At 52.2% G+C, this 57,671-nt stretch carries 54 protein-coding genes (1 of these 54 running past the window's edge); 17 read left to right on the top strand and 37 right to left on the bottom strand.

Annotated elements, in window-relative coordinates; translation table 11 throughout:
- The 9 genes from dgoD to dnaA all read right to left on the bottom strand — a co-directional run.
- A protein-coding gene (gene dgoD / locus J1782_RS12650; protein WP_152323736.1) for a galactonate dehydratase crosses the window boundary here: on the bottom strand, positions 1-1,119 show its 5' portion. Its footprint begins 30 nt before the window's first position; 1,119 of the gene's 1,149 nt are visible here — the first part of the coding sequence; its start codon is at positions 1,117-1,119; its stop codon lies off the left edge, out of view.
- Complete coding sequence (locus tag J1782_RS12645) at positions 1,116-1,733, bottom strand: 2-dehydro-3-deoxy-6-phosphogalactonate aldolase (protein WP_217153267.1); 618 nt, start codon at positions 1,731-1,733, stop codon at positions 1,116-1,118. The genes dgoD and J1782_RS12645 overlap by 4 nt, the downstream gene beginning before the upstream one ends.
- On the bottom strand, positions 1,717-2,607 hold the full coding sequence (locus J1782_RS12640; protein ID WP_217153266.1) for a 2-dehydro-3-deoxygalactonokinase: 891 nt from the start codon (positions 2,605-2,607) through the stop codon (positions 1,717-1,719). The genes J1782_RS12645 and J1782_RS12640 overlap by 17 nt, the downstream gene beginning before the upstream one ends.
- A complete protein-coding gene (locus J1782_RS12635) occupies positions 2,604-3,302 on the bottom strand; it encodes a FadR/GntR family transcriptional regulator (protein ID WP_217153265.1) in 699 nt (232 codons plus the stop codon). Before J1782_RS12635 ends, J1782_RS12640 begins: the two co-directional genes overlap by 4 nt.
- Positions 3,303-3,556: 254 nt before the next feature.
- Positions 3,557-4,372, bottom strand: a complete 816-nt coding sequence (yidA, locus tag J1782_RS12630) for a sugar-phosphatase (RefSeq protein ID WP_217153264.1) — start codon at positions 4,370-4,372, stop codon at positions 3,557-3,559.
- 143 nt (positions 4,373-4,515) lie between these two features.
- Entirely contained in the window at positions 4,516-6,930 is a 2,415-nt protein-coding gene (gyrB, locus tag J1782_RS12625) for a DNA topoisomerase (ATP-hydrolyzing) subunit B (RefSeq protein ID WP_165060661.1), read from the bottom strand.
- A gap of 19 nt (positions 6,931-6,949) precedes the next feature.
- Entirely contained in the window at positions 6,950-8,038 is a 1,089-nt protein-coding gene (gene recF / locus J1782_RS12620) for a DNA replication/repair protein RecF (protein WP_152323742.1), read from the bottom strand.
- 9 nt (positions 8,039-8,047) lie between these two features.
- Complete coding sequence (gene dnaN, locus J1782_RS12615) at positions 8,048-9,148, bottom strand: DNA polymerase III subunit beta (protein WP_013573353.1); 1,101 nt, start codon at positions 9,146-9,148, stop codon at positions 8,048-8,050.
- Between the two features lie 4 nt (positions 9,149-9,152).
- A complete protein-coding gene (dnaA, locus tag J1782_RS12610) occupies positions 9,153-10,544 on the bottom strand; it encodes a chromosomal replication initiator protein DnaA (RefSeq protein WP_208950079.1) in 1,392 nt (463 codons plus the stop codon).
- A gap of 685 nt (positions 10,545-11,229) precedes the next feature.
- Between dnaA and rpmH the strand changes: the two genes are divergently transcribed.
- The 5 genes from rpmH to mnmE all read left to right on the top strand — a co-directional run bounded on the left by rpmH (position 11,230) and on the right by mnmE (position 15,081).
- Positions 11,230-11,370, top strand: a complete 141-nt coding sequence (gene rpmH / locus J1782_RS12605) for a 50S ribosomal protein L34 (RefSeq protein WP_009637487.1) — start codon at positions 11,230-11,232, stop codon at positions 11,368-11,370.
- Between the two features lie 18 nt (positions 11,371-11,388).
- Entirely contained in the window at positions 11,389-11,748 is a 360-nt protein-coding gene (gene rnpA / locus J1782_RS12600) for a ribonuclease P protein component (RefSeq protein ID WP_071823635.1), read from the top strand.
- On the top strand, positions 11,712-11,969 hold the full coding sequence (gene yidD, locus J1782_RS12595) for a membrane protein insertion efficiency factor YidD (protein WP_095924029.1): 258 nt from the start codon (positions 11,712-11,714) through the stop codon (positions 11,967-11,969). Before rnpA ends, yidD begins: the two co-directional genes overlap by 37 nt.
- Before the next feature lie 2 nt (positions 11,970-11,971).
- Positions 11,972-13,606, top strand: a complete 1,635-nt coding sequence (gene yidC / locus J1782_RS12590; RefSeq protein WP_165060657.1) for a membrane protein insertase YidC — start codon at positions 11,972-11,974, stop codon at positions 13,604-13,606.
- A 110-nt stretch (positions 13,607-13,716) separates the two neighbouring features.
- Positions 13,717-15,081, top strand: a complete 1,365-nt coding sequence (mnmE, locus tag J1782_RS12585; protein ID WP_165060654.1) for a tRNA uridine-5-carboxymethylaminomethyl(34) synthesis GTPase MnmE — start codon at positions 13,717-13,719, stop codon at positions 15,079-15,081.
- A gap of 70 nt (positions 15,082-15,151) precedes the next feature.
- Here the strand turns inward: mnmE and J1782_RS12580 are convergent, their stop codons facing one another.
- Positions 15,152-15,751, bottom strand: coding sequence for a short chain dehydrogenase (locus tag J1782_RS12580; RefSeq protein ID WP_165060651.1), 600 nt, complete (start codon positions 15,749-15,751; stop codon positions 15,152-15,154).
- Between the two features lie 100 nt (positions 15,752-15,851).
- On the opposite strand from J1782_RS12580, the gene J1782_RS12575 reads away from it, so the two are divergent.
- Positions 15,852-16,739: a LysR family transcriptional regulator gene (locus J1782_RS12575; protein ID WP_217153263.1), complete on the top strand. Its 888-nt coding sequence runs from the start codon at positions 15,852-15,854 to the stop codon at positions 16,737-16,739.
- A gap of 68 nt (positions 16,740-16,807) precedes the next feature.
- Here the strand turns inward: J1782_RS12575 and J1782_RS12570 are convergent, their stop codons facing one another.
- Entirely contained in the window at positions 16,808-18,703 is a 1,896-nt protein-coding gene (locus J1782_RS12570) for a methyl-accepting chemotaxis protein (protein WP_217153262.1), read from the bottom strand.
- A gap of 323 nt (positions 18,704-19,026) precedes the next feature.
- Here J1782_RS12570 and J1782_RS12565 point away from each other — a divergent pair, with 323 nt between their 5' ends.
- Both J1782_RS12565 and J1782_RS12560 read left to right on the top strand, forming a co-directional pair.
- Positions 19,027-19,752, top strand: a complete 726-nt coding sequence (locus J1782_RS12565) for a 4'-phosphopantetheinyl transferase superfamily protein (RefSeq protein WP_152323750.1) — start codon at positions 19,027-19,029, stop codon at positions 19,750-19,752.
- 93 nt (positions 19,753-19,845) lie between these two features.
- On the top strand, positions 19,846-20,415 hold the full coding sequence (locus J1782_RS12560; protein WP_152323751.1) for an NADPH-dependent FMN reductase: 570 nt from the start codon (positions 19,846-19,848) through the stop codon (positions 20,413-20,415).
- Positions 20,416-20,505: 90 nt separating this feature from the next.
- Here J1782_RS12560 and J1782_RS12555 read toward each other — a convergent pair whose 3' ends face one another.
- Positions 20,506-21,843: an NCS2 family permease gene (locus J1782_RS12555; RefSeq protein ID WP_165060642.1), complete on the bottom strand. Its 1,338-nt coding sequence runs from the start codon at positions 21,841-21,843 to the stop codon at positions 20,506-20,508.
- 152 nt (positions 21,844-21,995) lie between these two features.
- Between J1782_RS12555 and yieH the strand changes: the two genes are divergently transcribed.
- The gene (gene yieH / locus J1782_RS12550; RefSeq protein WP_152323753.1) at positions 21,996-22,661 is read left to right on the top strand and encodes a 6-phosphogluconate phosphatase; all 666 of its coding nucleotides are present in this window, start codon (positions 21,996-21,998) and stop codon (positions 22,659-22,661) included.
- Here the strand turns inward: yieH and J1782_RS12545 are convergent.
- On the bottom strand, positions 22,651-23,481 hold the full coding sequence (locus J1782_RS12545; protein ID WP_217153261.1) for a sugar phosphate isomerase/epimerase: 831 nt from the start codon (positions 23,479-23,481) through the stop codon (positions 22,651-22,653). The genes yieH and J1782_RS12545 overlap by 11 nt on opposite strands.
- Before the next feature lie 110 nt (positions 23,482-23,591).
- On the opposite strand from J1782_RS12545, the gene J1782_RS12540 reads away from it, so the two are divergent.
- Positions 23,592-24,284, top strand: coding sequence for a TetR/AcrR family transcriptional regulator (locus J1782_RS12540; RefSeq protein WP_152323755.1), 693 nt, complete (start codon positions 23,592-23,594; stop codon positions 24,282-24,284).
- Positions 24,285-24,364: 80 nt separating this feature from the next.
- On the opposite strand, the gene phoU is transcribed toward J1782_RS12540, so the two are convergent.
- From phoU to ravA, 23 genes are all read right to left on the bottom strand, one after another.
- Positions 24,365-25,096 carry a phosphate signaling complex protein PhoU gene (gene phoU / locus J1782_RS12535; RefSeq protein WP_152323756.1) on the bottom strand — a complete coding sequence of 244 codons (732 nt, stop codon included), beginning with the start codon at positions 25,094-25,096 and terminating at the stop codon, positions 24,365-24,367.
- Positions 25,097-25,106: 10 nt separating this feature from the next.
- The gene (gene pstB / locus J1782_RS12530) at positions 25,107-25,874 is read right to left on the bottom strand and encodes a phosphate ABC transporter ATP-binding protein PstB (RefSeq protein WP_013577692.1); all 768 of its coding nucleotides are present in this window, start codon (positions 25,872-25,874) and stop codon (positions 25,107-25,109) included.
- 100 nt (positions 25,875-25,974) lie between these two features.
- The gene (pstA, locus tag J1782_RS12525; protein WP_152323757.1) at positions 25,975-26,862 is read right to left on the bottom strand and encodes a phosphate ABC transporter permease PstA; all 888 of its coding nucleotides are present in this window, start codon (positions 26,860-26,862) and stop codon (positions 25,975-25,977) included.
- Between the two features lies 1 nt (position 26,863).
- Complete coding sequence (gene pstC / locus J1782_RS12520; protein WP_152323758.1) at positions 26,864-27,820, bottom strand: phosphate ABC transporter permease PstC; 957 nt, start codon at positions 27,818-27,820, stop codon at positions 26,864-26,866.
- Positions 27,821-27,914: 94 nt separating this feature from the next.
- On the bottom strand, positions 27,915-28,955 hold the full coding sequence (gene pstS, locus J1782_RS12515) for a phosphate ABC transporter substrate-binding protein PstS (RefSeq protein ID WP_152323759.1): 1,041 nt from the start codon (positions 28,953-28,955) through the stop codon (positions 27,915-27,917).
- Between the two features lie 215 nt (positions 28,956-29,170).
- Entirely contained in the window at positions 29,171-30,043 is an 873-nt protein-coding gene (rluF, locus tag J1782_RS12510; protein WP_152323760.1) for a 23S rRNA pseudouridine(2604) synthase RluF, read from the bottom strand.
- Between the two features lie 154 nt (positions 30,044-30,197).
- Complete coding sequence (glmS, locus tag J1782_RS12505; RefSeq protein ID WP_152323761.1) at positions 30,198-32,027, bottom strand: glutamine--fructose-6-phosphate transaminase (isomerizing); 1,830 nt, start codon at positions 32,025-32,027, stop codon at positions 30,198-30,200.
- 228 nt (positions 32,028-32,255) lie between these two features.
- The gene (gene glmU / locus J1782_RS12500) at positions 32,256-33,626 is read right to left on the bottom strand and encodes a bifunctional UDP-N-acetylglucosamine diphosphorylase/glucosamine-1-phosphate N-acetyltransferase GlmU (protein ID WP_217153260.1); all 1,371 of its coding nucleotides are present in this window, start codon (positions 33,624-33,626) and stop codon (positions 32,256-32,258) included.
- Between the two features lie 271 nt (positions 33,627-33,897).
- Positions 33,898-34,320: a F0F1 ATP synthase subunit epsilon gene (locus J1782_RS12495; RefSeq protein WP_101077831.1), complete on the bottom strand. Its 423-nt coding sequence runs from the start codon at positions 34,318-34,320 to the stop codon at positions 33,898-33,900.
- 27 nt (positions 34,321-34,347) lie between these two features.
- Positions 34,348-35,730 carry a F0F1 ATP synthase subunit beta gene (gene atpD, locus J1782_RS12490; protein WP_101077832.1) on the bottom strand — a complete coding sequence of 461 codons (1,383 nt, stop codon included), beginning with the start codon at positions 35,728-35,730 and terminating at the stop codon, positions 34,348-34,350.
- 32 nt (positions 35,731-35,762) lie between these two features.
- Entirely contained in the window at positions 35,763-36,626 is an 864-nt protein-coding gene (atpG, locus tag J1782_RS12485; RefSeq protein ID WP_152323763.1) for a F0F1 ATP synthase subunit gamma, read from the bottom strand.
- A gap of 71 nt (positions 36,627-36,697) precedes the next feature.
- Complete coding sequence (gene atpA, locus J1782_RS12480) at positions 36,698-38,239, bottom strand: F0F1 ATP synthase subunit alpha (protein WP_152323764.1); 1,542 nt, start codon at positions 38,237-38,239, stop codon at positions 36,698-36,700.
- Positions 38,240-38,251: 12 nt separating this feature from the next.
- Positions 38,252-38,785 carry a F0F1 ATP synthase subunit delta gene (atpH, locus tag J1782_RS12475; protein WP_152323765.1) on the bottom strand — a complete coding sequence of 178 codons (534 nt, stop codon included), beginning with the start codon at positions 38,783-38,785 and terminating at the stop codon, positions 38,252-38,254.
- 14 nt (positions 38,786-38,799) lie between these two features.
- Positions 38,800-39,270 carry a F0F1 ATP synthase subunit B gene (gene atpF / locus J1782_RS12470; protein WP_104923890.1) on the bottom strand — a complete coding sequence of 157 codons (471 nt, stop codon included), beginning with the start codon at positions 39,268-39,270 and terminating at the stop codon, positions 38,800-38,802.
- A 65-nt stretch (positions 39,271-39,335) separates the two neighbouring features.
- On the bottom strand, positions 39,336-39,575 hold the full coding sequence (gene atpE, locus J1782_RS12465) for a F0F1 ATP synthase subunit C (protein WP_004093904.1): 240 nt from the start codon (positions 39,573-39,575) through the stop codon (positions 39,336-39,338).
- A gap of 49 nt (positions 39,576-39,624) precedes the next feature.
- Positions 39,625-40,407 (bottom strand): F0F1 ATP synthase subunit A, encoded by a 783-nt coding sequence (atpB, locus tag J1782_RS12460; RefSeq protein ID WP_152323767.1) that lies wholly within the window; start codon positions 40,405-40,407, stop codon positions 39,625-39,627.
- A gap of 22 nt (positions 40,408-40,429) precedes the next feature.
- Complete coding sequence (gene atpI / locus J1782_RS12455; RefSeq protein ID WP_152323768.1) at positions 40,430-40,828, bottom strand: F0F1 ATP synthase subunit I; 399 nt, start codon at positions 40,826-40,828, stop codon at positions 40,430-40,432.
- Between the two features lie 649 nt (positions 40,829-41,477).
- Complete coding sequence (rsmG, locus tag J1782_RS12450; RefSeq protein ID WP_152323769.1) at positions 41,478-42,098, bottom strand: 16S rRNA (guanine(527)-N(7))-methyltransferase RsmG; 621 nt, start codon at positions 42,096-42,098, stop codon at positions 41,478-41,480.
- A 130-nt stretch (positions 42,099-42,228) separates the two neighbouring features.
- Positions 42,229-44,118 (bottom strand): tRNA uridine-5-carboxymethylaminomethyl(34) synthesis enzyme MnmG, encoded by a 1,890-nt coding sequence (mnmG, locus tag J1782_RS12445; RefSeq protein WP_217153259.1) that lies wholly within the window; start codon positions 44,116-44,118, stop codon positions 42,229-42,231.
- 379 nt (positions 44,119-44,497) lie between these two features.
- On the bottom strand, positions 44,498-44,941 hold the full coding sequence (mioC, locus tag J1782_RS12440) for an FMN-binding protein MioC (RefSeq protein ID WP_152323771.1): 444 nt from the start codon (positions 44,939-44,941) through the stop codon (positions 44,498-44,500).
- Between the two features lie 88 nt (positions 44,942-45,029).
- Positions 45,030-45,491: a transcriptional regulator AsnC gene (gene asnC, locus J1782_RS12435; protein WP_095924057.1), complete on the bottom strand. Its 462-nt coding sequence runs from the start codon at positions 45,489-45,491 to the stop codon at positions 45,030-45,032.
- A gap of 20 nt (positions 45,492-45,511) precedes the next feature.
- Positions 45,512-46,981, bottom strand: coding sequence for an ATPase RavA stimulator ViaA (viaA, locus tag J1782_RS12430; RefSeq protein ID WP_217153258.1), 1,470 nt, complete (start codon positions 46,979-46,981; stop codon positions 45,512-45,514).
- A 2-nt stretch (positions 46,982-46,983) separates the two neighbouring features.
- Positions 46,984-48,492 carry an ATPase RavA gene (gene ravA, locus J1782_RS12425; RefSeq protein ID WP_217153257.1) on the bottom strand — a complete coding sequence of 503 codons (1,509 nt, stop codon included), beginning with the start codon at positions 48,490-48,492 and terminating at the stop codon, positions 46,984-46,986.
- 267 nt (positions 48,493-48,759) lie between these two features.
- Between ravA and kup the strand changes: the two genes are divergently transcribed.
- The 7 genes from kup to rbsR all read left to right on the top strand — a co-directional run bounded on the left by kup (position 48,760) and on the right by rbsR (position 56,668).
- The gene (gene kup, locus J1782_RS12420; protein WP_208950092.1) at positions 48,760-50,628 is read left to right on the top strand and encodes a low affinity potassium transporter Kup; all 1,869 of its coding nucleotides are present in this window, start codon (positions 48,760-48,762) and stop codon (positions 50,626-50,628) included.
- Positions 50,629-50,842: 214 nt separating this feature from the next.
- Positions 50,843-51,262 carry a D-ribose pyranase gene (rbsD, locus tag J1782_RS12415; RefSeq protein ID WP_152323775.1) on the top strand — a complete coding sequence of 140 codons (420 nt, stop codon included), beginning with the start codon at positions 50,843-50,845 and terminating at the stop codon, positions 51,260-51,262.
- A 7-nt stretch (positions 51,263-51,269) separates the two neighbouring features.
- Positions 51,270-52,775 carry a ribose ABC transporter ATP-binding protein RbsA gene (gene rbsA / locus J1782_RS12410; RefSeq protein ID WP_152323776.1) on the top strand — a complete coding sequence of 502 codons (1,506 nt, stop codon included), beginning with the start codon at positions 51,270-51,272 and terminating at the stop codon, positions 52,773-52,775.
- Between the two features lie 6 nt (positions 52,776-52,781).
- Positions 52,782-53,753, top strand: coding sequence for a ribose ABC transporter permease (gene rbsC, locus J1782_RS12405; protein ID WP_152323777.1), 972 nt, complete (start codon positions 52,782-52,784; stop codon positions 53,751-53,753).
- A 23-nt stretch (positions 53,754-53,776) separates the two neighbouring features.
- The gene (gene rbsB / locus J1782_RS12400) at positions 53,777-54,667 is read left to right on the top strand and encodes a ribose ABC transporter substrate-binding protein RbsB (protein WP_217153256.1); all 891 of its coding nucleotides are present in this window, start codon (positions 53,777-53,779) and stop codon (positions 54,665-54,667) included.
- Between the two features lie 60 nt (positions 54,668-54,727).
- A complete protein-coding gene (rbsK, locus tag J1782_RS12395; RefSeq protein WP_152323779.1) occupies positions 54,728-55,657 on the top strand; it encodes a ribokinase in 930 nt (309 codons plus the stop codon).
- A complete protein-coding gene (rbsR, locus tag J1782_RS12390) occupies positions 55,658-56,668 on the top strand; it encodes a ribose operon transcriptional repressor RbsR (RefSeq protein ID WP_152323780.1) in 1,011 nt (336 codons plus the stop codon).
- Here the strand turns inward: rbsR and J1782_RS12385 are convergent.
- Positions 56,651-57,340 carry a FadR/GntR family transcriptional regulator gene (locus J1782_RS12385; RefSeq protein WP_152323781.1) on the bottom strand — a complete coding sequence of 230 codons (690 nt, stop codon included), beginning with the start codon at positions 57,338-57,340 and terminating at the stop codon, positions 56,651-56,653. The genes rbsR and J1782_RS12385 overlap by 18 nt on opposite strands.
- Between the last annotated feature and the right edge of the window lie 331 nt (positions 57,341-57,671).

Raw genomic sequence — 57,671 nt, 5'->3', positions numbered from 1 at the left:
ACGCCACAACGGGTTACGCCAGTCAGGAGCATTTTTACTTCGTTCAATCACCAACTCTTCATTTATTTCCACGCCCAGACCGGGTTTATTTAACGGATAGAAATAACCGTCGGTCATTTTAAAATCGTCTTTATTAATGACGAAATCGAGTAATTCAGCGCCCTTATTATAATGAATACCCATACTTTGTTCCTGAAGCACGGCATTACGCGAGACGAAATCAAGATGCAGACAGGAAGCCAGCGCAATCGGCCCGAGCGGACAATGCGGAGCCAGCGCGACATCGTAGGATTCGGCCATCGCCGCAATTTTGAAGCATTCAGTGATCCCGCCAGCGTGCGAGAGATCAGGTTGCACAATCGCCAGACCGCCATCGGCCAGCACACGTTTGAAATCGAAACGGGAGAACATGCGTTCACCGGCAGCAATCGGAATATGCGTTTGTGCGGCAAGACGCGGGTAATACTCGGCCTGCTCGGCCAGCACCGGTTCTTCGATAAATAACGGGCGATACGGTTCGAGTTCTTTGATCAGGATTTTTGCCATCGGCGCACTGACACGACCATGGAAATCCAGACCAAACTCAATTTCATTGCCGAACTCAGCGCGGATTTGCGCAGCCTGTGCGACGGCAGCATCCACCTGACGGGCGTTTTCGATAATGCCCATTTCTTCACAACCGTTCAGTTTGAAGGTATCAAATCCGATGGCGCGCAGTTTGTTGATGCCATCAATCAGCTCTGATGGCCGGTCACCGCCCACCCAACTGTAGGCTTTGATTTTATCGCGCACCAGACCGCCCAGCAGCTGATAAACCGGTACGCCCAGCGCTTTACCTTTGATGTCCCACAGTGCCTGATCGATACCTGAAATCGCACTCATCAGGATCGGGCCGCCACGGTAAAATCCGCCACGATACAACGTCTGCCAGATGTCGTTAATACGCGCCGGATCCTGCCCGATAACGTATTCGCTCAGCTCATGAACCGCCGCTTCAACGCTGCGCGCACGCCCTTCGATAACCGGTTCGCCCCAGCCCGTTATACCTTCATCGGTTTCAATCTTCAGAAACATCCATCGCGGTGGGAGGCGGTAAGTGGTCAGTTTGGTGACTTTCATTGTGTTGCATCCTTATAGGCCTGGATAAATGCTTTGGCCTTGAGCGCCGTCGTTTCAGGCGTCTGCCCTGCGCGGTATAAATCGCTGCCGAGTCCTGCACCGGCACAGCCCGCATTGAGATAGATCGCCAGATTTTCAGGCGTCACACCGCCGACGGCAAATACCGGAACACGTGCGGGCAGCACCGCTTTCAGGGCTTTGATGTAGTCGGGGCCGAAAGCCGATGACGGGAAGATTTTCAGCGCCTGCGCACCGGCTTCCAGTGCTGTAAACGCTTCGGTGGCGGTCGCGCAACCGGCGCAAACCGTCATCCCCAGTTCGACCGCCCGGCGAATGACCTGCGGATTGATATTCGGCGTGACCACCAGTTTGCTGCCAAGCGAATGAAGTACATCAACCTGCTGCGGTTCCAGCACGGTACCCGCACCCAAAAGCGCCTGCGCGCCAAACGTGCTTACTGCCAGCCGGATACTTTCCTGCCAGTCCGGTGAATTGAGCGGGATTTCTACCGCGTCAAAACCGGCCTCCAGCAGGACGGAAATATGCTGATTCACTTCCTGCGGACGAATGCCGCGCAGAATGGCGATAAGCGGGATTTCAGTTGCCCATTGCATTTACGATCCTCCTTATTCCTGATTGAAAAGCCTGATCGCCGTCGAAAGCCTGCCAGCTGACTCCCGCCAGACGGAGTGCCTGCGCGTAACGTTCAGTCAGCTGCGGATTTCCGATGAGGGTGACCGAATGATGATGGCCAAAAAGCCTGAGCATCTGCGCGACTTCACTACCAATCAGTAAGCCGGAAAGCCAGTCGCTGACGGCAGATTTGTCCAGCCGGTTCAGCACATGCGCCGCGCGCACTTCAAATAAGCGACCGGTGATGTCCGGCTGGCTTAAACCTTTGCTGAGCCCTTGCAGGAAGACATTGGCGGCAGGTTGCTGCGCGGGTAAACCTTTGCCGATCAGCGAATGATTCATCAGAAGATAGTGAAGTTCGCCGGTCATGGCTGTCCGAAAATCAAGAACCTGACTACCGTCAGTCTCAACCCATTTACTGTGGGTGCCGGGCATCAGATACACGGAGGCAGGAGAATCATGAACCGCGCCGAGCAGCTGAGTTTCTTCGCCGCGCATCACGTTGCAGTTGTCGTCACGACTGACGCTGATCCCCGGCACAATCCATGCTTTTACCGGCAATGCGGCGTGGACAGGGTAAAGATGTTGCCCGAGCGCATCGAGGGAAAACGGTGCGGCAAGATAGGGTACATCCACCCAGCCAGCGTTACTGCCAATCATCCCCGCCATAATCACGGGGAGATTTAAGGATTGCCACGGCGCAATCACGTCGTTGAATACCTGCTGTGGCGTGGTGCCTTCCAGCCGGGTAATTCCCCGTTCTGAACGGACTTCTGCGGTGCATTCTCCCTGCTGATACAAAAAAGCGCGCAGGTTGGTGGAACCCCAGTCCAGCGCGATATAGCTTGCTGTCATGTAATGTCCTTGAGTCGTTTCGTGGAAGAGGCAATCATTTTCATGGCCGCCTGCTCCGCCGCGTTGGCATCCTGATGCCGGATTGCGTGGAACAATTCCTGATGTTCCTGCAACGTCACCGGCATGTTGTCGTCATCCGGCATGTAGGTTCTTTCAAACACCGCCCGCTGCAATGAACTGATGGCGATACTCAGCTGCTGTAAAACCGGGTTGTGTACCGCCGCCAGCACCGCTTCATGGAAGCCAATATCCGCTTCGTTAAACGCATCGCGGTCCTGATGATTAGCGATCATGTTGTTCAGCGCTTCTTCGATCACCGCCAGTTCACCGGAGGTCGCCCTTTCGGCTGCCCAGCGCGCAATCGCCGGCTCCACCAGATTACGTACTTCACTCATGGCAGCGATCAGTCGCGGGTCGTAATCACTGGCCAGTACCCACTGCAAAACGTCGGTATCGAGGTAATTCCACTGATTTCTCGGACTGACAAAAGCGCCGCGATAACGTTTGATTTCGACCAGCCGTTTCGCCGTCAGCGAGCGCAGCACTTCGCGGATAATGTTGCGCGACGTCTCAAACTGCTCGCAAAGCTCCATTTCTGAAGGCAGTGCCGCCCCGGGGATGTATTTTCCGCTGACAATTTGCTGGCCCATTTCCAGGACCAGACGGTCGGTTTTACTGAGTTCATGTGAAGGCATAACTTCTCCGGGGCTGAAGGATAAAACCCTACTTTACCGCTCAGACCCTTGCCGGTCTCTGGATTGCTGCACAATCTTATAAGCTTCCCTGCAGAATGCATGAGCATAGTAGTACCAAACAATTGCTTTGTACTACAATCCAGATCACAAAACAGACAATTCAGGTATATTCATCAGGAAGGAAGGGATCAGGAGGGGAGACGGATGTGAACGGCCTGGTTTCAGAAAAACAGGCCGGGGATATCAGGAAGGATTTACTGACCTAACACGAACTTATTCACCGCAAACGCGACACCGTCTTCGGTGTTGGTTTTGGTGACGAACTGGCTGACGGCTTTGACGCTGTCCAGCGCATTGCCCATCGCGACGCCGATTCCGGCGTATTCCAGCATCGCAATGTCGTTTTCCTGGTCACCCAGCGTCATCACGCTTTCGCGCGCGATACCCAGTTTTTCCGCCAGCACTTTCACGCCTTCGCCTTTGTTGACGCGCTTATCGAGAATTTCGAGGAAATACGGCGAGCTTTTCATGATGGTGTAGTTTTCTTTTGCTTCTGCTGGCAGCTGGCTGATGGCGCTGTCCAGCAACTCGGGATCATCAATCATCATGACTTTCGGGAAGGTCAGCGCAGGATCCATTTCCTCTGCCGGACAGAATTGCAGCGGAATGCCCGTAGTGAAGGACTCGTGCACGCTGTATTTGCTGATAAAGCGGTTGGCAGTTAACAGGTCGGTTTTAGTCAGCGCATGGAAATGCACACCCAGCTCACGCGCCAGTTGTTCAAAGTAGTGATAATCTTCAATTGTGAGGGCTACTTCGGCAATCACGCTGCCATCTTTCGCATTATGTACCAGCGCACCGTTATTGGTGATGCAGTAGCATCCGTCCTGCTGCAAATCCAGTTCCATCAGATAGCGCTGTACACCGACGAAGGGACGTCCGGTTGCCAGAACGATTTGCACACCTTTCGCCCGCGCTTCTGACAACGCTTTTTTAACGGCCGGTGTCACTTCATGCTGCGGATTGAGCAACGTCCCGTCCATATCAATTGCAATTAATTCAATAGCCATAGCATCCTCAGAGTTTGAAAAGTCTTCATCAATGCTAACGCGATTACCCGCTGTAAAGCCAGCCGGAATGCGGGCTGCGTCAGACGAAAAAAAAAGTCCGAAGCGGTTTCCCGGTTCGGACTCTTTATCAGCTTATGCCGTTATCAGATATCGATATTGGCAGCTTTCAGGGCGTTCTCTTCGATGAAAGCGCGGCGCGGTTCAACCGCATCGCCCATCAGCGTGGTGAACAACTGGTCAGCGGCAATGGCGTCTTTAACGGTCACACGTAACATGCGACGTTGCTCAGGATCCATTGTGGTTTCCCACAGCTGATCAGGGTTCATTTCGCCCAGACCTTTGTATCGCTGAATCGACAGACCACGACGGGACTCTTTCACCAGCCATTCCAGCGCCTGCTCAAAGCTGGTCACTGGCTGACGGCGTTCGCCACGTTCGATGAAGGCATCTTCTTCGATCAGGCCGCGCAGCTGTTCGCCGAGCGCACAGATTTTGCGGTATTCGCCGCCCTGAATGAAGTCTGCATCTAAATCGTAATCGGTATCGACGCCGTGCGTACGGATACGCAGAACCGGTTCGAACAGCTGATGCTCACGGTTTTCACGGACGATCGCGCTGTAAGAACTGCCATGCTGCTCTTTCTCGTTAAGGCGCGCCACCAGCGATTCCATCCAGGCCTGAACTTTCGCCTGATCGGTCAGATCCGCGCCCGGCAGGGTCGGCTGATAAATCAGGTTATTCAGCAGCGCACGCGGATAACGACGTTCCATACGGCCAATCATTTTCTGCACGCTGTGATGTTCAGCCACCAGTTTTTCCAGCGGTTCACCCGCCAGGGCTGGTGCATGGGCGTTGGCGTGTAACGTTGCCCCGTCCATCGCAATGGAAATCTGATACTGATCCATCGCTTCGTCGTCTTTAATATACTGTTCCTGCTTGCCTTTTTTGACTTTGTACAATGGCGGCTGTGCGATAAATACATGGCCACGTTCTACAATTTCAGGCATCTGACGATAGAAGAAGGTCAGCAGCAAGGTACGGATGTGTGAACCATCGACGTCGGCATCGGTCATGATGATGATGCTGTGATAGCGCAGTTTGTCCGGGTTGTATTCGTCACGGCCAATGCCGCAACCGAGCGCGGTAATCAGCGTTGCCACTTCCTGAGAAGAAAGCATTTTGTCAAAGCGCGCTTTCTCAACGTTGAGGATTTTACCTTTGAGCGGCAGAATCGCCTGGTTCTTACGGTTACGGCCTTGTTTTGCAGAGCCGCCCGCTGAGTCCCCTTCCACTAAGTACAGTTCGGAATGTGCCGGGTCGCGTTCCTGACAATCTGCCAGTTTGCCTGGCAAGCCAGCCAGATCCAGCGCGCCTTTACGACGGGTCATTTCACGGGCTTTACGCGCCGCTTCACGGGCACGGGCCGCATCGATGATTTTACCGACAACGATTTTGGCGTCTGACGGGTTTTCCATCAGGTAATCCACCAGCTTCTCGTTCATCAGCGTTTCAACAGCCGTTTTCACTTCGGAAGAAACCAGTTTGTCTTTGGTCTGGGAAGAGAACTTCGGATCCGGAACCTTCACAGAAACCACAGCAATCAGGCCTTCACGGGCATCGTCACCGGTGGCGCTGATTTTGGATTTCTTGCTGTAGCCCTCTTTATCCATGTACGCGTTCAGGGTACGGGTCATTGCCGAACGGAAACCGGCTAAGTGAGTCCCGCCATCACGCTGTGGAATGTTGTTGGTGAAGCAGTAGATGTTTTCCTGGAAACCATCGTTCCACTGCAACGCCACTTCAACGCCAATGTCATCTTTTACCGTGGAGAAATAGAACACGGTCGGATGAATTGGAGTTTTGTTTTTGTTCAGATATTCCACGAAAGCTTTGATACCGCCTTCATAATGGAAGTGATCATTCTTCCCATCACGTTTATCCAGCAGGCGGATTGCCACGCCGGAGTTCAGGAATGACAGTTCGCGCAGGCGTTTCGCCAGAATGTCATACTCGAATTCGGTGTGATTGGTGAAGGTGTTAAAGCTCGGCCAGAAACGCACCGTGGTACCGGTTACGTCAGTATCGCCAATAACTTTCAGCGGATCCTGCGGCTCACCGTGTACGTAAGTCTGGGTATGGACTTTACCTTCGCGGCGGATAACCAGTTCCAGTTTTTCCGACAGGGCGTTAACGACGGAAACACCCACGCCATGCAGACCGCCGGAGACTTTATACGAGTTATCGTCAAATTTACCGCCAGCGTGAAGAACGGTCATGATGACCTGAGCAGCAGAAACGCCCTCTTCTTCGTGAATACCGGTCGGAATACCACGGCCATCATCCTGTACGGAAACAGAGTTATCCGCATGGATCGTGACCTGAATCTCTTTACAGTGGCCCGCGAGGGCTTCGTCGATAGCGTTGTCCACAACCTCGAATACCATGTGGTGCAGACCAGTGCCGTCATCGGTATCGCCGATATACATGCCGGGGCGCTTACGCACCGCGTCCAGCCCTTTTAATACCTTGATACTTGAGGAGTCATAAGAATTCGACATCAACGTTTCTCGCTCATTTTTAGTCCTGTGATAGAACGGCTATTTTACCTTGTTCCACGCGGAACATCTTGCCCTTTTCACCCATCATGTCGGTCACTTGTTCAGCGCTAATCGCACTGACAAAAACCTGTGCCTGGGTAGCTTTAAGGCGATCGGCCAGCAACCGACGTCGGTCGGCGTCCAGCTCAGAGGCAAAATCGTCAAGAAGATACAGGCAACGCCGCCCGCTCTGTCGGGTGAGAAACTCACCCTGCGCCAGTCTCAGCGCACACATCAGTAATTTCAGCTGCCCTCGGGACAGTAAATCTTCCACCGGCGTGCCGTCGGCACGAATGCGGAAATCCGCTTTATGCGGGCCTGATGCGGTATAGGTTAAGGCTCTGTCGCGCTCAAAATTACGCTCCAGCAACTCGCCATACTCCGTTTCCTTGTCCCATCCACGCTGGAAAGAAAAACTGAGGGCGAATTCAGGCAGGAATTGCGCGCAGGTCGCGCTGATATCAGCCGCGATCGCGTCGCTGTATGCTGCCCGCCATTCGCTAATGCGCTCGGCTAACGGGATCAATTCCTGATCCCAGGCACGAATTTGCGCATAACGAGTCACCTGTCGCAGCGCGGCGTTGCGCTGCTTGAGTAACCGTCGCAGGTTGCTCCAGGCGATAAAAAAACCGGGGTCGTGATGAAAACAGCCCCAGTCGATAAATGCCCGCCGGTATTTCGGCCCGCCATTGAGCAGGGTGAAACCTTCGGGTGTGATCAGTTGCATCGGCAGCATTTGTGCAAGTTCAGACACTTTGTGGCCGTCACTGCCATCAATACGCACTTTGCTGTCACCCTGGCGGCTTTTGCTCAAGCCAATCGACAGCTCACGATCACCGCCATCATCCACACGGGCATGAAGAACAAACTCCGGCTGATCGTGACGGATAACACGTCCGGCCTGCAAACTGCGAAAAGCGCGGCCATGCCCCAGCGTATAGACCGCTTCGAGCACGCTGGTTTTACCGCTGCCATTGGGACCGACCAGAAAGTTAAAACCGGGCGACGGATCTAAATCCGCCGCCTCGATGTTGCGGAAATCTTTTATCAGTAAGCGCGTTAAGGCCATTAATTCAGACTAGAGCCTCATAGGCATAACAACGTAGGCCGCTGACTGACTCGCAGCGTCTTCGATCTGCACGCTGGAGACGGAGTCTGTCAGCAGCAGATTAACGTCTTCGCACTTGAGGGCATTGAGCACATCAAGTACGTAACTGACGTTAAAGCCGATTTCCATTTCGGTGCCTTCGTAACCGACATCCAGAATTTCTTCTGCTTCTTCCTGTTCGGGGTTATTCGCAGTGATTTTCAGCTGGTTATGGCTGACGTACAAACGCACACCACGGAATTTTTCGTTAGAAAGAATGGCTGCACGGGCAAAGGCCTGTTTCAGCAGGTCACAACCTGCCTGCAACGTTTTGTCCGGATTCTTCGGCAATACGCGGCGATAATCAGGGAAACGGCCATCAACCAGCTTGGAAGTGAAAATGAAGTCACCGACGTGCGCACGGATGTTGTTGCTGCCGATTTGCAGTTGCAGCGTGGTGTCGCCGCCGTCAAGCAGACGAACCAGTTCCATCACGCCTTTACGCGGCACGATCACCGAATGCGATGGCAGAGACTGGCCGATTGGCATAGAACAGACGGCCAGACGGTGACCGTCGGTCGCCACGGTACGCAGTTCTTCACCTTCGGTTTCAAACAGCATGCCGTTTAAATAATAACGAACGTCCTGATGTGCCATAGAAAACTGCGTGGCTTCAATCAGACGTTTCAACGTGGCCTGCGGCAGGGTGAATTCCACCTCGCTTTGCCAGTCGTCGAGATTAGGGAAATCTGTGGCTGGTAAGGTCGACAGCGAGAAGCGGCTGCGGCCTGATTTTACCAGCATGCGGTCGCCATCAAGAGCGACGGAAATTTCCGCGCCTTCGGGCAATCCACGGCAGATATCAAAGAATTTACGCGCAGGAACGGTGGTCGCCCCGGCTTCATGTGGCTGAGACAGCGCGACTTTCGCCACCATCTCCATTTCCAAATCCGTCCCGGTCAGCGACAGCGCGCCGTCCGTAACCTGTAATAACAGGTTACCCAAAATAGGCAACGTCGGTCGTCCACCCAGCGGGCTACTGACCTGTTGCAGTGGTTTCAGCAAATGCTCACGTTCAACAATAAATTTCATAGCGCTAGGAAGATAATGTTCTGATTAAGTTGGAGAAATCTTCTTTGATGTCGTGACTTTCTTCACGCAACTGCTCGATTTTACGGCAGGCGTGCAACACCGTGGTATGGTCCCGACCACCGAACGCATCGCCGATTTCTGGCAGGCTGTGGTTGGTCAGCTCTTTCGCCAGCGCCATCGCCATCTGGCGTGGGCGGGCTACCGAACGGGAGCGCCGTTTGGAGAGCAGGTCAGCGACCTTGATTTTATAATATTCGGCCACTGTTTTCTGAATATTATCGATAGTGACCAGCTTCTCCTGAAGCGCCAGCAAATCGCGCAGTGCTTCACGAACGAAGTCGATGGTAATCGCGCGGCCGGTAAAGTTGGCATTGGCGATCACGCGGTTCAGTGCGCCTTCAAGCTCACGCACATTAGAACGCAGACGTTTAGCAATAAAGAAGGCAACTTCGCCCGGCAGACGGATATCGTTCTCGTCGGCCTTTTTCATCAGGATCGCCACGCGGGTTTCTAATTCAGGCGGCTCGATCGCCACCGTCAGGCCCCAGCCGAAACGCGATTTCAGACGATCTTCAACACCGTTGATCTCTTTTGGATAGCGATCCGAGGTCAGGATGATCTGCTGATTGCCTTCCAGCAGGGCATTAAAGGTGTGAAAGAACTCTTCCTGTGAACGTTCTTTATTAGCAAAGAATTGAATGTCATCGATGAGCAACGCATCGACAGAACGGTAGTAACGTTTGAACTCTTCAATGGCGTTGTTTTGCAGGGCTTTTACCATGTCCTGCACAAATCGCTCCGAGTGCATGTACACCACTTTTGCATTGGCTTTACGCGCCATGATGCCGTTACCGACTGCATGCAATAAGTGGGTTTTACCCAGACCGGTGCCACCATAAAGGAAAAGCGGGTTGTAGGCGCCGCCCGGATTATCTGCCACCTGACGCGCCGCCGCGCGGGCCAGCTGGTTAGACTTACCTTCGACGAAGTTATCAAAAGTGTGTTTCGGATTGACGTTCGAGCGGTAGGAAAGCTCGGGCTGAGCAGGCGAACTGTCCCAGCTTGGACGTGAAGGTGCCAGACGCGGAATAGCGGGCGCAGCCTGAGAGCTGACGCTGGCCGCAACGGGCTGACTGGCGCGTTGCATCACCGGTTTGCTGCCGACTTCAAAACGGAGCAACGGTGCATCCGCCCCACAGAAATCGTTGAGCAAGCCGTTAATATTGTTTAAGTATTTGTCACGAACCCAATCAAGGACAAAACGATTCGGGGCGTAAAGCGCCAGCGTATTGTCGTTGAGTTCCGCCTGTAGGGGGCGTATCCACATACTGAATTCTGTGGCAGGTAGTTCATCCTGCAAACGGGCAAGACATTGCTGCCAAAGCGAAAGTGACACGGCGGACTCCACTCGAACAAGTATCAAAAAAGAAAAGGATCAGGATATTTTTTAAATCATGATTTTTGGCACACGTCCCGCCCATAGAAGGGGGAAATTTCTCTCACCACCCTGTCAGTGGCGTAAAGTCACGTGCGAACCGCTTTTTGCGGTTTTTGTCGAAAGCCACCCAGCCGGGATCGCGATCGGAATGGCGGATCATAACGCAATCCGGCACAGAGATCCTCCCCTTCCTGACAGTTTAGATCCTTTTTATCCACAGGCAGCAGTCAGCGAGTGGGTAAGCTTAGCCGATCCTTTTAAAATTAGGCGATGTAATCATCACTCTGCTGAAAAAATAGGAGTCCGCTGAGCTAATTTTCATCACATTGAGAGAAAGATCTCAGCCCTGTGGATAAGGATCAGGCGAGGATCCTTGCGATTTGCGGCAGAGTCCGTATAATCCTCAGCCCTACGTGTGAAGCCTGTGTTCCTGATGGTCATAACCAGATGGATATTGCGGTGTGACCACGGGCAATTCTGGTAAACACTTGAACCATTTCTGGCAATGTAAATTGACTCAGGACTGTACAGTTATTACAATCCCGCTTCTTTATATGTTGCGACAAAGGCACCGGTCGTTTTTTCGCCGAAATGTCTTCGCGTTTACTGATCAGTAATAATTTAAGTTTAGGTAGAAATCGCCATGAAACGCACTTTCCAACCGTCCGTATTGAAGCGCAACCGTAGCCACGGCTTCCGTGCTCGTATGGCCACCAAAAATGGTCGTCAGGTTCTGGCTCGCCGTCGTGCGAAAGGCCGTACCCGTCTGTCAGCTTCTAAGTAATAAAAGCTAACCTATTTAGTGGTTAAGCTCGCTTTTCCCAGGGAGTTACGTTTGTTAACTCCCCGTCATTTCACTTTCGTCTTCCAGCAGCCACAACGGGCTGGCACGCCGCAAATTACGATACTCGGCCGCCTGAACGAGCTGGGGCATCCCCGCATCGGTCTCACCGTCGCAAAAAAACACGTCAAACGCGCACATGAACGCAATCGGATTAAACGCCTTACCCGCGAAAGTTTCCGGTTGAATCAGCATACGCTGCCGTCGATGGATTTTGTGGTTGTGGCCAAGAAGGGTGTCGCCGATTTAGATAATCGCGCGCTGACGGAAGCGTTGGAGAAATTATGGCGTCGACATTGCCGACAGGCTCCCGCATCCTGATAAAGCTGATACGTGGTTATCAGTTGTTCATCAGTCCGTTGCTCGGGCCACATTGCCGCTTTCGACCAACCTGCTCTCAATACGGTATTGAAGCAATTGGTCGTTTTGGCATGTTAAAAGGCAGTTGGTTGACTTTGAAACGCGTATTAAAATGCCATCCTTTGAACCCAGGTGGTGATGACCCCGTACCGCCGAAAACCGACAATAACAGAGAACACTAACGATGGATTCGCAACGCAATCTTTTCCTCATCGCTCTGCTGTTCGTGTCTTTCATGATCTGGCAGGCATGGCAAACGGACCACGCTCCGCAACCCGCCAACCAGACCACGCAACAGACTGCGAACACTGCAAACGGTGATGCTGCTAACCAGGCTGTTCCTGGTAGCGGACAGGGCAAGTTAATTACAGTTAACAGTGATGTGCTGTCATTAACGATCAACACCCGTGGTGGCGACATTGAGCAGGCTCTGCTGACTGCTTACCCTACATCTTTGGGCTCTGACCAGCCTTTCCAGTTACTGGAAACCACTCCTAATTTCATCTATCAGGCACAAAGCGGTCTGACAGGTAAAAATGGTCCAGATAATCCGGCGAACGGCGAACGTCCTCTGTTCCAGGCCAGCTCGGATTCGTTCACTCTGGCAGAAGGCCAGTCTGAACTGCGCATCCCGATGACCTATACGGCTCAAAACGGTGCCATCTTTACCAAAACTTTCGTGATCAAACGTGGCTCCTATGCAGTGAATGTTGAGTACAACGTCAACAACACCACAGCTGCCCCGCTTGAACTGACCATGTTTGGCCAGCTCAAACAAACCACCGACTTGCCTAAGCACCGCGATACTGGCAGCAATAACTTTGCTTTGCATACGTTCCGTGGTGCGGCTTACTCTTCAAGTGATGACAAATATCAGAAGTATGCGTTCGATAAGAGCGAAGCGCTGAATGTCACCACACAGGGCGGTTGGATTGCTATGTTGCAGCAGTATTTTGCAACGGCGTGGATCCCGTCAGCGAAGGACACCAACACATTCTTCACGACCACCAACAACGGTATCTCATCGATTGGCTTTAAAGGCACACCGTTCACCGTTGCCCCTGGCGCACAACAACAGGTTGCTTCAATCCTGTGGGTGGGCCCGGAAATTCAGGACAAAATGGCCGCTATCGCGCCACACCTTGACCTGACAGTCGATTACGGTTGGTTATGGTTCATTTCTCAGCCGCTGTTCAAACTGTTGAAATTCATTAACAGCTTCGTCGGCAACTGGGGCTTCTCAATCATTGTTATCACCTTCATCGTGCGCGGTATCATGTACCCGCTGACCCGTGCGCAGTACACGTCGATGGCGAAAATGCGCATGTTGCAGCCGAAACTGGCCGCGATGCGTGAACGTATCGGTGATGACAAACAGCGCATGAGTCAGGAAATGATGGCGCTGTATAAGTCTGAGAAAGTGAACCCGCTGGGTGGCTGTCTGCCGCTGGTTATTCAGATGCCAATCTTCCTGGCACTGTATTACATGCTGTCTGGTTCCATTGAATTGCGCCACGCGCCGTTCATCCTGTGGATCCATGACCTGTCAGCGCAAGACCCGTACTACATTCTGCCGGTCATAATGGGTATCACGATGTTCTTCATTCAGAAGATGTCGCCGACCACCGTCACTGACCCGATGCAGCAGAAGATCATGACCTTCATGCCGGTCATCTTCACCGTGTTCTTCCTGTGGTTCCCGTCCGGTCTGGTGGTGTACTACATCGTCAGTAACCTGGTAACCATTCTCCAGCAGCAGCTGATTTATCGCGGGCTGGAAAAACGCGGCCTGCACAGCCGCGACAAGAAAAAGTCATAAGTGAATGTCAGGGCGGCTTCCGTCCTGACAGCTAAACTTGATGCTAAAAAACAAAGGCGATCATTTGATCGCCTTTTGCATATCCGTAAATACCCGATGGGAAAAACGTTATGAGCACCTCAGATACCATTATCGCCCAGGCCACCCCACCCGGCCGCGGTGGTGTGGGCATTTTGCGCATTTCCGGCCGTGCGGCGCGTGATGTTGCACAGGCTGTCTTAGGTAAACTGCCAAAGCCGCGTTACGCCGACTATCTGCCATTTCAGGATGCGGACGGCAGTACGCTGGATCAGGGCATCGCGCTGTGGTTCCCCGGCCCTAATTCCTTCACCGGCGAAGACGTGCTCGAGTTACAAGGCCACGGCGGACCGGTGATCCTCGATTTACTGCTCAAACGCATTATCGCGCTGGAAAACGTGCGTATTGCGCGTCCGGGCGAATTCTCTGAGCGTGCTTTCCTCAACGATAAGCTGGATCTGGCACAGGCAGAAGCAATTGCCGATCTTATCGACGCCAGCTCCGAGCAGGCCGCACGCTCGGCGGTTAACTCGCTTCAGGGCGCATTCTCGAACCGTATTCATCATCTGGTGGAAGCACTCACTCACCTGCGGATCTTTGTCGAAGCGGCTATCGACTTCCCGGATGAGGAAATCGACTTTCTGTCAGACGGCAAAATCGAAGCCAAACTTAATACGGTGATGGGCGATCTCGATGCGGTACGTGCTGAAGCCCGTCAGGGCAGCCTGCTGCGTGAAGGGATGAAAGTGGTGATTGCCGGACGCCCGAACGCCGGTAAATCCAGCCTGCTGAACGCGCTGGCCGGTCGTGAAGCGGCGATTGTGACCGACATCGCGGGCACCACGCGCGACGTTCTGCGCGAGCATATTCATCTCGACGGCATGCCTTTGCACATTATTGATACCGCCGGTTTACGTGAAGCCAGCGACGAAGTAGAGCGCATTGGTATCGAACGTGCATGGAATGAGATCGAACAGGCAGACTTAGTGCTGTTTATGGTTGACGGCACCACAACGGCTGCGACTGAACCAGCTGAAATCTGGCCGGAGTTTATGGCACGCCTTCCCGCTTCTTTACCTATCGTCGTGGTACGCAATAAAGCCGATATTACCGCCGAAGCACTGGGGCAAACCGAAGTGAATGGTCACTCACTTATTCGCCTTTCTGCCCGCACCGGCGACGGCGTGGATTTGCTGCGCGATCATCTGAAACAGGTGATGGGCTTTAATCACAACATGGAAGGCGGATTTCTTGCCCGTCGTCGTCACTTGCAGGCGCTGGAAGACGCGGCACAACATCTGGTTCAGGGTAAAGATCAGCTGCTTGGCGCATGGGCAGGTGAATTACTGGCGGAAGAGTTACGCCTTGCACAACAGTCACTGAGTGAAATCACCGGCGAATTCACATCTGATGATTTGCTGGGGCGCATTTTCTCGAGTTTCTGTATCGGTAAATAATTCCCTCCTGGCAACAAACAAAACCCACATTGTAAAATGTGGGTTTTTAATTTTTTTCAACGTATTAGCCTTACCAGACTTTATAAACGCGTCCGGTCTGCGCCCCTTCCACGCTGCGACGATAGGCTTTCGCCACGCGTGCTGCCGGTGCTGCTTCAAAACCCGGAAAGAATGAACCGTAAGCTTTCAGTGACTCTTCCACGACGGTCGGGCTAACCACGTTGATGCGGATACCACGCGGGAGTTCGATCGCCGCCCCCTGCACAAAACCTTCTACAGCCGCATTTACCGTGGTGGCGTTTGCTCCCTGACGGATAGGTTCATCAGCAATAATCCCGCTGGTCAGTGTGATGGAACCCCTCTCGTTCAGGAATGACTGACCGATCAGCGCAATACGTACCTGCCCGAGCAGTTTGTCCTGCAAACCAATATTGAATTGTTCTGCGGTCATTTCAGTCAGCGGGCCAAAGTGCAGGCTGCCGGTGGTGGCAATAATCGCATCGACCTTCCCTGCGTTTTTGAAAAGCGCCCGGACGCTGCTTTCATCGGTAATATCGACCTGAAAATCACCGTGCGTTTTACCTGCAGTGATCACCTCATGATCATCGGCAAACTCACGCACCACAGCGCTCCCCAATGTACCAGTCCCGCCAATCACTAAAATTTTCATCACAGACTCCTCAATGTTGTTGGTAAGTTCATCTTTTACCAAACTCAGGGTTAGATATAGACTCGTATTATTCGTTCTGTTCTAACTCAGGGTTTGTAATGTGGATAAGCTGCGAAATATTGAAGTCTTTGTCAGCGTAGTAGAAACCGGCAATTTCAGTACTGCGGCCGAAAAGCTGGGGATCTCGGCAGTGATGGTCGGCAAGCATATCCAGCAGCTGGAAAAGCATCTGAATGCCCGTCTGTTGCAGCGCACCACCCGCAGGCAAAGCCTGACCGATGCCGGTGAAGTGTTTTATGAAAACGGCAAACGGGTGCTGGAGCAGATGAAATTCACGGAAAGCGCAATGGAAAGCCTGCAAAGCGTTCCCACCGGATTGCTGCGCGTCAGTGCGCCAGTTTCTTTAGGCTCCGGCGTGATTGCGCCGATGCTCGCCCGTTATCTGAATCTCTACCCTCAGGTCAAAGTGGAATTGGTGCTGAGCAATGCCCGCGTCGATTTAATCGGCGAAAATTTCGATCTCGCCATCCGTATTGGTGAAATCGGGGATGACCGGCTGGTCGCCAGGCCACTGAAACCCTATGAAATGGTGATTTGCGCATCGCCGGAGTATTTGCAGCGCAACGGCACACCCGAATCGCCGGAAGATCTGAAAACGCATCCGTGCCTGATCCACTCCGTGTGGAATCAGAGTGAAGGCTGGCATCTGGCGAACGCCGGGCAAACCACGTCGGCGTGGCCGGTGAACAGCCGGTATGTCTCCAACGATGGCCATGCGTTGCGCAATGCCGCGCTGGAAGGAGCCGGTTTACTGCTTCAGCCGAAGGTGCTGCTGGCCGAAGATATTCTCCGCGGCAGGCTTATTCCGGTTCTCGAGTCTTTCATTCCCACACCGCGCGCCGTGCATGTGGTTTATCTGCCCGATTTCCGCCCGCGGGCGAAACTGAACAGTCTGATTAACTACATGACAGAAAAAGATTTCTACTGATTATTCCTTCCATAAAAAAACGGTAAGTGATCGCTCACTTACCGTTCAATTTACAGTGAAAAAAACAATCAGAGCTTAAAGCCCGCCACCACGGTTTCCAGCTGAACGGTCTGATCCTGCATGGCCTGAGCGGCCGCAGAAACCTGTTCCACCAGCGCCGCATTCTGCTGAGTGGCGTTATCCAGCTGGGTGATTGCAACGTTCACCTGCTCGATACCGAGGCTTTGCTCCTGACTGGAAGACATGATTTCGTTCATCAGCGTCGCCACGTTATTCACGCCGCCCATCACTTCATCCATCGTCGTTCCGGCGGTTGCCACCAGCTGGCTGCCAGTGGTGATATCCGCGACGGAATCTTCAATCAGTTTTTTGATTTCGCGGGCAGACGTAGCAGAACGTTGCGCCAGGCTGCGCACTTCCGAAGCCACGACGGCAAATCCGCGCCCCTGTTCGCCCGCACGGGCCGCTTCAACGGCGGCATTCAGCGCCAGAATGTTGGTCTGGAAAGCAATACCGTCGATCACGCTGATGATATCGACAATTTTGTGCGAGGAACGGGTGATCGAACCCATGGTATCGACCACCTGTTTCACCACTTCCGACCCTTTCTGCGCCACCGCAGACGCATCGCGCGCCAGCTGGTTCGCGCCTTCGGCGTTGGCGGCGTTCTGTTTCACGGTGCTGGTCAGCTGTTCCATGGACGCCGCCGTTTCAACAATCGAACTCGCCTGTTCTTCGGTACGCCCGGAGAGATCCATGTTACCGCTGGCGATTTCGCGCGATGCCGAGGTGATCGCCAGACTGCTGTCGCCGACCTGACGGAGGATCGATTGCAGGAATGACAGGAACTGGTTAAAGCTCTGATTTACACGGTTGAATTCCGGACTGCGGCTTTCTGGCAGGCGGAGGGTCAGATCAGCGCCACCAGCGGAAAGCTGGCTGATATTTTTATGCAGCGCATCCAGCTGACGCATAAAAATTTTGATCGCCAGGATCAGCACAACCAGCAGCAAAATCACCATTGGAATTTGCACCAGACCCAGACTTTGCAGGATGCCATGCGTCCGCGTCAGCAACTGGCTGGTTGGCATATCGGTGGCGATATACCACGGCCCCTGAATGTTGCTCATGAACATCGTGTGAGACGTACCGTTGTTGTCGTAGTCGGCAACCAGATTCGCCTGCCCGTCAATCTGATCGAGACTTTTGCGGATCTGCACCACCAGCGGAGATTGTTCGCCCAGAGAAGCCAGCTTCGGCAGCTTTTCATCCGTGGACTGGCTGGTACCGACGAGGGTGCCGTCTTTCTCGACGATATAAATCTTCGCGTGAACCTTTTTCTCCATTTCCGTCACCAGCTGGTTAAAGAAACCCAGCGTCACGTCGATGGTGGCAACGCCCCACTGTTTGTCGCCTTTATAAATCGGCATCGCGCAGTTGGTACGCGGCTGTGTACTGGCGTCATCAAAGTAGGCAGGCGCCCAGACACACTGGCCCTTTTCGCCTTTTGAAGCGGCAAGATACCAGGATTGCTCGAAGTAATTCGGCGATTCAGCACTGTTCCAGAAGGTATTTACCGTCAGTTGGTTATTACTGTTACGTGCAAAGAAAGTGCTGAATTTGATTTTTGCCGGGTCGCGCTGGTTCGGCAGCGGCCAGATACCGCCCCCAAATACGGCGGAATCACCGTATTGATCCACCAGCGCGGGCAGCAACCGGTCAATGCTGTCGCTGTCCATTTGTGCGACGGTTTGAGTGATGGTACGCACCTGAGATTCCACTTTGTTCAGCCGTTCGTTGATAACGACGGCGATATCATCAACCTGATTCGCAACCAGAGTGCTTTCTGTTTGTTTCAGCTGAGGAGCAATAAAGACCTGGATCACGATGAGCGTAACGATGACCAGCACAATAAAAAACAAGCTGATCAATGCGATAAAGCGGGATTGCGTTGTTTTTAACATTTTAGGGTACTCACAGGCAAAGCAGCGAGATCGCTGCTTAACTTATAACGGCATTTTCTGAGGTTTCTTTATGAGGCTATAGTAGATATATCTGGCACCCGGATCATATGAGTGAAAAACCAGAACATCGTCCCGATGAGATTTTTTCTCAATATGCGGTTAATACAGTGATTCCTTTCGCTTTATCGTTATGAAAAACTTTCTGAAAAGTAAAAAGAGTGTGCGCGGACGCGGGGTTTAAGCGGTTTTTAATGATTTCTCTTAATGTTATTCTTCACGAATACAGAGAAAATACGGTCGAACCATTAATCATGGAGTGAACAATGGCGTGCCACTTTGCAAGATGGGCTGTGACGGAAGCTGAACCCGATACACATCGGTTGCCCAGAGAAATTGTTGTATCCGCAAAACACCTTTCCGAAAAACAACGAAAACGATTTTTAAACGGTCGTGTTTTACTGGCCGAAATGATTTTCTATCTTTACGGTATTGCGGAACTTCCTAACGTCATCACCCTGCCGAGCGGCCGCCCGAGTTTTGAATCCTCCGATCTTCCCGATTTCAGCCTGGCATATGCAGGCAGCACCGTCGGTGTGCTGATCAGCAGCGAAGGAAAAGTCGGTCTTGATCTCGAAATTATTCACGCGCGCAGCGCACTGGTTAATCCCCAGCACCAGCTGCAACTTTCTGCCGTCGAAAAAACCTGGATTGCCATGCAGTCCGACCCGATTGAATCCTCCCTACAGCTTTGGTGCATACGTCAAAGTATGCTGAAAATGTCCGGCCTGAACGAACAAAGCCAGCTGACACTCAGCCTGAATCCGGCTTCCGGCCGCCTGCGTTCGACGGTCACGCCGGAGGCGCAGGTGATGAGTGATATTGAAGGGTCGATTACCTGGGCATGCGCGCAGTCTCCGTCGATTATCCGGTTACAGTGCTGGCGCTACGAACCGGAAAATGGTTTTACCCGCACACAAACGCTGTCCGTTGATCAGCAATCTGATTCACTGCATTACATGAAGTTCACCAGCCTGCCGCCTGCCAAATAAAACTTCACTCATGTTTTCAAAAACCTTGTATATCGACGTGCCGTTTTTCGTTTAAGGTAAGAATCAGAGAGTCATCCATAACAGGAGTTAACCATGTCAGCTAAGCCTCTGAAGTTTGTCACACTGTTAGGTAGTCTTCGTAAAGCGTCTTACAACGCCATGGTCGCGCGCACGCTGCCGAAAGTCGCGCCTGAGGGCGTCACCATTGAAGCGTTACCGTCTATCGGTACTCTGCCGTTGTACGATGCCGATATTCAGCAGGAAGAGGGGTTTCCGGCCGATTTAAACGCGATTGCGGAACAAATCCGCCAGGCGGACGGTGTGATCATCGTGACGCCGGAATACAACTATTCCGTTCCCGGCGGACTGAAGAACGCCATCGACTGGATTTCACGTTTGCCTGACCAGCCACTGGCGGGCAAACCGGTGCTGATTCAGACCAGTTCAATGGGACCGGTCGGCGGCGCACGCTGTCAGTATCATCTGCGTCAGATTCTGGTCTTCCTCGATGCGATGGTGATGAATAAGCCTGAGTTTATGGGGGGCGTCATTCAGAACAAAGTCGACGCCCAAACCGGTGAAGTTATCGATCAGGGGACGCTGGATTTCCTCAGAGGCCAGCTGACCGCATTTGCCGACTATACGCACCGCGTCAGCAAATAATTTTCAGCCGCTAAAATACAAACAGCCCGCCACTTTCAGAAAGTGGCGGGCTGTTTTTTTATCATTCACAGACGCTAAATCGCGTGCGGATTAATGACCGTCAACAAACGCGATTTTCAGCACGAACAACAGGGCAACAACAACGACGCACGGGCTGATCTCTCTCCAGCGGCCTGTGCCCAGTTTCATCACCACATAAGAGATGAAGCCCAGCGCAATGCCTTCTGTGATGGAAAAGCTGAATGGCATCATTACTGCCGTCACAAAAGCAGGAACCGCTTCTGTCAGGTCATCCCACGAAACGCGCGCCAGGCTGGAGGTCATCAGAACGCCCACATAAATTAGCGCTCCGGCTGCCGCATATTCCGGCACCATGCCCGCCAGCGGGGAAATGAAGATCACCAGCAGGAACAGCAAACCGGTCACGACAGCGGTCAGGCCGGTGCGGCCCCCCACGGACACGCCGGACGTACTTTCGATATACGCGCCAACGGAAGATGTCCCGATGAAAGCACCCGCCACAGAGGAAATACTGTCGACGTACAGTGCCTGTTTCATCTGCGGAAATTTACCCTTTTCATCCGCCAGACCGGCTTTGTCCGTCACGCCTATCAGCGTACCGGAGGAGTCAAACAGGTTGACCAGCATGAAGGAGAAAATTACGCCTGCCAGACCGATATTCAGCGCGCCTTTCAGGTCAACCTGACCGACGACGGTGGTGATGCTCGGCGGCATCGACCAGAAACCGTTGTAATGCACGTCACCGATCGCCAGACCAATGCCCGTGGTCACTACGATCGACACCAGAACGGAAGCGTGAAAGTTACGTGACGCCAGTACGGCAATAATGAAGAAGCCCAGCACGCCCAGCAGGACGTTGTGGGATGTCAGATTGCCGATGGTGACGATGGTATCCGGGTTCGCGACAATAATGCCGGCGTTTTTCAGCCCCATCATGCCGATGAACAGCCCGATACCGGCGGTAATCCCCACGCGCAGGCTGACCGGAATGTTCGCGATCATCCAGTAGCGGATACGGAAAATAGTCAGCAGCAGCAGGCCAACAGCGCCCCAGAAAATAGCGCCCATCCCGATTTGCCATGAAACGCCCATCGCACCCACCACCACAAAGGCGAAGAAGGCGTTCAGACCCATCGCTGGCGCCAGTGCAACCGGCAGGTTGGCAATCACGCCCATCAGAATGCTGCCAAACGCGGCAATCAGACAGGTGGTCACAAAGACGGCCTGTTTATCCATGCCCGCGACACCCAGAATCTGCGGGTTCACGAAAACGATGTAGACCATGGTCAGGAAGGTGGTTAAGCCTGCGATAGTTTCGGTGCGTACCGTTGTGCCGTGCTGCGTCAGTTTAAATAAACGTTCAGCCAGGCCTCTTCCGCCGTTAGCATTGCTGTGTGGTGTGCTCATCAGTGAGTTCCAAAATGGGGGAAAAACAATCGGGGGGTATCCTAAGGATTTTAGCCGTAAAGCGCCAGCACTGGATGTGTGGGATTAAATCTATCGTTCGGGTACAGTGCCATAAACCACGCGAATAGATGAAACACTCACAGGGAGAAAGTATGTCACAGGTTGAATGTGTCTTTTTTGATTGCGACGGTACGCTGGTGGACAGTGAAATGTTGTGCTGCGAAGCCTATGTCGAGATGTTTGCACATTTTGGCGTGACGGTTTCTTTTGACGAAATGTATAAGAAATACAAAGGCGTTAAGCTTTATGAAATCGTTGAGATCGTCAATAAAGAGCACGGTATCGACGTGCCAAAAGAGGAGATGGAAGTGATTTTCCGCCAGCACGTTGCGCGGCTTTTCGACAGCAAACTTGAGCCGGTTGACGGCGCACGGGAGCTGCTGGAGCAAATTTCCGTGCCGATGTGTGTGGTCTCCAACGGCCCGGTCACCAAAATGCAGCACTCGCTTGGCCTCACCGGTCTGCTGCCTTTCATGGGCGACAAACTGTTCAGCGGATACGATTTACAGCGCTGGAAACCCGATCCGGCGGTGTTATACAAAGCCGCCGAAGTGATGGACGTTCCGGTGGAAGCGTGCATTCTGGTTGAGGATTCCGTGGCGGGCGCACAGGCCGGGATCGCCGCCGGGATCCCGGTATTTTATTACTGCGCCGATCCGCACAACCCGCCGCTGAACAATCCGCTGGTGACCACTTTCCACGACATGCGCGAGTTGCCGGCGATCTGGCGTGAAAAGGGTTATCAGATTACGCGTTAAGGGTTTTGTCGTAAGCCTGCATGCGTCGTTCCAGTTCCGTCAGGGAACTCAGGCCCTCTGCGAGCGGCAGGGTTTTATCATTGAAGATTTCCAGCGACCACGGACCGGTAAAACCTTTCCGGTTCAGGGTGCTGACGAAATCCACCAGCGGCAAGTCGCCCTGGCCGGGATAACACCGGTAACTGCGGCTCCACTGCTGCACGTTCATGTCTTTGTACGGCGCATCCGCCAGTTGCAGGAAGCTGATTCTCTCCAGCGGCACTTCATCCAGACGGTCGAGGTTGTCGCCCACGGCGAGAATATGAAAGCTGTCGAGCACAATCCCCAGCGCCGGGTGGTTCACTTCACGCACGCGATCCCACGCCTGCCGGTAACGGTTGATGTGTTTCCCCCACGCCAGCGCTTCAAAGCCGATGCGGATGTCATGAGGCTGCGCCATTTCCGCCAGTGCGGCGAGATCGGCAATCTGTACATCGCGCTCCGCTGAACTTTCAGGGTCGGTATTACTGCACACCAGCAAGCGGTCGCACCCCAGTTCATTCATCAGATCAAATTGCCGGCGCGCGCTGGCAAACTTCTCATTACGCTTTTCCGGCTGAACGCCTTCAAAGTCGCGGAAAGGTTGTAGCAGGAAAATCCGTAATCCGAGCGAATCCGCCAGATTTCGGATGGCGATGGGTTTGACCGGGCTTTTGAGTAAATCATCTTCAAAAATCTCTACGCCATCAAACCCCGCCGCCGCGATGGCGGTGAGTTTTTCGGGCAGAGTTCCTGGTACTGAAACTGTCGCAATAGAACGTAACCGGGTGGTAGCAGGCAAAATAGCGTCCTTTTTGTCAGGCTTCGAGACTTACAGTAGTGGACCTTCATACCGCATTCGTCAAGTGTTGGCGGCTTGTATGAACGCACAGATTGTAACTGATCGAATCAATGGTTAATCTCTGTGGCGAGATTGAGGTTATTAATGAGGATATGACGCTGAGCAGCCAAAGTTCCCCGGCGCCGGGACGTAAAAATGATCCGATAGGACTGAAACAGCGCATTTTCGACAGTGCTCTGGCTGAATTCGCTGAATCCGGCCTGATGGGCGCGCGTATGGAAAATATCGCCTCAAATGCCAACACCACAAAACGTATGGTGGTCTATCACTACAAGACCAAAGAAGCCCTGTACATGCTGGTTCTGGAGCACGTTTACCGCGGCATCCGCCAGCACGAGCTGGATCTGGATTTGTCGTCATTTCCCCCGGCGGAGGCGATCGTCAAACTGGTGGAAGCCAGCTTCGATTTTCACGTTTCTCACCCGGAATTCATCCGCATTGTGTCGACAGAAAACATGCTGCGCGGCCGGTTTATCCGTCAGTCCACCAGCATCCGCGAGATCAATAAAACGGCGTTAACGCTGCTGGAAGATATTCTCGAACGCGGAAAACAGAGCCATTTATTTAAGGAAGATTCCCAGGCGCGCGACGTTCACCGGCTGATCAGCAGCCTGTGTGTGCATCAGGTCGCGAACCAGTACACATTCGGTGCTCTGTTCGAAAACCCTGACGAAGTGGATTTGCAGGTTGCGCATTATCGCCAGCTGGCAGTGGTGGTGGCACTGCGGTATGTGATGAAATAGCGCGTCAGCGGACAGCAAAAAGGCCTCGTTAGAGGCCTTTTTTATGGCGAAGATTTTGTATGACGAGTATCAGTGACCGATCAGTCTTTCGCAGCGTCTTTGCCGTCTGTCAGCAATTTGTCCAGCGCATCGCCACCAACGTGACGGAAATCCTGCCCTTTCACGAAGTAGAAGATGAATTCACAAATATTCTGGCAACGATCGCCGATACGCTCAATGGAACGGGCGCAGAACAACGCGGTCAGGACGCTTGGAATGGTACGCGGATCTTCCATCATGTAGGTCATGAGCTGACGCACAATGCCTTCATATTCCTGATCCACTTTCTTATCTTCACGGTAAATACGCACCGCTTCGTCAAGATCCATACGCGCGAACGCGTCGAGCACGTCATGCAGCATTTCTACCGTATGGCGGCCCAGAGATTCCAGGCTGACCAGCAGCGGCTGATGCAGATGCGAGAATTTCTCCAGCGCCGTGCGGCAGATTTTATCCGCCACATCGCCGATACGTTCGAGCTCAGAAATGGTTTTGATAATCGCCATCACCAAACGCAGATCGCTGGCGGTCGGCTGGCGCTTGGCAATAATGCGCACGCACGCTTCGTCAATCGCCACTTCCATCAGGTTAACTTTGTCATCACCTTTGATGACGCGCTGCGCCAGTTCGGCATCCTGATTGTGCATCGCGGTGATCGCATCAGTCAGTTGCTGTTCAACCAGCCCACCCATCGCCAGAACCTGTGTACGGATGTGCTCGAGCTCGGCGTTAAACTGGCCGGAAATGTGTTTATTTAAGTTCAGGTTGTCCATCGTTCTTACCTCAACCGTAGCGGCCAGTAATGTAATCTTCAGTCTGTTTGCGCGCTGGCGAAGTAAACAGCGAGTCAGTGTCACTGTATTCGATCAGCTCACCCAGATACATAAACGCAGTGCGGTCTGAACAACGCGCAGCCTGCTGCATGTTGTGGGTCACGATCACCACGGTGTAATCAGATTTTAGCTCGGTGATCAGCTCTTCGATACGGCCGGTTGAAATTGGGTCCAGCGCCGAACATGGTTCATCAAGCAGGAGAACATCAGGGCGGATAGCAATGCCGCGCGCAATGCACAGACGCTGTTGCTGGCCGCCGGACAGGCTGTAACCGCTCTGGTGCAGCTTGTCTTTGGATTCATTCCACAAAGCGGCTTTGGTCAGCGCCCATTGCACGCGCTCATCCATGTCCGTACGGGAAAGTTTTTCAAACAGACGGACACCAAACGCGATGTTGTCGTAAATCGACATCGGGAACGGCGTCGGTTTCTGGAAGACCATGCCAACTTTGGCACGCAGCAGCGCGATATCCTGTTTATCGACCAGAATATTTTCGCCATCGAGCAGAATTTCGCCTTCTGCATGCTGCTCAGGGTAAAGCTGATACATTTTGTTGAACGTACGCAGCAGCGTGGATTTACCACAACCTGACGGGCCGATGAATGCCGTGACTTCGTTCTTAGCGATATCCAGGGAAATATTTTTCAGCGCGTGGAATTTACCGTAATAAAAATTCAGATCGCGAACCTGAATCTTGCTGTTGGATGCGTCAGTCATTCGACTCATTAAGACATCTCTCTTTTGCGCGCGCCGCTGTGCGACGCCGGGTAAACAGTGATGGCAGAGTGAAAAACTCTGCCATCAGTAATGAATTAACTTACTGCTTCTTCGTGGCGAAGATCACACGCGCCAGAATGTTCAGCAACAGCACACACACTGTAATCAGCAGCACGCCCGCCCAGGCCAGTTGTTGCCATTCGCCAAACGGGCTCATCGCAAACTTGAAGATGGTCACCGGCAGGTTGGCGATCGGCTGCATCATGTCGGTGCTCCAGAACTGGTTGGAGAGCGACGTAAACAGCAGCGGTGCGGTTTCGCCGGCGATGCGGGCAATCGCCAGCAAAATACCGGTGATAATGCCGGAAACAGACGCTTTCAGGGTGATCGCAGAAATCATTTTCCATTTCGGCGTTCCCAGCGCATAAGCCGCTTCACGCAGGCTGTCCGGCACCAGTTTCAGCATGTTTTCCGTGGTGCGGATAACAATCGGGATTTGCAGCAGCGCCAGCGCCAGTACGCCCGCCCAGCCAGAGAAGTGCCCCATTTTCGCCACCATGATGGTGTAAACGAACAGGCCAACCACAATGGAAGGAGCAGAAAGCAGAATGTCGTTGATGAAGCGAATGAATTCCGCCAGCCAGGATTTACGGCCATATTCTGCCAGATAAATCCCCGCCATCACGCCCAGCGGCGTACCGATAACCGTCGCCCATAGAATCAGCAGTCCGCTGCCCGCAATGGCGTTCGCCAGACCACCGCCAGCCGTATTTGGCGGCGGGGTGTTTTGGGTAAACAGCGCCAGAGACATGCCGTCTACGCCTTTCACGACGGTCGTGAACAGGATCCAGACCAGCCAGAACAGGCCAAAAAGCATGGTCAGCATGGAAATCATCAGCGCCAGACGGTTCTTCTGACGGCGCCATGCCTGACGTTTGCGACGTGATTCCAGTAAGGCTGCGTTACTTTGCATTTCGAGTGTCGTCATCTTAACGGCCCTCTTTCTTAGCCAGACGCAGAATCATGACTTTCGACAGCGCCAGAACAATAAAGGTGATAACAAACAGGATAAGGCCCAGCTCCATCAGCGCGGACGTATGCAGACCTGCTTCAGCTTCGGCGAATTCGTTCGCCAGCGCCGAGGTAATACTGTTGCCGGGCGCGTAAAGCGAAATGCTGTCGAGCTGGTAGGTGTTACCGATAATGAAGGTCACCGCCATGGTTTCGCCGAGCGCACGGCCAAGACCAAGCATGACACCGCCGATGACACCATTTTTGGTGAACGGCAGCACGATGCGCCAGATCACTTCCCAGGTCGTACAACCAATTCCGTAGGCCGATTCTTTCATCATGACCGGCGTTTGCTCGAACACGTCACGCATGACGGAGGCAATGTACGGAATGATCATGATGGCCAGAATGACACCTGCCGCCAAGATGCCGATACCAAATCCCGGGCCGGCGAATAGCGCGCCAACAATCGGAATACCGGAAAGCACATCACCGACCGGTGTCTGGAAATACTGGGCAAACAGCGGAGCGAAAACGAATAAACCCCACATGCCGTAAACAATGCTGGGGATCGCCGCCAGCAGTTCGATAGCAATACCCAGCGGACGTTTCATCCAGTTAGGTGCCAGCTCAGTGAGGAATAATGCGATACCAAAACTGACGGGAACGGCAATCAGTAAGGCGATAATCGAGGTCACGACGGTACCGTAAATAGGCACCAGTGCGCCGAACTGCTGATTCGGGGCATCCCATGTTTTCGTCCACAGGAAGGATAATCCGAATTTTTCAATGCTAGGCAGCGAAGCAATAAACAGCGAGACGATGATTCCGCCCAGCATTAATAACACGATCAGCGCAGCCAGTTTGACCAGCGCGCCGAAAAGGATGTCACCGTTTTTGCTTGGTGCTTTGATAGCCGGCTTGTATTCAGCCATACCACTCTCTTTTAATTAAGATTTAATTCCCTCCCCGGCCGGAGAGGGAATGAAGCAGAAGACTTGTACTCTATATCAGACGAGACGTCAGATCCTAGTAAAGTGCTTTGCCGCTGCTATCTTTGATATTTGCTTTCCAGGCTGCACGAACCTGCTCAACGACTGAAGGTGGAAGCGTTGCATAATCCAGGTCAGTCGTCAGTTTATTGCCGTTTTTGTAAGCCCAGTCGAAGAACTTCAGAACTTCAGCACCTTTGGTCGCATCCTGCTGATCTTTGTAAATCAGGATGAAGGTGGTGGAGCTGATTGGCCACGCGTTGTCGCCTTTCTGGAAAGTCAGGTCCTGAGCGAAGGTTTTGCTCCAGTCAGCGCCTTTAGCTGCTGCACTGAAGGATTCTTCTGTCGGGCTGATCGCCTTACCATCCGCATCAACCAGCTTGGTATAAGCCAGGTTGTTTTGTTTAGCGTAAGCATATTCTACGTATCCGATGGAGCCCGGCAGACGCTGTACAAATGCGGCTACGCCGTCGTTACCTTTGCCGCCCAGACCGGTAGGCCAGTTAACTGTTGAACCTGAACCGATTTTCTCTTTCCACTCGTTGTTCACTTTTGCCAGATAGCTGGTGAACACGAAAGAAGTACCGGAACCGTCAGCACGACGAACAACGGCGATATTGGTATCTGGCAGTTTCACGCCCGGGTTCAGCTTAGTGATCGCCGCGTCGTTCCACTTTTTGATTTTGCCCAGGTAGATATCACCCAGCGTTGCGCCGTCCAGCGTCAGCTGACCTGATTTGATGCCCGGGATATTCACTGCCAGTACCACGCCACCGATCACGGTAGGGAACTGGAACAGGCCGTTTTTGTTCAGATCTTCTTCTTTCATCGGAGCATCAGATGCGCCGAAATCAACGGTCTTGGCGATGATTTGTTTCACGCCGCCGGAAGAGCCGATGCCCTGATAGTTAACCTGAGTACCGGTTGCTTTCTGGTATGCATCCGCCCACTTAGCGTAGACAGGTGCAGGGAAGGTGCCGCCAGCGCCAGTCAGATTACTAGCAGCGAAAGCAGACATTGCTGTGAGGGAGAAAGTCGCTGCTACAATACCGGCGACGGTGTTACGCATCAATTTCATGTTCCACTCCTAGTGGTTTTTTTTGTTCGACCCAGGTCGAGATTTATAAAGTGTTTGGCACAGGAGGAAAATAGGACAGTTTGGTGACAGTAAAATGTACGTTATATGACAGTTTTATGACACTGGTCACAATTTAGGCGAGATGGGCAAACTGAAGTGGACCGATCAAATAAAAACCGGCCCAAAGGCCGGTGGCAGCGGAAATAGATGCGGACTTAACGCCCTTTCTTTTTACGTCCTGGCTGTGCAAAACGTTTACGGGAAGCTGAATTTCCGTCGGGTTTCTCGGTATTTTTCGGTTTTGTGACAACCGGTTTTTTGGCCTGAGCAGGTTTAGACTGCGTTTTTTTGGCCGGCTTTTCTTCCGAAGTTGAGTTTTCAGTCAGTCTGAATAATTCGACCAGCTCATCGTCCGTCAAATCACGCCATTCCCCCAAAGGCAAGCCTTTCAGGTTGATGTTCATAATCCGCACACGCTCAAGCTTGGTGACTTCAAAGCCAAAATGCTTACACATACGGCGGATCTGGCGGTTAAGCCCCTGAACCAGCGTGATACGAAATACAAAGGGCGCTTCTTTCTTCACTTTGCACTTTTTGGTCACCGTTCCCAGCATCGGCACACCCGCGCCCAGGCCGGTAATAAACTCATCCGTCACCGGTTTGTTGACCGTTACGACATATTCTTTTTCGTGGTCGTTGCCCGCACGCAGGATTTTATTGACCAGATCACCGTGGTTGGTCAGTAAAATCAGGCCCTGAGAATCTTTATCCAGACGCCCGATAGGGAAAACGCGCTTGCTGTGGTTAACGAAATCACTGATGTTGTCCCGCTCACCGTCTTCCATTGTGGTGATGATTCCCACGGGCTTATTAAGCGCGATAAGCACTAAATCTTCTTCATCACGCGGTTCAATCAGCTGGCCGTTAACTTTCACCACATCACCGGCAAATACTTGTGCGCCCACGGAGGCGCGTCTGCCATTGATAAAAACGTTTCCCTGTTCGATGTAACGATCGGCATCACGGCGTGAGCAGATCCCGCTCTCGCTAATGTATTTGTTGAGACGAATGGAGGGGTTGGACAGCATTCAGCAAATCACCTTCGTAAAAAGGCGGACTATACCTTATCCGTGGCGGCTAACGAAGCCTGAGAGAGGAGAATCGTGACCACGCCTTAGCCTTTTAGAAATAAAAAAGCGCCCGAGATGGGCGCTTAGCAGGCAGTTTCAAAGCCAGCGTGGCTTATTCTACTGTGACCGATTTGGCCAGATTACGTGGCTGGTCTACGTCAGTGCCTTTAATCAGCGCGACATAGTAAGACAGCAGCTGTAACGGGACCGTGTAGAAGATCGGTGCGACGATTTCTTCGACATGCGGTAACTGAATGATTTTCATACCGTCGCTGTCGGTGAAACCGGCATCCTGATCGGCGAAGACATACAGCAGACCACCGCGTGCGCGCACTTCTTCGATATTCGACTTCAGTTTTTCCAGAAGTTCGTTATTAGGCGCAACCACAATCACCGGCATATCGGCGTCAATCAGCGCCAGCGGGCCGTGTTTCAGCTCGCCTGCCGCATACGCTTCCGCATGAATATAGGAAATCTCTTTCAGCTTCAGCGCACCTTCCATCGCGATCGGATATTGATCGCCACGGCCGAGGAACAGCGCATGATGTTTGTCAGAGAAGCCTTCCGCCAGCGATTCGATGGTTTTATCCAGCGACAACATCTGTTCGATACGCGCAGGCAGCGCCTGTAACGCGTGAACAATGTCATGCTCAACCTGCGGTGCCATGCCTTTCAGACGACCCATACGTGCCACCAGCATCAGCAGAACGGTCAGCTGCGTGGTAAACGCTTTCGTCGACGCCACGCCGATTTCCGTGCCCGCTTTGGTCATCAGCGCCAGATCGGATTCACGCACCAGCGAAGAACCGGCTACGTTACACACGGCCAGAGAACCGAGATAACCCAGCTCTTTGGACAGGCGCAGTGCAGCCAGCGTGTCCGCGGTTTCACCGGACTGAGACAGGGTGATGATCAGGCTGCCAGGACGAACGGCAGATTTGCGATAACGGAATTCCGACGCAATCTCGACATCACACGGCATACCGGCCAGTGATTCGAACCAGTAACGCGCCACCATACCGGAGTTGTATGACGTGCCGCAGGCAATGATCTGAACATGCTGAACGCGGGAGAGGATCTCATCCGCCTTTTCGCCCAGTTCGCTCAGATTCACTTCACCGTGGCTGAAACGTCCTTCCAGCGTGTTTTTAATCGCCAGCGGCTGTTCGTAAATCTCTTTTTGCATGTAGTGGCGGTAAGCGCCTTTGTCACCGGCGTCGTACTGCACTTTGGATTCGATTTCGGCACGTTCTACAGCATGACCATTTTTGTCATAGACACTGACGGAGCGGCGCTTAACTTCAGCCACATCACCTTCTTCCAGGAACAGGAAGCGGCGGGTCACAGGCAACAGCGCCAGCTGATCGGAGGCAATGAAGTTTTCACCTACGCCACGGCCAATCACCAGCGGGCTGCCGGAACGGGCTGCGACCAGAACGGACGGATCACGTCGGTCCATCACCACAGTGCCATAAGCGCCGCGCAGCTGAGGGATCACGCGCTGAACGACTTCCAGCAGTGTGCCGCCCTGAAGTTGTTCCCAATGCACCAGATGCGCAATCACTTCGGTATCCGTTTCGGAATCAAAACGGTAACCACGTTCAATCAGTAATTCACGCAAAGGTTCGTGGTTTTCGATAATGCCGTTGTGCACTACCGCAATGTAATCAGACACATGCGGGTGTGCGTTCGCTTCAGAAGGTTCACCGTGCGTTGCCCAGCGGGTATGTGCAATACCGGTACCGCCGTGCAAAGGATGTTGATCCAGAGCCTCAGCCAGCATCTGGACTTTTCCCAGACGACGCAGGCGCCCCATTTTCCCGTCGGTATCAATGACAGCCAGACCGGCTGAGTCATAACCGCGGTATTCCAGACGGCGTAAACCTTCCAACAAAATTTCAGCAATATCGCGTTGCGCTACAGCGCCTACAATTCCACACATCAGTTTTATTCCTATAGAAGGTCTTTCGGGACCTTTTTTGATGCCTGACCTGATTTATCCACACGCCCCGTTTTCCGGTGTACGTGCGGTTCCCCGAGCCTTGTAGAGAGTTGGGGATTATTATGTTTTGGACTGAGTTTCGACGACAAAACCCAGACCAAAACACAATGCAATAAACAAACATCAGGCGCAGAAAACTGCGCCTGAATACGTAAACCTCAGAATAGCTTACTTTTTCTTCACCGGTTTTTGCCAATCAGGTTTATGTACCTGCGGCACACGGCTTAGCAACAAGCCGTTATCCGGCACATCGCGCGTCACAGTTGTTCCGGCAGCGATGGTGACGTTATTGCCCACGGTGACCGGCGCAATCAGCTGGGTATCCGATCCGACAAAGACGTCATTGCCGATAATCGTTTTGCTTTTGTTCACGCCGTCATAGTTGCAGGTAATCGTCCCCGCACCGATATTCACGTTGTCGCCAATTTCAGCGTCGCCAAGATAGGAAAGATGTCCTGCTTTCGAACCTTTCCCCAAGCGCGCTTTTTTGATTTCGACGAAGTTACCCACATGAGCGCCTTCAGCCAGTTCGGCACCCGGACGCAGACGCGCGAAAGGTCCGACTGTACACCCGCTTTCCAGCACCGCATCTTCGAATACACTGTAAGGGCTGACTTCGCAGTCATCGCCGATCACGCAGTTTTTCAGTACGCAGCCCGCGCCGATTTTCACGCGATCGCCAAGTTTTACGTGGCCGTCGATAATGACGTTGGTGTCGATCAACACATCAATCCCATGAGACAACTCGCCACGGAGATCAAAGCGCGCCGGATCCATCAGCATTACGCCTTCCAGAAGCAGACGTTCGGCCTGTTCGGTCTGATATACGCGTTCAAGACGGGAAAGCTGCAGGCGGTTATTCACGCCATCCACTTCGCTGTTTCTCGCCGGATGAACAGTGGCGATCAGATTGCCTTCCGCATGTGCCATCGCGATGATGTCGGTAATGTAATATTCGCCCTGCGCGTTGTTGTTGTTCAACTGACCGAGCCAGCGTTTGAACGATGCACCGTTGGCCACCAGAATACCGGTGTTAATTTCCTGGATTTTAAGCTGCTCAGCATTCGCATCTTTCTGCTCAATGATGCCGGTCACAATGCCATTTTCGCGCACGATGCGGCCATAGCCGGTTGGATCATCCAGCACGACGGTCAGCAAACCGATACCACCTTCAGGCTTAGCTTTCAGCAACTTATCCAGCGTTTCAACCGAAATCAGCGGGACATCGCCGTAAAGCATCAGGACATCTTCGTCATCCGCAAAGAAAGGCGCAGCCTGTTGCATTGCATGTCCGGTACCCAGCTGCTCAGCCTGCAATACCCAGTTCAGTTCACTGCCAGCCAGGGTTTTCTTCAGTAAATCGCCACCGTGGCCATAGACCAGATGCACGTTTCTGGCACCCACTTGCGTGGCCGCATCAATGACGTGTTGAACCATTGGCTTACCCGCCAATGTATGAAGAACTTTAGGGAGGTTGGAATACATGCGTGTTCCCTTGCCCGCGGCAAGGATCACCACACTCAGTGCGCTGTTTGACATAGATGACCTGACAAATCCAATTTGAGTGACAAAAGTAACCCGTTATGTGACCGAATTACTACATATTTCGCGTCAAAAACCGCCTGCAAACCGCAGCCCGCAAGGGTTGAACACGATATAGACTATAACAAAAAATCTGAGGGTAATATGTCCATTAATCACCCAAGTATTCCACCAGATGCCCAAATTAACCTTGGGGAAAATGCTGAAAACACCCTTTTTTAAAGGTAAAAAAAAAGCGACCCGAAGGTCGCTTTTCTCAATGATGTTGTTACATCGCTTTTCTGGTCAGTTCGATAACGCGAAGTTTCGCGATCGCCTTAGCCAGTTCCGCTGACGCCTGAGCGTAATCAACGTCGCCGTGAGAACCACTAATGTGTTCTTCCGCTTTGCGCTTAGCTTCAAGCGCGCGCGCTTCGTCGAGGTCTTGCCCACGGATTGCAGTATCAGCCAACACGGTCGTTGCATTCGGCTGCACCTCAAGGATGCCACCGGAAAGATAGATATACTCTTCTTCACCGTGTTCTTTAACAATGCGCACCATGCCAGGCTTGATGGCGGTGAGCAGCGGAGCATGCCCCGGGAAAATACCCAGTTCGCCTTCGCTACCCGTCACCTGGATTTTCTGTACCATGCCGGCAAACATACGTTTTTCCGCACTGACAACATCCAGATGGTAAGCTTTTTCAGCCATGTCATCCTCTCTCACAACAAACTAGCGTTACAGTTTCTTGGCTTTTTCCACTGCTTCTTCAATGGTGCCAACCATGTAGAACGCTTGCTCTGGCAGGTGATCGTAGTCGCCGTCCATAATGCCTTTGAAACCACGAATGGTGTCTTTCAGCGATACGAACTTGCCCGGAGAACCGGTGAAGACTTCGGCCACGAAGAATGGCTGGGACAGGAAGCGTTCGATCTTACGCGCACGGGATACGGCCAGTTTGTCATCTTCTGACAACTCATCCATACCCAGGATCGCGATAATGTCTTTCAGTTCCTTGTAACGTTGCAGAATAGACTGCACGCCACGAGCCACATCATAGTGTTCCTGACCAACAACCAGTGGATCCAGCTGACGGCTGGTGGAGTCCAGTGGGTCAACCGCCGGGTAGATACCCAGAGACGCGATCTGACGGCTCAGTACCACGGTTGCATCTAAGTGAGCAAAGGTGGTGGCTGGAGATGGGTCAGTCAAGTCATCCGCAGGGACGTAAACGGCCTGTACGGAGGTGATAGAACCACTTTTGGTAGAGGTGATACGTTCTTGCAGAGCGCCCATCTCTTCCGCCAGCGTTGGCTGATAACCTACCGCTGATGGCATACGGCCCAGAAGTGCAGACACTTCGGTACCTGCCAGGGTGTAACGGTAAATGTTGTCAACAAACAGCAGTACGTCACGACCTTCATCACGGAATTTCTCCGCCATGGTCAGACCGGTCAGTGCAACGCGCAGACGGTTACCTGGTGGCTCATTCATCTGACCATAGACCAGGGAAACTTTGTCGATAACGTTGGATTCGGTCATTTCGTGGTAGAAGTCGTTACCCTCACGAGTACGTTCACCCACACCTGCAAACACAGAATAACCGGAGTGCTCGATCGCGATGTTACGGATCAGCTCCATCATGTTTACAGTTTTACCTACACCCGCACCACCGAACAGACCGACTTTACCGCCCTTAGCGAACGGGCACATCAGGTCCATAACTTTGATACCGGTTTCCAGCAATTCCTGGGAGTTTGCCAGCTCTTCATAAGAAGGCGCAGCACGGTGAATTGCACGACGTTCTTCTTCGCCGATTTCACCTTTCATGTCGATTGGTTCACCCAATACGTTCATGATACGACCCAGTGTTGCAACACCCACCGGAACTTCAATTGGGTGTTCCAGGTTGTTCACTTTCAGACCGCGACGCAAGCCATCTGATGTACCCATTGCGATACAACGAACAACGCCACCGCCTAACTGTTGCTGAACTTCCAGCACCAGCTTGGAGGTACCGTTTTCTACCTCAAGAGCATGGTACACGTTCGGTACCGCATCCTGAGGGAACTCGACGTCCACCACGGCGCCGATTACCTGGATAATCTTTCCAGTAGCCATCTTGAATCCTCTACGTAATTCGTAAACCTAGCTTAAACCGCGGAGGCTCCCCCGACGATCTCGGTGAGTTCCTGAGTGATGCTGGCCTGACGAGCTTTGTTGTATACCAACTGCAGCTCTTTGATCAGGCTGCCGCCGTTATCGGTTGCGGCTTTCATCGCTACCATTCGCGCGGCCTGTTCGCTGGCCAGGTTTTCTACGACGCCCTGATAAACCTGAGATTCCACATAGCGGCGCAGGAGGGTATCCAGCAGTGCTTTAGGGTCCGGCTCATACAGGTAATCCCAGGATTTCTTCGCCAGTTCGCCGTCTTCTGCCGGTGGCAGAGGCAACAACTGAACGATGCGTGGTTCCTGAGACATGGTATTGACGAATTTGTTGCTAACAACGCATAACTTGTCTAAACGACCTTCGTCGAAAGCTTGCAACATCACTTTCACCGGTCCGATCAGCTCTGACAGGGAAGGGTTATCCCCCATGCCAGTCACCTGAGCAACAACGTTGCCCCCAACGGATCCGAAGAAAGAAGCTGCTTTGGAACCGATCAGGGCTAAGTCAACCTCAACGCCTTTCGCGGACCAATCTTTCATCTCTGTGAGCAGTTTTTTGAACAAGTTAATGTTCAGACCACCACAAAGACCACGGTCAGTAGACACCACCAGATACCCGACGCGTTTAACTTCACGTTCATCCAGGTAAGGGTGCTTGTATTCCAGATTCCCGAGCGCGAGGTGACCAATCACTTCACGAATGGTTTCTGCATAAGGACGGCTGGCCGCCATGCGATCCTGCGTTTTACGCATTTTGGAGGCGGCGACCATTTCCATCGCTTTAGTGATCTTTTGCGTGTTCTGCACGCTGCCGATCTTACTACGTATCTCTTTTCCGCCGGCCATCTCTGCTTCTCCTCATGACCAAACGGCCTGCTGCTTATCTGCTAAAAGCAGGGCAGCAGGGCCGTTTAGTATTACCAGGACTGGGTTGCTTTGAAGGTATCGAGGATGTTTTTGAATTTCCCCTCGATCTCATCGTTATACGCACCAGTTTGGTTGATTTGCTGCAGAAGCTCGCCGTGCTCACGGTCGGCGTAAGCCAACAGTGCCGCTTCGAAGCTACCGACTTTAGACAATTCAACGTCTTCCAGGTAACCACGTTCTGCTGCGAAGATGATCAGAGACTGCGCAACGATAGACATCGGAGCGTATTGTTTCTGTTTCAGCAGCTCGGTCACTTTCTGACCATGGTTCAGCTGTTTACGCGTTGCTTCGTCCAGATCTGATGCGAACTGCGAGAACGCAGCCAGTTCACGATACTGTGCCAGTGCGGTACGAATACCACCGGACAGTTTTTTCATGATCTTAGTCTGAGCAGCACCACCAACACGGGATACCGAAATACCCGGGTTAACCGCAGGACGAATACCGGCGTTGAACAGGTTTGATTCCAGGAAGATCTGACCATCGGTAATCGAAATTACGTTAGTCGGAACGAACGCGGAAACGTCGCCTGCTTGCGTTTCAATGATTGGAAGCGCAGTCAGGGAACCGGTTTTGCCTTTCACTTCACCCTTGGTGAATGCTTCAACGTAATCGGCGTTTACACGCGCAGCACGTTCCAGCAGACGGGAGTGGAGATAGAAAACATCGCCTGGGTAAGCTTCACGACCTGGTGGACGACGAAGCAACAGGGAAATCTGACGGTAAGCAACAGCCTGTTTAGACAGGTCATCATAAACGATCAGTGCGTCTTCGCCGCGGTCACGGAAGTATTCACCCATTGCGCAACCGGAGTACGGTGCCAGGTATTGCAGTGCAGCAGATTCTGATGCAGTTGCAACAACAACGATGGTGTTTGCCAGTGCGCCGTGCTCTTCCAGTTTACGAACCACGTTAGAAATGGTGGACGCTTTCTGGCCGATAGCCACATAGATACATTTGATGCCGGAATCACGCTGGTTGATGATCGCATCAATAGCCAGAGCAGTTTTACCGGTTTGACGGTCACCGATGACCAGTTCACGCTGACCACGACCGATTGGGATCATGGCGTCAACGGACTTATAACCTGTCTGCACAGGCTGGTCTACGGATTGGCGTTCGATAACGCCCGGTGCGATTGCTTCAACAGCTGAGAAGCCGTCGTGCTCTACCGGACCTTTACCGTCAATTGGCGCACCCAGGGTGTTAACAACGCGGCCCAGCAGGCCACGGCCTACTGGAACTTCCAGGATACGACCCGTACATTTTACTTTCATACCTTCGGCGAGGTCAGCGTAAGGGCCCATTACAACGGCACCTACAGAGTCGCGCTCCAGGTTCAGGGCGATAGCGTAGCGGTTACCCGGCAGCGCAATCATTTCGCCTTGCATGACATCGGCCAGGCCGTGCACGCGGATGATCCCGTCACTGACGGAAACGATAGTACCTTCATTGTGAGCTTCGCTCACTACATTGAACTGAGCAATGCGCTGCTTTATCAGTTCGCTGATTTCGGTGGAATTCAGTTGCATGCTCCAGTCCCCTTAAGACTGCAAGACGTCTGCCAGGCGTTCAAGACGACTGCGAACGCTGCCATCAATCACCATATCACCTGCACGGATAATGACACCGGCAAGAACAGACTTGTCAATTTTGCAATTCAGCTTAACTTTGCGAGACAGACGTTTTTCCATCGCAGCAGCAATTTTTGCCTGCTGTTCTTCCGTCAGTGGATTTGCTGAGGTCACATCAACTTCAGCAATCGCCTCCAGTGAGGCACGCAGTTCGATGAACTGCTGCAACACTTCAGGAAGAACGCGTAAACGTCCATTTTCGGCCATTACCTTAATCAGGTTCTGGCCTGCGTCGTCGAGTTGTTCACCACATACGGCAATAAACGTTTTAGACAAAGTTTCTGGCGCGCTAGCACCGGAAAGCAGTTCTTCAATCTGTTCATTGCGCGTGACTTCAGCCGTGAACGCTAACATGGACTGCCAGCGATCTAAGCTTTGGTGCTCAACGGCAAAGTCAAAAGCTGCTTTGGCGTAGGGGCGAGCTACAGTTACAAATTCAGACATCAGCCCCTCCCTCCTTACAGTTCAGCGACCAGTTTATCAACGATGTCGCTGTTAGCAGCTTCATCCACGGAACGTTCGATGATCTTCTCGGCGCCAGCAATGGCCAAAATCCCGACCTGTTTACGCAACTCTTCGCGGGCGCGTTGGCGTTCGGCGTCAATCTCTGCCTTAGCTTGCGCTACGATCTTGTTACGTTCCTGCTCGGCTTCGGTCTTCGCTTCGTCGACGATCTGTGCTTTACGCTTGTTCGCCTGGTCGATGATTACCTGAGCTTCAGCTTTGGCTTTCTTCAGTTGGTCGGTCGCATCGGCTTGCGCTAAATCCAGTTCTTTTTTTGCACGTTCTGCAGAAGATAAACCTTCAGAAATCTCTTTCTGACGTTTTTCGATGGCAGCCATAATTGGCGGCCATACGTACTTCATACAGAACACGACAAACAGGACAAACGCGATAGCCTGGCCGAGGATTGTTGCGTTAAGATTCACAGCACAATGCCTCTTTCAAAGTGAAATATTTGATGTAGTTCGTTTAACGCTGAGCGAACTCAGTGTTAGGCGACAGCAAACATCACGTACAGACCCAGACCAACAGCAATCATTGGGATTGCATCGACCAGACCCATAACGATAAAGAACTGTGTACGCAACAGAGGGATCAGGTCAGGCTGACGTGCAGCACCTTCCAAGAATTTACCACCCAAGATGCCGATACCGATCGCAGCACCGATTGCCGCCAGGCCCATCATCACAGCGGCAGCCATGTACAGCAGATCCATACTCAGGTTTTCCATGACAGTCTCCAGTTTGTTTCAGTTAAAACGCAGTAGTGTTGAAAGAAAATCAGTGTTTTTCAGATGCCATCGAGAGATAGACAATCGTCAGAACCATGAAAATAAAGGCTTGTAGCGTAATGATCAGGATGTGGAAAATGGCCCAAGGCACATTCAGGATCCACTGTGACCACCACGGCAACAGGCCAGCAATAAGGATGAAGATCAACTCACCCGCATACATATTGCCAAACAGTCGCAGACCCAGTGAAACTGGTTTAGACAGCAGGCTGACACCTTCAAGAATCAGGTTAATCGGAATGAAAACCGGATGATTGAATGGCTGCATTGTCAGTTCTTTAATGAAACCGCCAAAGCCTTTCATCTTAATGCTATAGAAAAGAATCAGAATGAATACGCCAAGCGCCATGGATAACGTAATGTTCACGTCAGCCGTAGGAACCACACGCAGCGCTGGCAGACCAAGGACTCTCTCACCGATAGTCGGCAGCAAATCGATTGGCAGCAAATCCATCAGGTTCATCATAAACACCCAGACGAAGACGGTCAGCGCGAGAGGTGCAATCACTTTGCTTTTGCCGTGATACATGTCACGCACGCTGCTGTCGACGAAACCAACGACCAGTTCGACTGCAGTTTGCAGCTTACCCGGGACACCGCTGGTGGCGTTTTTGGCTACGCGATGGAAGATAACCAGAAAGAGTACTCCGAGGAACACGGAGAAAAACATCGAATCGATGTTAATCGACCAGAATCCCGTCCCGATCTGAAGCTGGGTCAGATGGTGACTGATATACTCTTGTGGAGTAGAGATTTCTCCTGATGCAGACATGATGCCTCTTACCCTTTAGTAGTTAAGTTCGGTAACTGTTAATGACGGCCGGTGCCAAAATCTGAGTCATCAACACCGATAAATAGGCCAACCCCAACGGGGCAAAAACCGCCTTAAACAGGCCAAGTGCGACAATCATTAAGATCACCGTAACCAGAACCTTCAGCGCTTCCCCGATAGCAAAGGACCAGGCAACCCGTCCAGAGACCGTTGTTTGCGCCTGGTGGCGCCATGCAAACAGCATAAACAGTACATTTGGCACCCAGGCGGCCAAACCACCCATAAGGGCCGATGTGGTCCATTCCAGGCTTTTAAAGCCAAATACAGCGCTGAGCAGAACAAAGGTCAATAACTGCAGTATTAACAGCTTTCTGGCAACCTTCACACTATTGGCACTGTGTAAAATACCGGATACAGACATGACGTTTGTTCTCTCCGTATCAAGTACCTAGCTGGAGGTATTCTGAAGGCCGTATATCACTGCCTTTACTGTTTTGAGTCAAGCAGCAAAAACCGAGCAAATTATACGGGGCACTGGAACGAATTCAATGGATAAGTAGCGAAAAGGTGAACAATTATTTAAATTTTCCGCTTCATCACTATTTTGACCACCAAACTATAGCTGAATTTGTCCTTTTTACTTTGCTTCGGTTATTTCATCACCTGACAAAGAAGCGTGCACTGGATCACATAATTAACCCAGACCTCTTTATATACCTTGCGCTGTTTGAATGTCTTTAGCTAATCAGGCCTTTTAAAATATATAAAAATCAGCACGTTAAGAATTCTATGTTTGATAATCAATCTTATTTAAAAATAGGCACGATTTATTGATACAACAACCCAACAAATAACAACATTTTCATTACAAGTTGAATATCAGCAGGTTGACGATTGTTCAATTTCAAAAGTGACTATTACGTCCCGGATTAAAATAAAAACATCACTGAAATGCTATCAGTGTGTAAAAAATCAGTAATTGAGAGGCCGGTGACGCTATTTAATTAGCCTGCTCATTTTAACTCTGATAACACATACGTTTTTTAAGGATTATTTGATAAAACTCAACTTTAGTTTGCAGTCAGAATTACCAGATGACGTTCTCCGTCAAGTTCCGGAACCTGCAATTTTATGACGTTTTCCAGAGTGATACCTTGCGGCAGTGCGTTCAGCTCATCATCCGGCTGCACGCCTTTGAGGGCATAAAAACGCCCCTGCCCTTTCTGAGGCAGATGGTGGCACCATGACAACATGTCCTGCAAGGAAGCAAATGCCCGGCTGATCACGCCATCAAATGGTGGCGCTGGCTCAAACTCTTCAACGCGGCTTTGCACTGGCTCAATGTTCTTCAGACCCAGCTCATGCTGAACCTGACGCAGGAAGCGTACGCGCTTACCCAGGCTGTCCAGCAGCGTGAAATGTGAATCAGGGCGGACAATAGCGAGCGGAATGCCCGGCAGACCCGGTCCTGTTCCCACATCAATGAAACGGCTGCCTTGCAAATGCTCGTTCACCACAATGCTGTCCATAATATGGCGCACCAGCATTTGCATCGGATCACGTACAGAAGTCAGGTTGTAAGCCTTGTTCCACTTATGCAGCAGCTCGACATAGCCAATCAGTTGATGTTTTTGCTGATCGGGTAACGCTATTCCTGCCGCAGCAAGCAGCGAGTCCAGTTTCTTTTGCACAGTGAAATCCTCAGACAGAGTCGATTTGCCGGAAACAGCCCGGTTTAGAAATGATAAAACAGCCATAAAAGTGGGAAAAGCAAGAATTGACCGCTCTTCAAGTTTAAAGAGCGGTCAGTAAAGATGTGGTTCAGGCACTGCGGCGCAGTAAGCCCTGTTTTTTAAGCCAGATCAGCAAAATGGAAATCGCAGCCGGTGTAATGCCGGAAATCCGTGATGCCTGACCAATGGAGGTCGGCTTGTGATCGTTAAGCTTGGCGATCACTTCATTCGAAAGACCATTCACCTGGCGATAATCAAGATCTATTGGCAACACAGTGTTTTCGTTGCGCTGCTGTTTTTCGATCTCTTCCTGCTGACGGGCGATATAGCCTTCGTACTTAATCTGAATCTCAACCTGTTCTGCCGCCTGGACGTCAGGAACTGCCGGGGAAAACGGAGAGAGACGCGTGATCAGCTCATACGTCATTTCAGGACGACGCAGCAGCTCTTCCGCACTGGCTTCTTTAGAAAGCGGAGCAGAAAGATGTGCGTTGATTTCGTCAACCTGCGCATGGTGCGGGTTCACCCAAATGCCACGCAGGCGCTGACGTTCCTGTTCGATCATTTCCAGTTTTTCGTTAAAACGCGCCCAGCGTGCATCATCAACCAGACCTAATTCACGGCCTTTTTCAGTCAGGCGTAAATCAGCATTATCTTCCCGCAGCATCAGGCGGTACTCGGCACGAGAGGTAAACATGCGGTACGGTTCTTTGGTGCCCAGCGTACACAGGTCATCAACCAACACACCGAGATACGCTTGATCGCGACGTGGGGCCCAGCCTTCCTGCTCGGTGGCGCAACAGGCTGCGTTCATCCCCGCCAGCAAGCCCTGTGCAGCAGCTTCTTCGTAACCGGTGGTGCCGTTGATCTGTCCAGCAAAGAACAGACCAGCGATAAATTTACTTTCCAGCGTCGGTTTTAGATCACGTGGATCGAAGAAGTCGTATTCAATGGCGTAGCCTGGACGAACGATGACCGCATTTTCCATCCCCTGCATTGAGCGGACGATTTGCATCTGTACATCGAATGGCAGGCTGGTCGAAATCCCGTTCGGATAAACTTCATTGCTGGTCAGGCCTTCCGGTTCGAGGAAGATCTGATGAGAATTGCGATCGGCAAAACGCATGACTTTATCTTCGATCGACGGGCAGTAGCGCGGGCCGATCCCTTCGATGATCCCCGCATACATCGGGCTGCGATCCAGATTATTACGGATCACGTCATGGGTTTTTTCATTGGTATAGGTCATATAACACGGGATCTGGCGCGGATGTTGCGACACATTCCCCATGAACGAGAATACCGGCGCCGGATTATCGCCATGTTGCTGTGAAAGAACGCTGAAATCAATGGAACGTGCATCAATACGCGGTGGTGTCCCCGTTTTCAGGCGGTTGACGCGTAATGGCAATTCACGCAGACGCTGTGACAAAGAGATCGCAGGAGGATCCCCTGCACGGCCGCCGCTGTAGTTCTCCAGACCAATGTGGATCTTCCCGTCAAGGAAAGTACCGACGGTCAGCACAACGGCTTTAGCGCGGAATTTAAGGCCCATTTTGGTCACAGCACCCACGACACGATCGTTTTCGACGATCAGGTCTTCAACAGGTTGCTGGAAGATCATCAGGTTTGGCTGATTTTCTAACGCAGTACGGACCGCCTGGCGGTAAAGCACGCGGTCTGCCTGAGCACGGGTTGCCCTTACGGCAGGACCTTTGCTTGCGTTTAGTATCCTAAACTGAATGCCCGCATGATCGATGGCAGTGGCCATCAGTCCGCCCAGTGCGTCCACTTCTTTAACCAGATGTCCCTTCCCGATCCCGCCAATCGCCGGGTTACACGACATCTGTCCCAGCGTGTCGATATTGTGGGTTAATAATAAGGTCTGACGTCCCATGCGGGCAGAAGCCATGGCGGCTTCAGTACCTGCATGACCACCACCTATGATGATGACGTCAAATTGATCCGGATAAAACATGCGACTGCACCTCAGCGTTCAAGCGAACTTTCTTTGTATGGCGTTGGGAGGAGGGATTCTACTCAAGTTTAGAGGTTCCACAAGTCCCCGGGGATCTTCACTAATTAAAAGAAGATCTTTTTTATTTAAAGATCTCTTATTAATACTTCTATTAGGATCGCGATCCTCTGTGCATAAGTCATTTTTGTTTTTGAAGATCAGTATGCTAAGAAGGATCGAATGCTGTGAATGATCGGTGATCCTGGACAGTATAAGCTGGGATCAGAAGTGAGAGTTATACACAGCATGAAAAGCGTACAGGAGTTGTTAGAGGGATAACTACGGGTTTTACCCTGCTTTTAGGCATACTTATCCACATCTGATCGCCTGAAATTTACACTTATTTGATCAAATTAATCCAGTTGATCACCCAAACCTCGGCCGGATCCTCAGGAATTTCGTGTTGAGTCACGTCGATCTCAAGACGATCACCGATCCGTTTTGCCCCTAATGACGTCAGTTTTTGATCCAAAGCGCCGATCGCACCACAGAAAGTGTCATATTCGCTGCTGCCTAAACCTAAAGCACCAAAACGCACTTTGGACAGATCGGGTTGCTGATCTTCCAGCTGTTCCATAAAGGGCTGCAAATTGTCAGGCAGTTCACCCGCACCGTGTGTTGAACACACCATTAGCCAGATCCCGTCCTGCGGGACTTCATACAGCTCCGGGCCATGAAACATCTCGGTCGAAAAACCGGCTTCTTCCAGTTTCTCTGCCACGTGTTCTGCCACATATTCGGCGCTGCCAAGCGTACTGCCACTGATCAGGGTAATGTCTGCCATTTTGCTCTCACCCGGGAAAAGGAGGCTATTGTACGCTGTGAATGAGCTGGGATCTACCTGTGGATAATAGGGGTATAGAAATGGAGACTCAGGGTTGGATAGTCCGTGTGATGGGGTTCTGCAGGGAAATCAGGGTCTCCGTAGACTGGATCTCGTCAATGGTCTGGATCTTGTTGATAAGTACGTGCTGGAGGGAATCAATGGAGCGGCACATGATCTTAATGAAGATGCTGTAATGTCCGGTGGTGTAATAGGCTTCCACCACTTCTTCTATACTCTCGAGCTTTTTCAGCGCGGACGGATAATCCTTGGCACTTTTGAGAATGATGCCGATAAAGCAGCAAACGTCATAACCCAGCTGCTTTGGATTCACGGTGATATGTGCGCCGGTAATGATGCCTGCCTGCTTCATCTTCTCGACGCGTACGTGAATGGTTCCCGGGCTGACGGTAAACACTTTAGCCAGCTCAGCGTAAGGTGTGCGGGCATTTTCCATCAAGGCGTTCAGAATCCCGCGATCCAGCTCGTCGAGCTGATAGATTTCAGTCATGGTTTTCTTTCTCTTTAAGCTTAATTTCTCTGCCAGCGTCGCTGAACGCGGCTTTTAACGCCGGTATCAAAGCGCCAGATATGATCGAATATGCGCAGAATTCCGGGCTTTCCGTAGTGTGACATTGCCAGCGCGTGGAAACGGTGCTGCTTTTCCCGTTGCAGCAATTTTACTTTTCTTTGCACCTCATCGGGTAAGCGCTGGGCGATAAAATCAGAGATGATAACCGCATCTGCGTCGTGCCATTGCGGAGAGGCCAGTTTGTCCAGCGTGGCATTCAGGCAGGCAGCCAGATCAGTACCGCCGCGGAAATGTTGCCCGAGAAAGCGTAACGCCTGATCCAGCCCGCCGGCAGAAGTCAGTTCGTAATGGATCACTTCGCTGGCAAACAGCATGATGTAACACTTACGGTTATCGGCAAGCGCTATTTTCAGCAGCGCCAGGCAGAACGCTTTCGCACATTGCTCATTGAAGCCGCCCATCGAACCTGACGTGTCCACGCAGACGACAAAAGGGCCACGCGGCTGTGGCTCCTGCTGCTGATAGACCACCGGACGCCTCACGACTTTTTCGCACCAGACGTCGCCTTGCAGCCGGTAGGTCATCAGACGTTTTTCCAGCAGACGCCGGTAAAATTCATATTCCAGTTCCGGAATTCCTAATGTGCCCAGCTCGGTGGGCATCAGACGCAAAATATCATCGCTCTGATGAATGCCATTCACTTCTTCCGGCACCGTCGCCGGCTCGCGAACCATCAGCCGGTGCGTTTCCATTTTGGCATCTTCATGCGGGCTGGTTTTCACCGTCTGGCTGCGCCCGAGCTGTTCTGCCAGTTTCATCAGTTCCGGCTGCTGCTGGAGGAAAGCGCCAAAACGTGCCAGCGACTGGATATCGCCCCGAAGACGCTTTCCTTTACTCATGTCCCATAACCGGCCTGCGGCGGTATCGTTCTCTGCCAGTAAAGGAGACAACTCGCTGCTCAGTTCGAGGCGTTGTAACAATTCTTCCTGTAGCTGCTCCTGCTCCTGTTCCAGCAACTGATGATGAACGTTCACCGTCTGGAATGTCAGGTTCAGGCGCCAGCGCTGGAGGAATAAGGTCTGAAAGCTGTTACCGGTCTGCGCCGTGCGGGAGGTTTCATTATTTTCCCGCAAGGTACGGGCTTCGGTCGCAAACGGGGAATTCAGCCGCGCCAGCTCATCAAGCAGGGATCCCAGCTCTGACTGAAACGTCACGGCATCAGTTTGCTGACAATGCTGATAGAGATAAAACTCTTTTGCCAGATCCGGGGGCACCGGGGTTTCGTGGATCCTCTGGCGCAGACGTAATTTCCATTCAGGAAGATCCCGGGTCAGTGCGCGCTTCAGCCTCGGAAACTTCTCGAGGAAAATCGCCAGGGCTGGCGCGGCCAGTAACCCGACGATCAGTTCCTCGATCAATTCTCCTTCGCTGATCGCCAGCAGAAGATCCAGAGATTCCAGTGTAAACACGATCAGTGGCCGCTGAAGGTTTGTTGCTGGAGGCGGAGCTGTTCAGAAACCTGCAACAGGCTGGCTTCAATCTTTGCCATCCACGTCGCGGGAACAAACAGGCAGTTCTGCTGCTGGCCGAACTCATGTCTTTGTTGAGCGAGTTTTGCGTTCAGGTCATTCAGCGTATTTTTCATTTCGTCCGGCACCGCGATGTGTTCATTGCCCGGCAGCGTCAGCGGCGTACTTTGGCGGCTGACATCCAGCACCAGTAATTGCTGCTTATCATCGATTTCGGCATCAACCGTTTGAACAAAACCAATCCCGTTAAGTTTGGCTTTCAGAACGCCACCTTTATTTAGCCACTCTTCCAGAACGCTGCGTTCAAAAAGCAGATGCGTGACTTTAATCTCGTGCAGATGCAAAGGCGTTTGCAGCAACAGCGTCACTCCGCTGGCAACAAGCGCATCCGGCAGGCTGTATTGTGGCTTACGGCTAAAAATACCGGCTTTTTTGCTCAGCTTAACCGACTGGCGGGAGCTTTGTTGCTGTTGGTATTGCATCCATTGTTGGTTGAGCTGCTGGATTTTCATCAGCAAGGTTTGCTGCTGATAAGCCTGTTCGGTGATCAGTTGCTCGATTTGGGTTTGCAGCAGCTGATAGGTATTCAGGTCATGCCACAGACAATCTTTCAGCAGAATCAGATCTATCGGGGTAATAGTGTCCCGGCCGCTGAAGAAGGCGCAGGCCTGCAACAGGCGGAGTGCCTTTTTCCAGCGACGGTCAGAAACATAAGGCGCCGTGTCGAGTGCATCAAGGCGCTGCCGAAGCTGAAACACCAGTTCAAAGCAACTGTCTGAAAGATTGACTTTATCGATCTCCGGCTGCCATTGTTGATATTCTTCATCGCTGATACTCAGGGATTCCGCCACCGGATTGGTGCTTTCATTATTACGGCTGGTCAGCAGTAAGCGGAAATTCTGCTTATCCTGCACTTTATCCAGCCACAGGCGAATCAGCATGCGGTCATACAATGCTTCCAGTCCGCCGTCGGCTCCAGGCAATTCGTTGGAAGCACTGACCAGCAGACGCATCGGAATAGGATCTTCGCGCTCGCCATTACGGAAACGACGTTCGTTGATGGCGGTAAGCAACGTATTAAGGATGGCCGGTCCTGCTTTCCAGATTTCATCCAGGAAAACAATTTCCGCTTCCGGCAGATAACCTTCAGTCAGACGCAGATAACGGCCTTCATCTTTCAGGGCCTGAATCGACAGCGGACCAAAGACTTCTTCCGGCGTGGAAAAGCGCGTCATAAGATATTCAAAAGCGCGTGCGTGACGGAAAGCAAATTTCAGACGGCGGGCAATCAGACTTTTTGCAATACCCGGCGGGCCAAGCAGAAAAACGCTCTCCCCGCACAGGGCCGCCAGCAGGCACAGGCGTATGGCATCTTGCCTCTCGTACAGGCCATGTTCTAATGCGTTAGCAAGACGGGCTATCCGTTCTGCCAGAAGGGGGGATTGCGCCATACTGTCTCTTCCGGTTTCCATTTAGTTGTTGAATAGTGTACTGGCTTATGACGATATGCCACGTTTATTTTTAACGCTATAGCTTGTTGATTAGTAAAAATTTTCTATTATCAGAATTGTGACCGCGTTCATCTGAATGGCGGTTTAGCTGCACATTTAAGGGTAGGCAATCTGATTTATTCGTGCATACTGTGCGCCTTTTAGTGGGCATCATAAGACTGAGCGCACGCATCGCTTACGGATGTTCGAGCAAAAAAGAAACGAAATATGAGCACTGAACATAAACGGTCACTCCCAGCAGTAACCCTGGCCGCCATTGGTGTGGTCTATGGCGACATTGGTACCAGTCCTCTCTATACCTTAAGAGAGTGCTTTTCTGGTCACTATGGTTTCAACGTTGAACCCAGCGTCGTTTTTGGTTTTCTCTCTCTGATTTTCTGGATGTTAATCCTCATTGTTTCGCTCAAATACCTCACTTATGTGATGCGGGCAGACAACGCAGGTGAAGGCGGTATTCTTACGCTGATGTCTCTGGCGGGCAGAAATACGTCGGCACGTACCACCGCCGTTCTGGTCATTCTCGGCCTGATCGGGGGAAGTTTCTTCTATGGTGAAGTGGTGATCACGCCGGCTATTTCCGTTCTTTCCGCGATGGAAGGTCTTGAAATCGCAGCACCTTCACTCGATCCCTATATTGTCCCTCTTTCTATTACTGTCCTGACGTTGCTTTTCGTTATTCAGAAGCACGGTACCGGCATCGTGGGCAAACTCTTTGCGCCAGTCATGTTGCTGTGGTTCCTGACGCTGGCGGTGCTCGGTGTGAACAGCATCATGCAGAACCCGGAAGTGCTGCGCGCCATGAACCCGATGTGGGCGGTTAACTTCTTTATCGAGCACAAGTCGTTTTCCTTCCTGGCACTCGGCGCGGTCGTTCTGTCGATTACCGGTGTGGAAGCGCTGTATGCCGATATGGGCCACTTCGGGAAATTCCCTATCCGTCTGGCCTGGTTCACCGTCGTGCTGCCTTCTCTGGTGCTGAACTATTTCGGTCAGGGCGCGTTGCTGCTGAAAAACCCGGAGTCGATCAAAAACCCGTTCTTTCTGCTTGCACCTGACTGGGCGCTGATTCCTTTACTGATTCTGGCGACGCTGGCAACCATTATCGCGTCCCAGGCCGTTATCTCCGGTGTGTTCTCCCTGACCCGTCAGGCTGTGCGTCTGGGCTATTTGCCGCCGATGCGTATTATCCACACCTCAGAAATGGAAGCGGGTCAGATCTACATCCCTGCGATTAACTGGCTGCTGTATTTCGCGGTGGTTATCGTGATCGCCAGCTTCGAGCATTCGAGCAATCTGGCGGCGGCGTACGGTATCGCCGTGACCGGTACGATGGTGCTGACCAGTATTCTTTCCTGCACGGTGGCGCTCAAAAACTGGCACTGGAAACCGTTTCTGGTTGGGATTTTGTTGATCGGTCTGCTGTTTATGGATATCCCGCTGTTTGCCGCGAACGCCACGAAACTGTTCTCCGGTGGCTGGTTGCCGCTGACGCTCGGCCTGTGCATGTTTATCGTCATGACCACCTGGAAAAGCGAGCGCTTCCGCCTTATGCGCCGCATGAACGAACACGGCAATTCTCTGGAAGCGATGATCGCGTCCCTGGAAAAATCCCCGCCGGTTCGTGTTCCGGGCACGGCGGTATATATGTCGCGCGCCATCAACGTGATCCCGTTTGCGCTGCTGCATAACCTCAAACACAACAAAGTGTTGCATGAGCGTGTTGTCCTGCTGACGTTGCGAACGGAAGATGCGCCTTATGTGCATAACGTCCGGCGCGTCACCATTGAGCAGCTTTCGCCGACATTCTGGCGCGTGGTGGCGAGTTATGGATTTAAAGAAACGCCGAATGTGGAAGAAGTCTTCCACCGCTGTGGTCTGGAAGGATTGCCGTGCCGGATGATGGAAACCTCGTTCTTTATGTCGCACGAATCGCTGATCCTGACCAAGCGCCCGTGGTATCTCTACTTCCGTGGCAAACTCTTTATGGCGCTTAGCCGTAACGCATTGCGGGCACCGGATCAGTTTGAAATTCCGCCGAACCGCGTGATCGAACTCGGTACACAGGTAGAAATTTAACGCTTTTTTCTGCCGCTCACAGGGTGCCTTCGGGTGCCCTGTTTTATTTCTTCACCCCCTTTAATAATCACCAAACTCAAATTTCTGCGTGGTTTCTGAATCATTCAGCGAAACGTTTCGACGCTGATCACAATTCCATCACATCTTCGTTGCCTTGCCCGCTGAGTCTCATAAACTCATCCGTGAGCGAAACGTTTCGCTGTAGGAGTACACAATGAAGAAGTCACCGCTGTTAAATGCCGAAATCTCAAATGTTATTGCCCGGTTAGGTCACACCGATCAGCTGGTTATTGGCGATGCCGGACTTCCGGTGCCAGCAGCTTGCCAACGCATCGATCTGGCGCTAACTCAGGGAGTGCCCACCTTTTTACAAGTCTTAGAGGTAGTGACACACGAGATGCAGGTTGAGCGGGCTATCCTCGCAGAGGAAATCCTCACTAAAAATCCTCAACTCCATGAAGCGTTACTCGCCCGATTGACACAACTCGAACAACACCAGGGAAACACCATTGCTTTGGATTACGTCAGTCATGAGGCATTCAAAGCGCAAAGCGAAAAAAGTCGGGCTGTGATCCGCAGCGGGGAATGTTCGCCCTACGCGAACATTATTCTGTGTGCCGGCGTAACCTTCTGAGGTCTTTATGCAACCTTTGCTGCAACTGACAGGCATTGATAAAGCCTTTCCTGGCGTGAAAGCACTCTCCGGCGCGGCGCTCAGCGTCTATCCGGGACGTGTGATGGCGCTGGTGGGAGAAAACGGCGCGGGCAAGTCCACCATGATGAAAGTGCTGACCGGCATCTACCAGAAAGATGCCGGCTCAGTACATTTTCTCGGTAAGGAAGCGGCGTTTAATGGCCCGAAAGCTTCTCAGGAAGCCGGAATTGGGATCATCCATCAGGAATTAAACCTGATCCCACAGCTGACCATCGCTGAAAACATCTTTCTGGGCCGGGAGTTTGTGAACGGTTTTGGCCGCATTAACTGGAAAAAGATGTATGCCGAAGCCGATAAACTGCTGGCACGCCTGAACTTGCGCTACAAAAGCAATCGTCTGGTGGGCGAATTATCAATTGGCGACCAGCAGATGGTCGAAATTGCCAAGGTGCTGAGCTTTGAGTCCAAAGTCATCATCATGGATGAACCGACGGATGCCCTGACCGACACCGAAACTGCCTCTTTATTTAGCGTGATCCGCGAGCTGAAAGCTGCGGGTTGTGGCGTGGTGTATATCTCTCACCGTATGAAAGAAATCTTCGAAATCTGTGATGACGTGACCGTATTCCGTGACGGTCAGTTTATCGCAGAGCGTCCGGTCAGTTCGCTGGAAGAAGACTCGCTGATTGAAATGATGGTCGGTCGCCGCCTCGAAGAACAGTACCCGCGTATTAATCATCAGCGCGGTGCGCTGCGTCTGCAGGTACGTGATGTCAGCGGGCCGGGTGTGGATAACGTCAGTTTTGATCTGCACAGCGGTGAAATTCTCGGGATTTCCGGTTTGATGGGCGCAGGCCGTACCGAACTGATGAAAATTCTCTACGGCGCGTTGCCGCGTAAAAGTGGCTATGTGTCGCTTGATGGGCGCGAAGTCGTCACCCATTCACCGCAGGACGGGCTGGCGAACGGCATCGTTTATATCTCTGAAGACCGTAAGCGTGATGGTTTAGTGCTGGGCATGTCTGTGAAAGAAAATATGTCGCTGACCGCTTTGCGTTATTTCAGCCACGGCGGCGGACGACTCAAACATGCGGAAGAACAGCAAGCCGTCGGCGACTTTATCCGCCTCTTCAATATTAAAACGCCATCAATGATGCAGACCATTGGCCTGCTTTCCGGGGGTAATCAGCAAAAAGTGGCGATTGCCCGCGGATTAATGACACGGCCAAAAGTCCTGATCCTGGACGAACCGACGCGCGGCGTTGACGTGGGTGCCAAAAAAGAGATTTACCAGCTTATAAACCAGTTCAAGCGCGAAGGGCTGAGCATCATTTTGGTTTCCTCAGAAATGCCGGAAGTGATCGGCATGAGTGACCGGATTTTGGTGATGCATGAAGGTCATTTAAGCGGTGAATTCCCGATAGAACAGGCTACGCAAGAAGTGTTGATGGCAGCCGCTGTCGGCAAGCAATACGGCGTGACGCAGGAGTAATCAGATATGAGTTCTCAGACATTGCCAGCCAAAAAGCGCTGGATCAGTAAAGAGTGGTTGTTGGAGCAAAAGTCTCTGATTGCACTGCTGGTGTTGATTGCCGTGGTTTCTTCCATGAGCCCGAATTTCTTCACGCTCAATAACCTGTTTAACATCCTTCAGCAAACGTCGGTTAACGCCATTATGGCGGTCGGTATGACGCTGGTGATCCTCACTTCCGGCATTGATTTATCCGTCGGATCTCTGCTGGCGCTGACCGGCGCGGTGGCGGCTTCAATTGTCGGGCTGGAAGTGAATGCTTTAGTCGCAGTGGCGGGCGCGCTGGCGCTGGGTGCAGGTGTCGGCGCTGTCACGGGTTTGATTGTCGCTAAAGGCAAGGTGCAGGCGTTTATCGCCACGCTGGTCATGATGTTACTGCTGCGCGGTATCACGATGGTTTATACCAACGGCAGCCCGATCAGCACCGGTTTTAACGATGTGGCAGACGTATTCGGCTGGTTTGGTATCGGACGTCCGCTGGGCATTCCGACGCCGGTCTGGCTGATGGCCGTCGTGTTTATTGCCGCCTGGTACATGCTCCATCACACACGCTTGGGGCGTTATATCTACGCGCTGGGCGGTAATGAATCCGCGACGCGTCTGTCAGGTATCAGCGTCGATAAAGTCAAAATTATCGTCTACTCCCTGTGCGGATTGCTGGCGGCTCTGGCCAGTATCATCGAAGTGGCGCGTCTGTCTTCTGCGCAGCCTAACGCAGGTACCGGTTACGAGCTGGATGCCATTGCCGCTGTGGTATTAGGGGGAACCAGCCTCTCTGGCGGGAAAGGACGTATTGTAGGCACCCTGATCGGTGCTTTGATCCTTGGCTTCCTGAATAACGGTTTGAACTTATTAGGTGTTTCTTCCTACTACCAGATGATCGTAAAAGCAGTCGTCATTCTGCTGGCGGTTCTGGTGGATAACAAAAGCAACAAATAAACTCTCCTACAGGACTTATGACCATGAATATGAAAAAACTGGCTGTCTGGGTTTCCGCCGCAGCGATCACCGCTTCTTTCAGTGCTAACGTTCTGGCGAAAGATACCATTGCGCTGGTCGTTTCTACTCTGAACAACCCGTTCTTCGTTTCTATGAAAGACGGCGCGCAAAAAGAAGCCGATAAACTGGGCTACAACCTGGTAGTGCTTGATTCTCAGAACAACCCGGCGAAAGAGCTGGCGAACGTGCAAGACCTGACCGTTCGCGGCACCAAGCTGATGCTGATCAACCCGACGGATTCTGACGCGGTAGGTAACGCCGTAGCGATGGCCAACCAGGCTAAAATCCCGGTGATCACCCTTGACCGTCAGGCGACCAAGGGCGTTGTCGCCAGCCACGTGGCTTCTGATAACGCCTTTGGCGGCCAGATGGCCGGTGATTACATTGCTAAGAAACTGGGCGATAACGCGAAAGTTATCGAACTGGAAGGGATTGCCGGGACGTCTGTTGCCCGCGAACGTGGTAAAGGTTTCGCAGAAGCCGCTCAAAAACACCACTTCCAGATCCTGGCCAGCCAGCCTGCTGACTTCGACCGTACCAAAGGTCTGAACGTTATGCAAAACCTGCTGACTGCGCATCAGGACGTGCAGGCGGTCTTTGCTCAGAATGATGAAATGGCACTCGGCGCATTGCGTGCCCTGCAGACTGCCGGTAAAACTGACGTGCTGGTTGTCGGTTTCGACGGCACAGAAGACGGCATCAAAGCGGTCAACGGCGGCAAAATGGGCGCTACTGTGGCACAGCGTCCTGAACAAATCGGCGTAATCGGCGTCCAAACCGCAGACAAAGTGCTGAAAGGCGAAAAAGTTCCGGCGGTTATCCCTGTTGATTTGAAACTGGTTGCTCAGCCGTAATATTGACGCTGTATCTGCGTGCCTCCTTACGGGGGCGCTATTTAACTCAGGGAGCAACACGTGAAGACAGGCAAACTGGTGGTTCTCGGCAGTATCAATGCCGACCATATTTTGAATATCAACCATTTCCCGCAACCGGGTGAAACCGTAATCGGTAAGCAATACACCGTGGCTTTCGGCGGCAAAGGTGCAAACCAGGCGGTCGCCGCCGGTCGCAGTGGCGCTGATATTTCATTTATTGCCTGTGTCGGTGATGACGATATTGGCGAGCGTGTTCGCAAGCAGCTGGCGAGTGACCACATTAATACGCAACCTATCGAAGCTATCAAAGAGACAACCACCGGCGTAGCGCTGATTTTTGTGAATGCGGAAGGTGAGAATGTCATTGGTATCGATGCGGGGGCAAACAAAGCCGTCACGCCTGACTATCTTGAGCGTTACAAACAAAACGTAATCGGCGCTTCAGCCTTGCTGATGCAGTTGGAATCTCCCCTGGAAACGGTTATTGCAGCGGCGAAGCTGGCTAAAGACAATGACACGCAGGTTATCCTTAATCCGGCACCGGCCTGTAAACTGCCTGATGAATTGCTGGCGCGGGTGGATATGATCACCCCAAACGAAACCGAAGCCGAAAAGCTGACGGGGATTAAAGTCGAAAATAACGATGACGCCACACGCGCCGCCCGCGTACTGCATGATAAGGGTATCGCGACGGTCATTATTACGATGGGAAGTAAAGGTGTTTGGCTTAGCCAGAACGGTGAAGGCAAGCAGGTTGCCGGGTTCCGCGTGAAAGCTGTGGATACCATCGCCGCCGGTGATACCTTCAACGGTGCATTAGTCACGGCTTTGCTTGAAGGCAAAGCCATGGACAGCGCCGTGCGTTTCGCCCATGCCGCTGCCGCGATAGCCGTAACACGTCCTGGCGCGCAGCCCTCGGTTCCGTGGCGTAAAGAAATCGACGATTTTCTTGCACAACAGGAGGCCTGATTGGCCACCATGAAAGATGTCGCCCGCCTTGCGGGCGTTTCAACCTCTACAGTCTCTCATGTCATCAATAAAAATCGCTTTGTCAGCGAATCCATTGCCGACAAAGTGAATGCCGCTGTTGAACAACTTAACTATGCCCCTTCCGCGTTAGCCCGAAGCCTTAAACTCAATCAAACCCGCACCATCGGAATGTTGCTGACCGCCAGCAGTAACCCGTTTTATTCCGAAGTTGTTCGTGGCGTTGAACGCAGTTGCTATGAACGCGGTTATAGTCTGATCCTCTGTAACACCGACGGGGACGCAGAACGCATGAACCGCAGCCTGGAAACGCTTTTGCAAAAGCGCGTCGACGGGTTACTGATCATGTGTACTGAAAACCACCGGCCTTCGAAAGAAGCTATCAGCCGTTATCCGTCATTACCCATTGTGATGATGGACTGGTCGCCTTTCGATGGTGCCATCGACATCATTCAGGATAACGCGCTGCTGGGTGGAGAAATGGCGACGGACTATTTAATCCGTCATGGATATAGCCGCATTGCCTGCATCACCGGCCCGCTGGACAAAACGACGGCGCAGGAACGGCTGAACGGATATCGTCAGGCCATGAAAAAAGCCGGGCTGGAGATCCCGCCGGGTTATGAAGTCAGCAGTGACTTTGAATTTGGCGGCGGTCTGGTGGCGATGGAGCAGTTGCTTATGTTGCCCGAACCGCCTCATGCCGTTTTTGCCAGCAATGATGCGATGGCCGTGGGCATCTATCAGGCACTTTATCAGCGCGGATTACGCGTGCCCGATGAAGTCGCTGTCGTAGGATACGATGACATTCAGTTGGCGCAATATCTGATGCCTCCGCTAACCACCATCCATCAGCCCAAAGACTCGCTGGGCGAACTGGCCGTCGATGCATTATTACATCGTCTGCAAGAGCCTGAATCAGAGCCTCAGGTTTTAGTGCTGACGCCGGAACTGGTTGTACGCCAGTCCGTGGGATCACTCATCAGCAAGTAACAGACGGTGGCATTCCTGTAATGCGGCTTTCGCATTGCCTGCAAGGATTGCGTCCGTCAGGCGCTGATGATGTTCCAGCCTGATAACTTCATTCTCCGTGATGGCCCGGAAATAACTCTGGTAGACAGAACTGAACAAATTCGAAAATGAAGTCAGGAAAGGGTTTTTTCCTGCTTCATAGATTAGCTGGTGGAACTGTGTATCGACGGTTATCCAGCGTTCCCGGTCAAAGCGCTTATGCAGCTGGCGCATCTCTGACATATATAGAGAGAGCTGATGCTTTTGCTCCTGCGTGGCTGAGATGGCCGCAAGAGCACAAGCCTGTGGCTCCAGCGCCCGGCGCAAAACAATAAAATGCGCCATCACTTCATCAAAGTTCTCACGCGTCATCCACCAGGTCAGTAATTCCTGATCGAGGAAATTCCAGCTGGACTGTGGCATCACCCGCGTACCAATACGTGGCCGCGGTAATAGCATCCCTTTTGCAGTTAACGTTTTGACCGCTTCACGCACCGCTGTCCGGCTGACGCCAAAAATCTCACCCAGCTCGTTTTCACCAGGAAGGATAGAACCCTCCGGATACTCGCCAGACAAAATGCGCTGTGCAATCTTCTCCGCCAGTAAATAAGAAAGGTTACGTTGAGCAGCCTGTTGATGTGCATTGAGTAGCATGTAAGGTATTCCTGAATGTCTTTCTCTTATTATAAAGGAGAGTTTACGCCAGCCTCTGGCTTTAAACTGACGCTTTTTGGGTCGATTTAGATTGTTTATTATCCAGTTCGGGCGAAATTGTTGAATTAGTGAACGGTTGATAAAATAATTGAAATTAGGGGTTGCGGCCTTCTGAGAACTCCCTATAATGCGCCTCCACTGACCGGGAACAACGACTGACAAGTCGCTCGGACAGGAAGAGAAAAAGATGAAAGTTCGAATGAATAATCTCTTGACTCTTCAGCGGGAAGACGTAATATACGCCTCCCGCGCCGCATAAGATTCCTTGCGA

This window comes from Rahnella sp. BCC 1045 (assembly GCF_019049615.1).
Classification (GTDB): domain Bacteria; phylum Pseudomonadota; class Gammaproteobacteria; order Enterobacterales; family Enterobacteriaceae; genus Rahnella; species Rahnella contaminans.
Note: the sequence above shows the minus strand (reverse complement) of the source record. Positions and strands in the feature narration are given on the sequence as shown.

What these genes read in the sequence shown, in the direction of transcription:
- atpG (WP_152323763.1), bottom strand. Translation starts at nt 36,626, where the DNA reads ATGGCCGGCGGAAAAGAGATACGTAGTAAGATCGGCAGCGTGCAGAAC.
- yidC (WP_165060657.1), top strand. Translation starts at nt 11,972, where the DNA reads ATGGATTCGCAACGCAATCTTTTCCTCATCGCTCTGCTGTTCGTGTCT.
- pstA (WP_152323757.1), bottom strand. Translation starts at nt 26,862, where the DNA reads ATGACGACACTCGAAATGCAAAGTAACGCAGCCTTACTGGAATCACGT.
- mnmE (WP_165060654.1), top strand. Translation starts at nt 13,717, where the DNA reads ATGAGCACCTCAGATACCATTATCGCCCAGGCCACCCCACCCGGCCGC.
- atpD (WP_101077832.1), bottom strand. Translation starts at nt 35,730, where the DNA reads ATGGCTACTGGAAAGATTATCCAGGTAATCGGCGCCGTGGTGGACGTC.
- glmS (WP_152323761.1), bottom strand. Translation starts at nt 32,027, where the DNA reads ATGTGTGGAATTGTAGGCGCTGTAGCGCAACGCGATATTGCTGAAATT.
- J1782_RS12495 (WP_101077831.1), bottom strand. Translation starts at nt 34,320, where the DNA reads ATGGCTGAAAAAGCTTACCATCTGGATGTTGTCAGTGCGGAAAAACGT.
- glmU (WP_217153260.1), bottom strand. Translation starts at nt 33,626, where the DNA reads ATGTCAAACAGCGCACTGAGTGTGGTGATCCTTGCCGCGGGCAAGGGA.
- mnmG (WP_217153259.1), bottom strand. Translation starts at nt 44,118, where the DNA reads ATGTTTTATCCGGATCAATTTGACGTCATCATCATAGGTGGTGGTCAT.
- rluF (WP_152323760.1), bottom strand. Translation starts at nt 30,043, where the DNA reads ATGCTGTCCAACCCCTCCATTCGTCTCAACAAATACATTAGCGAGAGC.
- J1782_RS12565 (WP_152323750.1), top strand. Translation starts at nt 19,027, where the DNA reads ATGGCGTGCCACTTTGCAAGATGGGCTGTGACGGAAGCTGAACCCGAT.
- atpI (WP_152323768.1), bottom strand. Translation starts at nt 40,828, where the DNA reads ATGTCTGTATCCGGTATTTTACACAGTGCCAATAGTGTGAAGGTTGCC.
- rpmH (WP_009637487.1), top strand. Translation starts at nt 11,230, where the DNA reads ATGAAACGCACTTTCCAACCGTCCGTATTGAAGCGCAACCGTAGCCAC.
- yieH (WP_152323753.1), top strand. Translation starts at nt 21,996, where the DNA reads ATGTCACAGGTTGAATGTGTCTTTTTTGATTGCGACGGTACGCTGGTG.
- pstS (WP_152323759.1), bottom strand. Translation starts at nt 28,955, where the DNA reads ATGAAATTGATGCGTAACACCGTCGCCGGTATTGTAGCAGCGACTTTC.
- kup (WP_208950092.1), top strand. Translation starts at nt 48,760, where the DNA reads ATGAGCACTGAACATAAACGGTCACTCCCAGCAGTAACCCTGGCCGCC.
- atpB (WP_152323767.1), bottom strand. Translation starts at nt 40,407, where the DNA reads ATGTCTGCATCAGGAGAAATCTCTACTCCACAAGAGTATATCAGTCAC.
- atpE (WP_004093904.1), bottom strand. Translation starts at nt 39,575, where the DNA reads ATGGAAAACCTGAGTATGGATCTGCTGTACATGGCTGCCGCTGTGATG.
- J1782_RS12635 (WP_217153265.1), bottom strand. Translation starts at nt 3,302, where the DNA reads ATGCCTTCACATGAACTCAGTAAAACCGACCGTCTGGTCCTGGAAATG.
- J1782_RS12645 (WP_217153267.1), bottom strand. Translation starts at nt 1,733, where the DNA reads ATGCAATGGGCAACTGAAATCCCGCTTATCGCCATTCTGCGCGGCATT.
- atpH (WP_152323765.1), bottom strand. Translation starts at nt 38,785, where the DNA reads ATGTCTGAATTTGTAACTGTAGCTCGCCCCTACGCCAAAGCAGCTTTT.
- pstB (WP_013577692.1), bottom strand. Translation starts at nt 25,874, where the DNA reads ATGACTGACGCATCCAACAGCAAGATTCAGGTTCGCGATCTGAATTTT.
- J1782_RS12560 (WP_152323751.1), top strand. Translation starts at nt 19,846, where the DNA reads ATGTCAGCTAAGCCTCTGAAGTTTGTCACACTGTTAGGTAGTCTTCGT.
- J1782_RS12580 (WP_165060651.1), bottom strand. Translation starts at nt 15,751, where the DNA reads ATGAAAATTTTAGTGATTGGCGGGACTGGTACATTGGGGAGCGCTGTG.
- ravA (WP_217153257.1), bottom strand. Translation starts at nt 48,492, where the DNA reads ATGGCGCAATCCCCCCTTCTGGCAGAACGGATAGCCCGTCTTGCTAAC.
- asnC (WP_095924057.1), bottom strand. Translation starts at nt 45,491, where the DNA reads ATGACTGAAATCTATCAGCTCGACGAGCTGGATCGCGGGATTCTGAAC.
- gyrB (WP_165060661.1), bottom strand. Translation starts at nt 6,930, where the DNA reads ATGTCGAATTCTTATGACTCCTCAAGTATCAAGGTATTAAAAGGGCTG.
- J1782_RS12540 (WP_152323755.1), top strand. Translation starts at nt 23,592, where the DNA reads ATGGTTAATCTCTGTGGCGAGATTGAGGTTATTAATGAGGATATGACG.
- rbsD (WP_152323775.1), top strand. Translation starts at nt 50,843, where the DNA reads ATGAAGAAGTCACCGCTGTTAAATGCCGAAATCTCAAATGTTATTGCC.
- recF (WP_152323742.1), bottom strand. Translation starts at nt 8,038, where the DNA reads ATGGCCTTAACGCGCTTACTGATAAAAGATTTCCGCAACATCGAGGCG.
- phoU (WP_152323756.1), bottom strand. Translation starts at nt 25,096, where the DNA reads ATGGACAACCTGAACTTAAATAAACACATTTCCGGCCAGTTTAACGCC.
- dnaN (WP_013573353.1), bottom strand. Translation starts at nt 9,148, where the DNA reads ATGAAATTTATTGTTGAACGTGAGCATTTGCTGAAACCACTGCAACAG.
- rbsC (WP_152323777.1), top strand. Translation starts at nt 52,782, where the DNA reads ATGAGTTCTCAGACATTGCCAGCCAAAAAGCGCTGGATCAGTAAAGAG.
- rbsA (WP_152323776.1), top strand. Translation starts at nt 51,270, where the DNA reads ATGCAACCTTTGCTGCAACTGACAGGCATTGATAAAGCCTTTCCTGGC.
- J1782_RS12640 (WP_217153266.1), bottom strand. Translation starts at nt 2,607, where the DNA reads ATGACAGCAAGCTATATCGCGCTGGACTGGGGTTCCACCAACCTGCGC.
- mioC (WP_152323771.1), bottom strand. Translation starts at nt 44,941, where the DNA reads ATGGCAGACATTACCCTGATCAGTGGCAGTACGCTTGGCAGCGCCGAA.
- yidA (WP_217153264.1), bottom strand. Translation starts at nt 4,372, where the DNA reads ATGGCTATTGAATTAATTGCAATTGATATGGACGGGACGTTGCTCAAT.
- J1782_RS12570 (WP_217153262.1), bottom strand. Translation starts at nt 18,703, where the DNA reads ATGTTAAAAACAACGCAATCCCGCTTTATCGCATTGATCAGCTTGTTT.
- pstC (WP_152323758.1), bottom strand. Translation starts at nt 27,820, where the DNA reads ATGGCTGAATACAAGCCGGCTATCAAAGCACCAAGCAAAAACGGTGAC.
- J1782_RS12555 (WP_165060642.1), bottom strand. Translation starts at nt 21,843, where the DNA reads ATGAGCACACCACACAGCAATGCTAACGGCGGAAGAGGCCTGGCTGAA.
- J1782_RS12385 (WP_152323781.1), bottom strand. Translation starts at nt 57,340, where the DNA reads ATGCTACTCAATGCACATCAACAGGCTGCTCAACGTAACCTTTCTTAT.
- atpA (WP_152323764.1), bottom strand. Translation starts at nt 38,239, where the DNA reads ATGCAACTGAATTCCACCGAAATCAGCGAACTGATAAAGCAGCGCATT.
- yidD (WP_095924029.1), top strand. Translation starts at nt 11,712, where the DNA reads ATGGCGTCGACATTGCCGACAGGCTCCCGCATCCTGATAAAGCTGATA.
- rbsB (WP_217153256.1), top strand. Translation starts at nt 53,777, where the DNA reads ATGAATATGAAAAAACTGGCTGTCTGGGTTTCCGCCGCAGCGATCACC.